Here is a 57,671-nt window from a genome sequence, read left to right on the forward strand (position 1 = left end):
TCGGGATGTCCGTGGCGAGGGAAAAAGAAGATCAAACTTGGGACAGATTTGCCGTATGGAAAAGAAGTCCTTGGAAGATAGCGTTTGTGAAGATGTTTCCATACTTTATTGTCAGTGTACTAAATGTCTTTGTAGTATTGTCCATCCTTACATCGGTGTTTAAGTTGTCATTCCATGGATCGGTATGGTCTATCCTGTTGGCGGGGGTCGTGTTCTCTTTCACGGTGAGTTCCATTGGTTATTTTCTCAGCCTGGTCGCTCCTAACAAAATTGTGGCCCTGCAGGTTTCGATGCTGGTCGCCCTCCCGTCGTTTTCTTTATCGGGTCATTCTTGGCCGTTGGAAGCCATGCCTAAATTCCTGGCATTCATAGCGCATGGATTGCCGTTAACATATTTTCTCGATTCATTGCGGACAGTTATGTTAAAGGGATTGCCAACCCATCACATTTTGAACAATTGTGTTGCCACTGCTGTAATCGGATTAATCACCTTGTTGACAGCACTGCTTTATTCCCGGTTTATCTCCTTTCGCAAACTGGATGAAGGGCAACAAACGGACATGGCTGACCATGCAGCTCCGCTTACTACACAGTCGTTCAGTGCTGCGCCATCCACAACTACTTCTGTTTAGATGATATGTTTAGGAATAGTCCGAATATAGTTGAGAGGAAGCATTCTAATGAAAAAAGGGATTCTTGTATTTGCAACTTTGCTGCTATTTCTCGGAAATGGTCCGGTTTCAGCAGATAATAATCCGTTAACCGATTTGAAAAAGGTAGACCGTTTGGATTTGGAGACCGCTATTAAAATGACGGTCGATAATTCTTATAATTTGTCTCTTTTGCAGTTGAAATTCAATGCCTTGGATAACAAGCAGGATGATTTGAAGGCTCAAATGAAAGATCTGCCTGAGCCTGGTTCTGTATCTTCCTACAGGCTGCCAACGAGCCCAGCCGATATCGTGAGCGATCCCAAATACGGCATTCCCAATACGGCTAATCCTGAGCAATTGCTTTGGCTAGGTCCCACGATTGAGGCGAATACGGTTATCAACAAAATGATGGACGGGATGGGGGATATCGTTGAAGGGATGAACAAGTTAATACGTTCTCAGCGAAATCAATTGGAAATTGCGATCGAGCAAATGGATACCAACAAAAAGACAACACTGGTGGAGACTGATAAAGCTAAAGAGGCTGCGAAATTACAAATGACTTCGGAGTATGTGACACTGTTGTCCAAAAAGGAACAGATCGAAACAACCAAAGAATATATCGAATTGCTTGAGAATGATGTAGTGAGGGCTCAAAGCCTCGAAAAGTCGGGGGGCGGATCTAAAGAAAACATAGTGAAGACGACCCGGGCTGTTCGCGAGCAAAAGGAGCAACTGGAAATTTTGGAAAAGGCCTATCAAGTCGATTTGGTGCAACTCAGTTTTGATTTGGGCATCGAATACAAGCCGGACTTGATTCTCGAAGAGGTCACCCTGACGGAACCCCAGCCTGTCGAGCGAAAAGAAAGGAACCAGATTCTGGCTAAATCTTACGATATAAAAATAAAATATAATGATATCGAGCAAGCGAGATGGGAAGAAATTCATACGAATACTTCAGGTGAGGACGGGAAGGATTACTTGGATATAAGTACCCGGATTAAGGAGATGCAAGGGGAACAACTGTTGGTAGAACAAGCCAAGAAAATCGATCAAGTCTATAACGAAGCGGAAACCGCGTATCTTCAGGTGTTGTCAGCGACTGAACAGAGCAAGGATGCTCTGGAGGATTACAACAACAATTATATCCGGTTTGAGAAAGGATTTATCTCCGCTTTTGATATGAATAAACTGAAGTTTACTCTTACGCAGGCTCAAACTAAAGAAAAGTTGGCTAAGTTGAAGTACTTTGCTCTGACCCAAAAGGTATCGTCCATGGAGAATGGTCTGATCATTTAGTATGAACCGGGGCCTTAAATGCTATTTTTTACATGAAGTACACATTCGTATCATATATATCTAGAAGTGATATGGTAGATTAAATATATGTAAATCTAGCAAATTCCGAAAGGGGATCGCCGTTTGATAGGCTGGATTATTTACAAGCATTTGCCCCAGGATGTAAAGCCGGAAATGTATGAGATTCGGCGCCTTGTCGAGGAGGCGGAGCGGCAGGGAATCGAAATCCGCGTGCTGGCTCCGGAGCAGTTTGAACTGATCGTGACGCGGGACGACCGCAAGAGCGTGATGGTGGACGGGGAAGTATTGCAACTGCCCGACTTTGTTTTACCTCGGATGGGAGCGGGAACGAACTATTTTGGGCTCGCCTTGATCCGGCATCTCGAGAGGCTCGGCGTGCGGACGTTCAATTCCTCGCAAAGCATCGATACGGTCAAGGATAAGTTGTTTACCCAGCAGATTTTGGCGGAGCATAACTTGCCGGTTCCTAAGACGATGCTGATCCGTTCCAAAGTGGACGTTAACTTGGTGGAGAAACACCTTGGGTTTCCGGTCGTGGTCAAAACGATTTCGGGGTCCCAGGGAAGCGGCGTATTTTTGGCCGAGACGAAATCCAAATTTATCGACCTGCTGGAGATGATCAACGCCTACAAGGAAAATGCGACGATGATTCTGCAGGAATTTGTCGAATCTAGTCGCGGCATGGATTTGCGGGTGCTGACCATCGGAGGGCGGGCCGTGGCTGCGATGAAGCGAAGCTCGGGGAACGACAGCTTTAAGGCGAATTATTCGCGGGGCGGGACTGTGGAGCCCTATGAGATCACGCCCGAAATGGAGTGGCTGGCGTTGGAAACGGCGCGGCTGCTGAATTTGGATATCGCGGGCATCGATCTGCTGTTTGACGGGGATCACTACAAAATCTGCGAAGCGAATTCCTCCCCGGGATTTGAAGGGATCGAATCCTGCTGCAGTGTGAATATCGCGGAGGAGATTTATAATTTTCTGCGCGTTCGCTTGAACCGTTTTGATGAATAACGCGGATGCTGCGATCCGAAGGTATGGATGAAAAAAAGCGGGCCGCCCGGGATAATATCCCGGGCGGCCCGCTTTTCGCGGCTTCTCGCTATGATTTGCGGATGTTTTTGTTACGGCAGCAGCAGGCTCACCAGTTTTGCGGCTTCTGCGCGTGTCGCCGGCATTCCGGGACGCAGGCTGCCATCGACGTATCCTTTTAAGAAGCCGAGCCGCTGTGCCTGGGCAAACGAATCCTTCGCCCAGGCCGGCACTTGATCCGCGTCGCTCGCGTTTAAAGCGGAGGCGGCGGGCAGCCCGTTTGAACGGCTGTTTGCGTAAGCCTGCATGAACAGCGTGAACATTTGAGCGCGGGTAATCGGCTGCGCGGCCGCGGCCGCGTTTGTGTCCCCGCCCTCTTCCGGAAGGCCTTGCGCGCGGGCCAGGGCCGAAACGAAATCGGCGCGCGTGATAGGCTCGGCAGGACTGAATTCGGTGTCCGAGCTCCCGGATAAAAGGCCGTAGGATATGGCTTTTTCGATTTCCGCCTTGGCCCAGTGATGATCCGGCACGTCGAGGAAACGGGTGACGGCCATTTGCGGTTGGCCGGCCGCGGATTGCTGCAAAAATCCGTAGATCGCCTTGGCGATCTCTTGGACCACCGGGTTGCCGATGGCTTGCGCCTCGTCGAAGTCTTCGGTCGTCGTCACCTCCGTCAGCACCGCCACCGCCATTTCGCGGCCCGGAACGAGAAAGTAGCCGGTATCGTGCGTGACATTGGCGTTTTCGCCGGTTTTATGGGCGATTTTCGCGCCTTGGAGGGCGGCCCCGAATTTCGTGTCGACTTCCTGGGCGAGCATCCAGCCGATGATCGTATCCTTTGATTTCTCCGTTAAAAAGCTATGCTTATAAATGCGATCCAGCAAGGTTATCAGATCGGCCGCGTTAATGAAGTTGTCCTGCTCCGGCGTGGGTGCGGCCGCGAACATTTTCCGGCCGAGATGCATGACCTCCAGGTTTAGTTGATCCATCAGTTCCTGTACCCGCTTGAGGCCGACGACGTCGATCAAGACGTTGGTCGCCGTATTGTCGGATTGGGTAATCATCAGGCGGGCCAGCCGTTCCAAGCTGACCTCCTGGGGGAATTTCTCCTTCTGAAGCGAGCCGGTGCCTCCGACCACATCATCGGGTTCGACGGTAACGGTATCTTCCAGTGTGAGGGCGCCCCGGTCCACTTGCTGCATCAAAGCGGCCACCAGTGCCAACTTGATGGTGCTTGCGGGCTTGTAGGCTTCCTTGGACCCGAGGAGCGTCTCCTCGTTCCCGAAATAGCCGCTCAAATCCTTTAACCCGACGGAAACCCGGATGCCTTTGGTCGCCGCTTCATCAATGAGAGCTTGAACCGACCTCTTCAAGTCACTTATGTCAGCTGCCGCGGAGGCGGCGGGAACCGCCCCCGGGGTGATGATCGTCAGCAGCATGGAGAGTGTGAGAGTTGCTGTAATCAGTAACTTTTTGCGCCTCTGTAACGTTTTGTTCATGTAGGCTTCCTCCCGGTAATTAGAATGGGTGTGCGGAGTGTCGAATTATTTAGCCGGGAGTTCGATCTGCCCGTAGCCGTAAGTATCGAACCAGTTTTGAAGGGTCGCGAAATCTTTCGTAAACGACAGACCGAGCAGCAGCATCATTCTGGCATGTTGGGCATTCAGGTTGTCGCCCGCGATGATGCCTTTGCCTTCGGAATAGTTGCTGCCCGAGCCCGTGCGTGTCGTCGTCACGAATACGACGCCTTGCTCGATCGCTTTGGCGCGCTCTTCGCTCATCGCTTTGGAGATGCCTCCGGCGCCCGTGCCGGCCGTGACGATCCCTTTGGCCCCGCCAGCAACAAAAGCGCTGATGGCGCCTGAACCGGCATCCTGATAGGAGTAGGCGATTTCCACTTTGGCCAAATCATTTTTGGTAATTTTGGTGAGGTCAAACGGCGTCGCCCAATCCTTTGCGGCTTTTAGGGCACGGAAGGGAGCACGGTAAACTCGGATGTTGTTTTCGTCGATATAACCTAAAGCGCCGATTTGGGGCGTGACGAAGGTATCGGTCCGGTAAGAATTCGTCTTGGTTACTTCGCGAGCGGCATGAAATTCATCATTCAGCATCAATACGGTGCCGAAATATCGGGTTTTTCCGCTGGCGGCCAATTTAATGGCGTTGTACAGGTTGGCCTGAGCGTCGGATCCGATTACCGTCCATGGACGCATGGACCCGGTTACCACGACCGGTTTCGGACTCCGGACCGTGAGGTCGAGGAAATAGGCGATCTCTTCCATCGTATCCGTTCCGCTGGTCACGACGACGCCGTCCTGGGTTTTTAGCGCTTCATCGACCTTGAGGGACAAGTCGTATAATTGCTGAATCGTATAGGCGCTGGATCCCGAATTTCCGAATTGATGCGTAGTGACTTCGGCGATCTTATCCTTGTTCGGCAGCGCCCGGACCATATCTTCGATCAGAAGGGTTCCCGCTTTGTAATTCGTAAAGCTCGTTTCGTCTACCGATTTCCCGGCCAGCGTACCGCCGGTGGCGATGACCTGAACCTTGGGCAGTGACTTGGCGGTTTGGGCGTTCGCCGCGGATGCGCCCGATTCGGCGGCGGAAGCGCGGGGCAGCGGAATGGCCGGGAGACCGGCGGCCGTGAAAGCGAGACCGGCGGCGAGTATCCATTTCAAGGTATGGGATTTCCAAGTGTTCATAAGATCAACCTCCATGATGTGATTTGTTAACCGTATGTAATATAAACTAACATTGAATTGGTTAACTGACTGGATTATAGAATGATGTGAGGTTTTTTAACAAGTGAGGAATATAGCGAAGTAAGCGTTGTAAACCTAGTTTTCCTGCAAATATCGTTTATATTCATGTAATCACGGCATAGTTTTACGGTTGTGCAGAACCAGGAAGTTCATGTTATATAAAATTACACTACTATCCTTGGGCTCTCAGCTAAGTTTTGCAAGTTAACGGTCAGGGTACTAACCAAATATAACTTATGCTAAAATCGAGAAGAACAAGTTGTGGAGGGATAATATTGTCTGAGGAACCGCCTTTTCACCAAGGCGGTTTTCTTATGGTCGAATATTAAAATTAGAATTTAACATTGCCTAAATAAAAAAAGAACCCGGGTGCAGGGGCAGGGGCGTTTATCATCGTCTATTGTTTTGGAGAGGAGGGGAGAGCTATTGGCGAGGAGTTAATCGAAAAGATGAAAAAGGGCGACCGGTCAGCTTTTCACGAATTTGTGAAGCTTTACGGACAGACGGTGTTCCGTATCGCCTACTCGGTCCTCCATGACGAGAAAGAGGCGGAGGATGCCGCCCAGGAAACTTTTCTTCAAGTCTATAAGTCTCTCTCCGCTTACCGTTCACAGGGAATCAAGTCTTGGTTATCCCGCATCACCGTTAACAAGGCGATTGATTTAAAAAGACGGCGGGACCGGCGGCGCGAGGATCATTGGGATCCCGCCGATGTGGCGGACAAGATTCCCGCCCAGGAAGATGAATTGCTGGAGGACATGCTAAGCCAGGAGCGCAGAAACGAGCTGCAATCCAAACTGTCGGAGCTCCCTCCGGGCCATCGGCAGGTGGTGACCGCTTTTTACTTCGAAGGGAAAAGCCATGAGCAGATCGCCTCGGAGCTTGCGTTGAGCGTCAAGACGATCGAGTCGAAGCTATATCGGGCCAGGGCCTGGATCCGTGAGCACTGGAAGGAGGAGGAATGGCAATGAACGAACCGGAATCGCAGCGGAGGCTGTGGCGGAAGTATATTCTCGGCGAACTCCCGAAAGAGGACGCCGACAAAATGGAAGCGCTGATGCGGGCCGACGATCGGCAGTTTGAACTCTATCTGGAAGTATTTATGTCGGTCGAGTCCGAATTGCCGGCGCTACCCGATGAGGAACGTTTCGCGAGCGACGTCATGGTCCGGCTTCCCGCCCAGCAGGCGAACGGAACTGCGAAAGGAAACAGGAAGAAATGGGGATGGGACCGCCCGGTATTGCATTATGTTATCGCCGCGTCCATCACCTTCCTCTTGCTGGGAGGCGGTGTGTTTGATCTGTTGGCGGCGGGAACCAGCGTGGCCGTAGAAAACCAGGGCAGCGGGTCTCCGTTGAGCGAGCGGCTTATGGAACGGGCCTCGTTGTGGATGGACCGGATCGGTACTCCGACCGGCGGCAACTAGGGAAGACGGGCAAATTCACCTGGAAAGGATGATGACATTGACTTACTATCGCAGCAGAATGCTGGCGTTTATATTGAATGTGATCCCCGGATTGGGGCACTTTTATTGGGGAAAGAAGGGAAGGGGCATCTTCTACCCGCTCTTCTTCTTCGGCGGAATTTTTGGCGGATTTCTGATCGCGATGGCCACGAATGAAGGCGAATTCTTTCTCGCCGTTCTGATCGCGGAGTTGATTCTATGGGCCGTCAGCATGCTGGATCTTCTTATCGTGATGCTGAGGGAGCCGGCGGCTCAGGAAAGGTCGACGCATGATTATATGGCTGCACCGCGCCGCGGGGAAGCCGAGACCGAACGTTTCTTTACCATTCTTCTCTCTTTCGTTCCGGGATTGGGGCATTTCCAAATGGGGTTAATGCAGCGGGGGCTGTCTTTTCTGATCCTGTTCTTCGGGCTGATCACGATGATGTTCTTTTTGACCGGCGTCACGCACGAAACGGTATTTCTGCTGTTTCTGGGTTTATTGCCGATCATCTGGCTTTACTGCATGTTCGACGCCGTCCAGCTTATTCACCGTAAGCAGGCCGGGGAGCCGCTGCAGGACCGGTCGCTCTTGGACGAATGGGAATCGGGCCGGATCGAGGGGCGCCGCAGCAAGGTACTGGCCACGCTCTTGTCCGCTTTTCCCGGTGCGGGTCAAATGTATCTTGGCTTGCAAAAACGCGGCCTGCAAATGATGGTCCTGTTTCTTGGGAGCTTTTATATTATCGATGTGCTTCGTTTGTCCGTATTTCTGTTCGTGGTCCCCGTGATCTGGTTTTACTGTTTTTTTGACGGACTTCAGCAGACGAGCCGGTACGGCATCCTGCCGATGGAGGATATTCCGTTGATCCGAAGCAGGGGGGGCAGCCAGCATTGGCTGGGAATCGCTCTTTTATTGATGGGAGTCTATTATGTGGGTGTGGAATTCATAGTTCCCGCGCTGGACCGTTGGTTCCCTTACCTGCAAATGCGCTATTTGATCGATGAATATTTGAGGCCGGTGCTGGTCGCGGCCATCCTCATCGGAGGGGGCCTCAAACTGCTTTCCGGACGCCGGAAGGAATCGGATTGGGGCGGAAAGGAACAACTATAAACGATCCCTCATTTGGATCGGGCGGAAAGAGGGCTGCAGGAGGTCTGCGGCTCTCTTTTTTTATTTCGGAATCTATTTTTGTTACAATGCAGACAGATGAATCGTTTGATAGAAGGAGAAGACCGGATGTTTAAAATATATGTCGTGGAAGATGATCGGCAGCTTGCCGGATTGCTGGAAAACTATTTGCAGAGGTTCGGCTACGCCACCTGTACGGCTGCGAATTTCGAACGGATCAAGGAGGAATTTGAACGTGAAGCGCCGCATCTGGTGCTGCTTGACGTGAATCTGCCGAAGTTTGACGGGTATTACTGGTGCAGGCAGATCCGCAATTTGTCCACCTGCCCGATTATTTTTATTTCCGCCAGGGAGGGGAAAATGGACCAGGTTATGGCGTTGGAAAACGGAGCGGATGATTACATTACGAAACCCTTCGACTATGATATCGTTTTGGCTAAAATCCGCAGCCAGCTGCGCAGAACTTATGGAGACTACGCCGCGGCCGGCGGGGATCGAGCGGTTCAACTGGAAGGTCTCAAGCTGGACAAAGACCGCTTGTACTTGAGTTTGGGGGACCGGAAGGTCGAACTCAGTCTTACCGAAGTCAAAATGCTGGAGGAACTGATGCGCAGGGGGGAAGAGGTGGTAAGCCGGGATCGCCTGTTGGAGAAAATTTGGGACGACCAGGTTTTTGTCGACGATAACACCTTGAACGTATATGTCACGCGGGTTCGGAAAAAGCTGGCCGCCCTGGGGATTGAGGAAGCCCTTCAAACCGTGCGCGGTCAGGGTTACAGGCTTGTGCCCCGCTGGGAGGAGGCGCGATGAAGCTTTTTCTGAAAGATCACCGGGCACTCGTCGCCGTGTACGCCCTGCAGTTGCTGGCCGTTTCCGGGGTGTACTGGCTGGACGGATATCGCGATGGCTATGTCGTACTGTACGCCGGGCTGCTGAGCGGCTGCTTGCTGGCGGGTTATTTGCTCGTCCGGTTTCTGACCCACCGTTCGTTCTATGCTTGCCTGGAACAGGACGGAGCGATGGACGCATTCAAAGAAGTAGAGCCGAGAACGCCCTTGTCCGAATCGCTCTACCGGCTGTTAAAAAAACAATACCGCGCTTACGTTACTGAAATCAACGCCCAACAATACAAAATTACCCGCCACCTTCAGTTTATCAGCCAGTGGGTGCATCAGATGAAAACCCCGGTTTCGGTTATACATCTTCTGGTGCAGGATAGCGACGACTCGCGTTTCGTCGCGGTGGGGGACGAGGTGGACCGGCTTCGCAAGGGGCTGGACCTCGTGCTGTATACGACGAGGCTGGACGGTTTCGCTCAGGATTTCATGGTTGAGAAACTGGAGTTGGAGGCGTTAGTCCGTTCCGTCGTTTCGGAACAGAAACGGCTATTTATCCGCAGCAAGGTGTTTCCCCGCATGCAGTTCCCTTCCGGCGAACGCCTGTTCATTGCCACCGACGAGAAGTGGCTTTCATTTGCGCTGACTCAAGTATTAACCAACGCGGTCCGGTACACGACCAAAGAAAATGCGAATTTGACGCTGAGAGCCTACCGGCGGGACGAAGAAACCGTCCTGGAGATTTCGGATGAGGGGGTGGGCATCCCGGCCAGCGACGTCCCGCGAGTCTTTGAGGCTTATTTTACGGGTGAGAACGGCAGGAACTTCAGGGAGTCCACGGGCATGGGGCTGTATCTCGTCAAGCAGATTTGCGATCAACTCGGCCATCGGGTCGAGATCGAGTCGGCCGTCATGGAAGGGACTACGATTCGGATTCGATTTGGGGGCCGGCGGACGGAAACCTTACAAGGAAGTAAGGAAGTGTAAGATTAAGCCATGGGATTCCGCGGTCGCTCCCAAGTATAATGAAGCTATCCGCGGAAGGAGGGGGAAGGATGCCGATTTTACAAGTGCGGGAAATATCGAAAATCTACGAGGGCAAAATTTCCACCAAGGCGCTTGACCATGTCAGCTTTCGGATGGAGGAAGGCGAATTCGTCGGGATTATGGGACCCTCCGGCAGCGGGAAAACCTCGCTGCTCAATGTCATCGCCACCATCGACGAACCTACTTCCGGAACCGTATGCATCGCCGGGCAAAATCCGCATGAATTGGATCAGGAGCGGATGGCTCTTTTTCGCCGAAGACGACTGGGCTTTATTTTTCAGCACTTTAACCTGCTCGATACGCTGACCGTCGAAGAAAATATCGTGCTCCCGCTTACGCTCGAAGGTACGCCGATGCAGGAAATGAAGCGGAATGCGGCGGATTTGGCGGAAAGGCTGGGGATCGCCGGCGTGCTGGACAAATTTCCGCATGAGATTTCCGGGGGACAAATGCAGCGAACCGCGATCGCGCGGGCGATGATCCACCATCCCTCGCTGCTTCTGGCCGACGAGCCCACCGGGAACCTGGATTCCAAGTCCTCCCGGGACGTCATGGAGGCGTTTGCGATGGTCAATGAGGCGAAGCGGGCAGCCATTCTGATGGTGACGCACGACGCTTTTGCCGCGAGCTTTTGCCATCGGGTGATCTTCATCAAGGACGGAAGCATGTACAACGAAATTTACCGGGGCGACAACCGCCAGGCGTTCTTCCAAAAAATCATCGACATGATGTCGCTGCTGGGAGGGGATACGGATCACCTTTCGTCAGCTCGCCTTTAATCATGTATTAAGAAAGAAACGCACTTATGCGGCCTATTTTTTGAGCAGTACGTTTTCCGTAATGGTCTTTTTCGTGTGCGCCGTATTCCTGTTCCATCCGGAGCTGCGGGACCGGGTAGCCTGGCAGTCGGCGCTGCTTGTGCTCGGTCAGGCGGAAGCCATCATGTTCGTCTTCTGCTTCTTGTTTGTCCTTTATTCCGTCGGCTCATTTCTTCGTTCCCGGAAGCGGGAATTCGGGGTGCTGCTGCTGCACGGAATGACCGTAAAACAGCTCCGCAAGATGGTGTTCACGGAGAATATGCTGGTGGGCCTCGGCGCGCTTGGCGCGGGGATTTTGGGAGGTTTGCTGACGGCCAAGCTCTTCCTGATGGCAGGCGCAAATCTGCTGGGGATCGAAGAGCTGTCCTTCCATATTTCGCCCTGGAGCGTGCTCTTGACTTTGGCGGCGTTCCTGCTGCTGTTTCTGTCGATTTCCTCCTTTACGACGATGCTGCTCGGCTCGACCCGGCTGATCGATTTGTTTCAATCCGGCGCAAAAAGGGAAGGCCAGCCTCGGTTCTCCAAAGGGCTGTCCCTGTTGGCGGCCACGCTGCTCATCGCAAGCTATACCTTGGCCGTGACGGCATCGGCGTCGACCGTCAAGCTTCGCGTGGTCCCGGTGACCCTGATGACGATGCTCGGCACCTATTTGTTTTTCTCGCAAGCCGGTCTGGCCGTCATTCACCTATTAAAAAGAAACCTGGCGAGGTACTGGCACAGGACGAATCTGATTCTGATTTCAAATTTATCGTACCGGCTGAAAGAGAACGCCTGGATGTTTTTTCTCGTCGCGATGATCTCGACGATCACGTTTTGCGCGGTCGGCGTATTCGCCTCCGTCAACCGGCTGTCCGCGGAGTTCGACCGGGACCACCCGGCCGAGATCGGCTATGTGGCCAAGCCGGGCAGCAACGTAAGCGCCGGGCATCTTCGTCAGATCCGGGAGGAGCTCGCGGCGCGAGGTCTCGCCTTTCACGAGGAGGAGACGGATTTGCTGCTTGCGGAGGTTGCCTCCACGACGCTGGCGGGGGCGCCGGATCAGTTGGCGCTGCTCTCTTTTTCCGATTATACCAAGCTGGTGGCCGCGGCGAGGATGACGACTCGGGAGGAGCCTCCGGACGCCGAGGGGGCTTTGGTGCTCATGAGCTCGCAGCGGGAAAAGCTGCTCTTGCAAGAACGGGAACCGGCAAGCTATACGCTCGGTGCGGGCGGAATACGGCTGGACGAAGAAGGGGTTACACAGCACGTGCCCATCTCCGATTATTTAACACCGGAGCTCGGGGATTTCCGGGGAGGGAATTTTTCCGGACTTGTCGTGAGCGATGCGACGTGGGAGAAGTTGGCCCCGAATTTCGGCCGGGCGGTTTACACGGCGTTTTATACGGACGCCGGTTTGGAGGCCACCGTCGATATCGCAAAGAATTTGACCGAAAACGGAAAGATGAAGTACGAAACCGGTCTGGATTACGCCATGGCGGTGAGCGGGACTTTGTTCGAGGTTCAACGAACCACCTATGGAGCGCTGTTGTTCTTTGCGCTGCTGGTCGGTACCGTGTTTTTTATGTCGGCGGGGAGCTTCCTGTACTTCCGGTTATACAGCGATCTGGACTACGACCGGCGTCAATATGCCGCGCTGACCAAGCTGGGCGTGACCCGCAGGGAAATGGAGCGGATCGTAACCGCTCAACTGGGGTTGATGTTCTTTTTGCCGGTGGGAGTGGCGCTCGTTCACAGTATCTTCGCGTTCATCGCGCTGCAAAGTTATCTGTTTATCCCGATCGCTTGGGAGGCTTGCTTGATCCTGTTCAGCTTTTGTTTTGTGCAGGGGATGTATTTTTATTTCATTCGCGCGCGATATTTGCGGAATTTGCAAAAAGGTTATCTATAATCGATATGGAGGTATCTCGTGGAAAATTGGATTACGAATATAATGGAGCAATTCGGCTATGCCGGCATCTTGCTGCTGATCGCGCTGGAAAATGTGTTTCCGCCGATTCCGTCGGAGGTGATTCTCACCTTCGGGGGCTTTATGACGACATACACCAGTCTGACGGTCGTGGGGGTCATTATCGCGGCTACGGTAGGCTCGGTGCTCGGCGCGGTCATTTTGTACGGGATCGGCTATTTGATCAATGTCGATAAACTGGAAGGCTGGGTGGACCGGTACGGGAAATTTTTGCGCCTGAAAAAAGAAGATATCCGTAGGGCAGACGCTTGGTTCGACAAATACGGCTATTGGACGGTGCTGTTTTGCCGGATGATTCCGTTGATCCGGAGTCTGATTTCCATTCCCGCGGGGATGTCCAAAATGAAGTTCGGTCTATTCCTCTTGTTTACGACGATCGGTACCTTGATCTGGAACGTCATTCTGGTCTCCGTAGGCGCCGCGGTGGGCGGGTCCTGGGAGAAAATCGTCGAGTTTATGGACGTTTACTCCAACATCGCTTACGCTTTGATCGCGGTTATTGGGATCGGCGGCGTATTTTGGTTTCTGCGGACAAGAAAAAAGGGCTGATCCGAAAAGGCGGCGTTTACTGCCGTACTCCACAATAGACAAAAAGCGGCGTTACGCTGATGAGAAGAGAGGTTTCGCATGGAATTTATCGATTTGATTAAAGCGGTAGTTCTCGGCTTGGTCGAGGGGTTGACGGAATTTGCCCCCGTTTCTTCGACGGGACATATGATCATCGTGGATGATATGTGGTTGAAGACTGAGCAGTTGCTGCATTCCAAATATGTGGCCAACACGTTTAAAGTCGTCGTCCAGTTAGGCTCCATTCTGGCGGTGCTTGTCGTCTTCCGGGAGCGGTTTATGGATCTGCTGGGCATTTCCCGAATGAAGCGGCGCGGGGAGGAAGGGGGCGGAGCTGCGGCTTCCCGTCATGGCGGGGAACCGCGGCTGAAGCTGGCCCAGGTACTGGTCGGCTTGGTCCCGGCGGGAATTCTCGGCGTTTTGCTGGAGGACTATGTCGATGAGTACTTGTTCTCCACCGCCACGGTATTGATCGGTCTGGTTATCGGAGCGCTGCTGATGATCGCGGCGGACCGCTTCGGACCGAAGCGGCCGGCCGTGGAGTCCGTCGACCAGATCACCTACAGGCAGGCGTTTACGATCGGCTTGTTTCAATGCCTTTCGATCTGGCCGGGATTCTCCCGGTCGGGCTCGACGATTTCCGGAGGGGTTCTGCTGGGACTGAGCCATCGGGCGGCGGCCGATTTTACGTTTATTATGGCCGTGCCGATCATGGCGGGGGCCAGCGGGCTGTCCCTGCTGAAAAATTGGGAGTATTTCACGATGGACGCACTCCCGTTCTTTATCGCCGGCTTTATAAGCGCTTTTGTGTTCGCGCTGTTGTCGATCCGCTTTTTCCTCAAGCTGATCAACCGAATCCGGCTTGTCCCGTTTGCGGTTTACCGTTTGGTATTGGCCGCGGTTATCGGGGCGCTGTATTTCTGGTAAGCATGCGAAAGAGCCGTCCGACGGGGTTCTGTCGGGCGGCAGCCCGCCGCTATGGCATCTTTGGGCCAGCGTTTCGCCGTGGGCGCCGCATCTTTCCGTGAAGTGTAATCCATGTCTAACCTCCTCAAAATATGCAAAATGAATGAATCACAATGCAAGTTGAAGAACCCCCGCCCGCCGCGGCTGTCCAGAAACCGGGTGGGTGGGGGCATAGTAGCAAATCACACTTAAGAGTGCGGGCGGGGAGGCAGAAGCAGGGAACGGTAAAGCACTTCGAAAATAAACTCGAAGGCCTCCAAATGGCGCTTGGCCTCAAAGGCGTTGGCTCCCCAGGCATAAATCCCGTGGTTGCGCAGCAGGATGCCGGGGATTTCCGGCTTGAGCGTACCGGGAATCAGCTTGGCGATCGAAGGAATATCCGCGTAATTCGGGAGAACAGGAATCCGGATGGCGGCATTTTCCTCCCAAATGCCGAGACCTTTAATCAGTTCGATGCCTTGAGCCGGTACATATCCTTCGTCACCGTAATACTCGCTGATCAGGTTGTTGTATACGGTATGCACGTGGAAAATGGCGCCGCATCCCGTCATCCGGTAAATTTTGGCGTGAATCAGCGTTTCGGCGCTCGGCTTAAGCGCAGTCGTTTCGCAGGCTTCTCCGTTGGCGTCCACAAAAAGGAAATCCTCCGGAGTATGAACCGATTTATCCTTCCCGCTCGAAGTGACCGCAAAATGAAACCGGTCCGGCGTGAAGGCGCCGACCCGAACGGACAGATTGCCGCTCGTTCCGGGGAACCAGCCCCGGGCGGCAAATTGCTCTTTGATGTTCCGGAGCTCGCCCAGCGCCTTCTGTTTTTCCTCCAGGGAGATGTCTGAAAATGTCATTTAATTCGCTCCTTCCCGCCTCATCAAGTCGGTCTTAATCTCCGTAAACGTTTCAAATGGGGTATGGGAAATACCCAGCTCGCGGCATTTCTCGGTCAGTTTGGACCGGGAGTATACCCGGTCCGCCAGCTTGGCGCCCTCGAAATCGGTCAAGCTGTCCCCGATCAGAATCCGCTCATACTGCTCCGGCGGATACCGGCGCATGACCGCGGCCTTGCACATGCCGCAATCGTTCGTGCAGTGCTCGTCGCAAGGGTGGGGCCATAAGATAGCGATATTCTCCCCGGTAAAGTCCGCGGAATTGCAAAAAATATGATCCTGCGGAATATCGAAGGGGGCGAGCAGCGGCTCAAGAAAAAAATCAATGCCCCCGCTCGTCACGTAAAAAGGAATCGACCGCTGCTTCAAGTAGGCGAGAAATTCCCGGAAGCCCTCGCGGATGCCGGCTTGTCCGACGACGAACGCGGTGATCTCCTCCCGCATCGAAGCCGGGAAGAGGGCGAACATCGCCCCGACGCCTTCCCGGATCGAAATTTCATGGGAGAGGATACGCTGCATAATCGGCTCGTATCCTTCCGGTTCGAAATGCCGCATGATCGCTACGATATTGTCGCTATTGGTAATCGTCCCGTCGAAATCGCAGAAGACGACGGGCTGTTTGCCGCGGTTCATCGCTGCCCTCCCCAAAGGTCAAGGGCAGCTTTCAATTCGGGCAGGCTCGCCGACGCCTGCTCCAGGGAGACGCCGTTCATCGCGGCGTCAATCGCCTGCAGGAAGGCGCGGCCGCCGGCGCTCGCGCCGCCCGGATGCCCGTGAATGCCGCCGCCGGCATTCACGACCACATCGGTGCCGAAGTCGTCCAGAATCCGGGGTACCAGCCCCGGATGGATGCCGGCCGACGGCACCGGGAAGCTGGCGCGCTGCGGCAGCCCCTCGGCGGTGAGCTCGCGGCGGATCGCCAGGTTCTCCTCCCTCGGCATAACGACCGAGCCGTAAGGCGAAGGGAACAGCACGAGGTCGGCCCCGGCGATCCGCATCAGCTTGCCGAGCAGCAGGGAAGCGGCGATGCCGTAATGCGGCGACGGATACAACGCTCCGGCGAGCGAAGGGTGGGCCGCAATCGGTACGGTGATGTCCGGGTCGGAGCTCAGCTCGTGCAGGACATCAAAGCCGTATGGCAGCACGCTGAACAAGAGGGCGGACGCCCCGGCATCGATGGCGCGCAGCGCTTGCTCTTTCAGTTTCGAAGTCGGCCCCGTGAGATTCGTCGCGTAGAGCAGCTTTTTGCCCGTCACGCGCTCGGCCTCTTCCGCGGCTTCGCGGCAAACGCGCACGCGCTGATCGATCGGTGTCAGCGGGTTCTCAAACAGGATCTCGTCATCCTTGATCAAGTCGACGCCGCCGAGCGCCTGGGCCAGAAATTGTTCCTTGAGGCCGTTCAGATCGTAACCGACGACCGATTTGAAGATGCTCATCAAGAGCGGACGACCCTTGACGCCCAGCAGATCCCTTACGCCGTCCAGACCGAATTTCGGGCCGGGAAAGGCGCTGAGAAACGAATCCGAAAATTCCAGGTCCAGCAGTTTGATTTTGCCGTCCATCGATATTTTGCCGAACACGGTGATCAGCAGAGCGGGTAGATCGCGGGTAAAATTGACGTCGGGATATGAAATCGACACGTCCGCGTAACGTTCGGTTTCGGACCCGGTTTCCGGCTCGTGGACCTGGATTCGTTCCACCCGGCCCAAGTGACGGCGCATTTCCTCCTGCTTGATTTGGGGCAGCTCGGTCCAGGTTCCGACCGTCATGCCGATGGCGATGGACTGGGCCTTGCGCTCGAAATCGGCTTTGGGATCATAAATCCGGTAAGTTGCAGTACAATAACTCACGATAATGCCTCCTTTACCGCCTCGCCCATTTCGCGAGAGCGTTCCGCACAGCGGTGAACGGCCGCTTTGACGGCCGCCTCAAAACCACGGTCGGCCAAAACCTCCAGTGCGGCCTGGGTCGATCCGTTGGGCGAAGTGATGTCTTTACGCAGTTTTTCCGGTGCTTCGCCGGTTTCCTTCATCATTACCGCCGCGCCCAGCACGGTTTGCACCGTCAGCTCGCGGGCCTGCTCGGGCGTGAGTCCGCCTTCGATGCCGGCGGCGATCATCGCTTCCATCATGTAGTAGAAATAAGCGGGGCCGCTGCCGGAAATTCCGGTCAAAATGTCCATTCTCTCCTCGGGGATCACCTGGACGGTACCGACCGCTTCAAACATCGAGAGCACCTGGCGACGCTGCTCTTCGGAGGTCTCGGCGGAGAAGGAGATGCCGGCGGCGCCTTGACCGATCGAGCTCGACGTATTCGGCATCGTTCTCGCCACCGGCGCGTTGACGCCCAGCAGCCCCTGAATCGTGGCGATGGACAGGCCGGCGATCACGGAGATGATGAGCTGGCCATCACGCCATTTCGGGCCCAGTGCTTTCAAGGCCTCGCCGGCATCCTTCGGCTTCATGGCCAGGACGATGACGGACGCTTCGTTCAAGTATTTCGCGGTTTTCTCTTCGCCGTTTCCGGTAACTACGCCGTACTGTTCCTCCAGGTATGCCAGCCGTTCGGCGCTGGTCCGGTTCAGCATGACGATCTGTTCCGGTGCGGCTACCTGTTTATGAATCAAGCCGCGGACGATCGCTTCGGCCATGGAACCGGCGCCGTAAAAACAGATAGCCGGTCTGCTAGCGTTGGATTCGTTTAGCATGGATTTTCGCCTCCTCTAGAGCTGCTTTTTACTTCCGGATTTGTCCGTTTCCGTGGATGATATATTTGCTGGAAGTCAGTGCGGGCAATCCCATCGGACCGCGGGCATGCAGTTTTTGCGTGCTGATTCCGATTTCCGCGCCGAACCCGAATTCAAATCCGTCCGTAAAGCGAGTCGATGCGTTATGATACACGGCCGCGGCATCGACTTCCTGCTGGAAGCGGGCGGCGTTCCCGCCGTTTTCCGTTACGATACACTCGGAATGCTTTGTGCCGAAGCGGGCGATATGGGCAAGAGCCTCGTCCAGATCGTCCACGATTTTCACATTCAAAATATAGTCATTGTACTCGGTCGCATAGTCTTCCTCGGTGGCCGGATTGGCCCAAGCGACGAGTTTGCGGGTAGTTTCGCAGCCACGCAGTTCCACGCCCGCCTCCCGGAATTTTTCCGCAAGATCGGCCAAATGGCGATTTGCGTAGGAGCGGTGGACCAGCAGCGTTTCCATCGAGTTGCAAACGGAGGGGCGCTGCACCTTGGCGTTTAAGGCGATCTCTTCCGCCATGGCCGGATCGGCCGTTTCATCCAGAAACGTGTGGCAGATCCCTGCGCCCGTTTCGATCACCGGCACGGTGGCATTTTGCACAACGGTTTGGATCAACGAGCTGCCCCCCCGGGGGATTACCACATCCAGCAACCCGTTTAATTTCAACATCTCGTCCACGGAGGAACGGTTCGGATCTTCGATCAACTGAACGGCGTCCTTCGGGACGGTCGTTTGCTCAAGCGTCCGGTGGATGATTTCGACGATTTTCCGGTTGGAGGAGAGGGCGGAGGAGCCTCCGCGCAGGACGACGGCATTGCCGGTTTTCAGGCAAAGGCCGACGGCATCCACCGTGACGTTGGGACGGGCTTCGTAAATGATGCCGATGACGCCGAGGGGAACACGCTGTTGAACGATATGCAACCCGTTCGGCCGATCGATCGTAGCGAGTACATCGCCAACGGGATCGGGGAGTTCCACGATTTGGCGCAGCCCTTCCGCGATGCCGGCGATCCGGCTTTCGTTCAGGGCGAGGCGGTCGAGCAGCGATTCGGACGTGCCGTTTTGCCGGCCGCGTTCCAAATCCTCGCGATTCGCGGCGATGATCTCCGCGGCTTGTTCCTCAAGGGCCTTGGCCGCGGCGAGCAGGGCCTCGTTTTTGGCCTCCGTTCCGAGCCCGCCCAGGATGGCTGCCGTTTTGCCGGCTAATACCGCTTTTTCTCTTACTTCACTCATGGTTTAACCTCCTTATGGATTCCAGTATATTTAAGATTTTAAGGAAATCCATTCGTCCCGATGAATGACCTCTAGACGGTGGACTTCGTTTAACCGTTTCATCACTTCCGTACTGGGCAAGCCCAGTACGTCCCGGAGCTGAGCGGCGTCATAGTTGACGATGCCTCTCCCGAGCACTTCCCCCTGGCCGTTCAGCACTTCAACCACATCTCCGGTTTGGAAGTGGCCTTCGGCCCCGCGGACGCCGACGGGGAGCAGGCTGCGCCCGCCGTGGATCAGCGCCTCTTCGGCCCCCGCGTCGACGATCAAAGCGCCGATCGGGGTGGACATAAATCCGAGCCATTGTTTTTTGCGCGGCAAGGCGGAACTGTGCGTTTCAAAATAGGTTCCCCGGCCGCGGTCTTCCAGCGTTTGGCGTAGGTCGCCGGGGCGGTCGGCCTTGCCGACGAAGACGGGGATACCGCCGCGCGAGGCGATTTTGGCCGCGTCGATTTTGGAGCGCATGCCGCCCGTCCCCACGCTGGAGCCCGCTCCGCCGGCGATGGCGTACAGATCCTTATTGATCTCCGCGACCCGTTCGATGCGGACGGCCGCGGGGTTGATCCGCGGGTCGGCGGTGTACAGGCCGTCCGTATCGGTGAGAATGATGAGCTGATCGGCTTTGATCAGATTGGCGACCAGCGCGGATAACGTGTCGTTATCCCCGAATTTCAATTCATCGACCGAGACGGTGTCGTTTTCATTAATGATCGGGAGGACGCCGCGGCTCAGCAGTTCTTCCAGCGCCATGCTGGCGTTGCCCATCCGGCTTCTGTTCTGGAAGTCGGAACGGGTGAGGAGGATTTGCGCCGCGGAAATGCCGTGTTCGGCCAGTTCCTCGCGGTAGGTTTGCATCAGCAGCGCCTGCCCGACGGCGGCGGAGGCTTGTTTTTCATGAAGCAGCTTCGGCCGTTCCGGGTATCCGATTTCCCGAAAACCCGCGGCGACGGCGCCGGAGGAGACGAGCAGGACCTGGGTGTCCGCCGAACGTAAAGCGGCGAGCTCGAAGGCAAAATATCGGATCGCTTCCCGGTTTAATCCGCCCTCGGGCGAGGTTAGTGAACTGCTTCCGATTTTAACGACAATGCGGCGTTGCATGGAGACCACTCCTTAAAAAATCATAGCGTAAATTTTTCGTAAAACAAAAAAACTCCCGCCTTTGCATGCAAAGGACGAAAGTTTCACTTCCGCGGTACCACCTTTATTGATGATTCATCATCCGACTTGGGTTGCCCGGTAACAGGGGCGCTGTCCGGTTTATGGCCGGCCGTTCGGGGATAGGGTTCAAAGCGGGCGGGCCGCAAATTCTCACAGCCGAAGGAATCTGCTCTCTGGGGGCCGCACCGGTCTTCTACTGGTCCCGTCATTACGTTTAATGATAGAAAGGTTGTTATGAATCGTATCAGATAACGAACTGTTTGTTTGAATTACTGATAGGATACCATGCGAATCCTGCCTTTGCAAAAGAAAATGACCTTACGGCCTCAAAAGAGGCCGAGCTTGCCGATCCGATGGACGGCTTCCGTAAGCCGGTCCTCGTCGGTGAGCAGTCCGAGCCGCACGTATCCTTCGCCATGCCGGCCAAAGCCGATACCGGGCGCAACCGCAACTTTGGCCCGCTCCAGCAGCAGTTGGGCGAAAGCGGAAGAGTCCGTACCCTTCGGCACCGGAAGCCAGGTAAAGAAGGAACCTGACGGTTTGCGGGCTTCCCAGCCGATTTCGCACAGAGCTTTAAACAAGGCGTTTCTTCTGGACTCATAGACGGACACCAAATCGGCCACACACTGCTGCGAATCGGATAAGGCAACCTTGGCCGCTTCCTGAACCGCGCCGAACAGGCTGACATAAATGTGGTCCTGGAGCAGGTTGATCAGGGAGATGATCTCCTTGTTGCCAAGGGCGAATCCGACCCGCCAGCCGGCCATATTATACGTTTTGGACATGGTGTAGTACTCGACGCCGACTTCTTTGGCGCCTTCCGCTTGCAGGAAGCTTACGGGGCGCCGCCCGTCAAAGCCGATCGCACCGTAGGCGAAATCGCTGGCGACGACGATGCCGTGGGTCGCTGCGAATTTCACCGTATCCTCATAAAAGGACAGCGGGGCCGTGGCTGCCGTCGGGTTGTTCGGATAGTTCAGGAACATCAGCTTGGCCCGCTCTTTATCGCGGTCGGAAATGGCGCCGTAGTCGGGCAGGAAATCATTTTCTTCCCGCAGGGGCATGAACGACATTTCCGCGCCGGCCAGCGCGGTCCCCGACCAGTAGTCCGGGTAACCCGGATCGGGTACCAGGCAGAGGTCGCCCGGGTTCAGCAAAATTTGGCTGATCTGAACAAGCCCGGTTTTGCCGCCGAACAGGATGGCCACCTCGGTTTCCGGGTCCAGGCTGACGCCGTAGTCCTCGCGGTATCGCTGGGCCGCGGCTTCTTTCAAGAAATGAAAGCCCCGAAACGGGGAGTATTTGTGATACTGGGGATTCGCCACGGCGGCCTGGGCGGCGCGCACAATATGCTCCGGCGTGGGACGGTCCGGGTTGCCCTGGCCGAGGTTGATGACGTCGTGCCCCGCGGCGATCTCCCGGTTTACGCTGGCGACCAGCGATGCGAAGAACTGCTTGGGCAGGTTATTCATACTATCGGCCGGGCGGATCGAAAAAGGAACCGTCCCCCGGTTAGGTTGATTTGATTTCATAGGTCGCACTCTCCGGTCCGTGAACGCCACTAAACGACGATATTCCTGCGCTGAGCGTCACTTCAAAAATAATATGTTTTAATTTAACACGATTTAACCTAGCTGCATAGATGGAATTTCACGGGGGAAGCCTTGCGCGTCTCTATCCGCCGGATTATGATGAGAGTCAAGTACAGTCGGCCGGCTGAAGGTTGCCGCCCGATCCGAAAGGAAGGATAAATGACCATGAGCGATAAAACAAAAGCTTGGAACGTGGCTTTGATTCAAAGCGATATCATCCTGGGGCAGCCGGCGCAAAACCGCGAAAGAATGGAAACGAAGATGGAGCAGGCGGTATCCGCTCCGGAGAAGCCCGATGTGATCGTCCTGTCGGAAATGTGGAACACCGGCTACGACTTGAACCAGATCGGAAGTTTGGCCGACCCCGACGGAAAAGAGTCCAGAGCCTGGCTCGCCTCCTTTGCCCGCACGCATGGCGTTCACATCGTCGCGGGATCGATCGCGGAGAAAAGAGGGGACAAGGTGTATAACACCATGCTTGTCTTCGATCGGACGGGACGGGAGGTCGCATCCTATTCCAAAATCCATCTGTTTCGGCTGATGGAGGAGGAGAAGCATCTTGCTCCGGGCGATCGGGCCGTTAAATTCGAGCTGGACGGTATCCCGTCCGGTGCGTCGATTTGCTACGATATCCGGTTTCCGGAGCTTGCGCGCACGCTGTCGTTGAACGGAACCGAAGTGCTGTTCGTTCCGGCGGAATGGCCGCATCCCCGCCTTCATCATTGGCGGACGCTGCTCATGGCCCGGGCGATCGAAAACCAAATGTACGTCATCGCCTGCAACCGGACGGGAACCGGCGGCCGCGACGTGTTCTTCGGCCATTCCCTCATCATCGACCCTTGGGGAGAAATCGTGGCCGAGGGCGGGGAAGAGGAGGAAATCGTCACCGGCCGCGTGGACCTGGGACTTGTCGCCGAGGTTCGCGGGCGGATTCCGGTCTTCAGCGATCGCCGTCCGTCCCTCTACGAACTTTAGCGCTCCGCCAGCGTCGCTTTGAAGGTGTCGATGAAGGCTTCGGCCGCCTTGGACAGGTATCTGCCTTTCCGGTAGGCGATAACGAGGGTACGGCTCGGTGAAGAGGCCAGCGGAACGTAAACCGGGATCAGCTCGCTCCGTTTGGCCCGGGCGATAAATCTGGGCACAAGGGTGATTCCCATACCGGCCGCCACCAAAGACTGCACGGTCTCGATATTGTTGCTTTCAAATACGACGTTCGGCTCGAACCCGGCGCTTTTGCACAAGTCGATGGTCAATTTGCGGAATCCCTGGCCTTTTTTGAGAACGATAAACGGCTCGTCTTTCAGTTCCTCGAGCGAAACGCCGCCCGGCTTGTCTTCAAGCGCGGCCAGCCGGTGATCGGGCGGAACGGCCAGGTCGATAATCTCTTCGCCGATCGGTTCATAGGTGAGCGTCGGTTCCTGCAGCGGAAGCGAAAGCAGGCTAAGATCGGTTCCGCCGCCGGCGGTCAGCTTTTCCAGATTCAGCGACGTATCCTCCAGAAGGGTGATCTGGATGTCGGGGTAGGCCGCCTTAAAGGCCGGCAGCACGTACGGGAGCAAATGCGAGCCGGTGATCGGCATGCTCCCGATCACGACGCGTCCCGCTCTAAGTTGGGAGATATCGTCCATCTCCTGGCGAAGCTGCTCCACCGCGTCCATGATTTTGCGGGCATGCTCGATAAAGCTCGCTCCCGCATGCGTCAACTCGACGCTGCTCGTGTTCCGTTGAAACAGTTTAACGCCCAGTTCTTGCTCCAGCTTGGACAACTGCTGGCTTAAGGAAGGCTGGGCGATATGAAGTTTGTCCGCCGCGCGGGAGAAATTCCGTTCCTCGGCAATTTGCAGCGTATATTGTAGTTGTCGAAGCTCCACAGGGATCACCTCTTCTGTTGTTTTCTTCTTATAAGCCAAACCTATTAATATTATATACTATAATAGGTTTGGCTTGATGCTGTTTTCAAGGTATAATAATAGAAAAAGTTGTTGTGGAGGTTTGAGTCTTGAAAAAGGTTTGGAAAGAGATTCAGGGATGGGGAATTTCGATCATCATCGGCTTCGTACTCAGTATGTTCATCGGCATATTCGTTATTCAACCATACAGAGTGGACGGTCATTCCATGGAACCGACGCTGAACGACAACCAGCGGATCTATGCGTGGAAGCTGGTTCATTCCTTCGACAAGCTGCCGAAGTACGGCGATATCGTCATTATCGACAGCCGGGTCGACCGGGAGAGATCGTTTATGGATGACGTTAAGGAACATCCGCTTATCCGGCTGCTTTCGGGCGCCGAAGAACAGGAGATTTTTTATGTGAAGCGGGTGATCGGCCTGCCGGGCGATACGATTGAAATCAAGGATGGGCAGGTGTACCGAAACGGGGAAGCGCTCCATGAACCTTACATCAAGGAAGCGATGAACGCGGGAATGAACCAGTCCTGGGAAATCCCCGCCGGCCATGTGTTTGTGATGGGCGACAATCGCAACAACAGTAATGACAGCAGAAATATCGGCCCCGTCCCCCAGGACCATGTGATGGGGATCGACTCTTTCTGATTGATTATCGCATCTGACTTAAGGAGAGAAGAGAATGACGGATGTCTGGGAACGCTGTCCCAAATGCAAATCCGACCAGGTCGTTACGCGGGGCAAGCTCTTTTATTTTCTAATCTGGTTTGCGGCGGGCGGTTGCCTGTTGTGGCTGGGATTATTGTTCTTCTGGCCCCTGCTGGTCGTGGGATTTATTCCGATCGTTGTTTCCCTGTTCAGTTTTATGAAGGCCAAGGTTAACCGATGCACGGCCTGCGGTCATAAATGGAAACCATAGCATAGTGTCAATGTTCGGACATCAGACAGATCAAGCGATTGATCTGTTTTTTTGTTAGTGGCTTTAGCCAGTTGGGCACGCCAAGCGTGCGAAACAACAAACCACCTGCTATGCGGGTGGTGTAGTGTTGCTTATAGCAAAAACACCTGAAGGGTTCGTTATCAAAGGAGTGTTCAAGCTACGATGTATAACGAAAGGAAAAGGTGGCTTTATGGCTAATCGAAGTGATATATCACATCCAAAGAGGCGCCTAGCGTGCTTCCAAGCTTCGAACTCCAAAAAGATGCAAATCTGCAGGCATTTAAGCCGATTCCCGAGGGAATGCGAAAAAAGATGCAAATCTGCAGGCATTTCCAGCGTTTTTAGAGAAACGAGCCGTTTCGTCGAAAATTCCTGCAGATTTGCAGGTATTTAGAAATTTTGAGTCCAAACAGGAAAAAAACATGCACATATGCAGGAATTTTATGTTAGCCGGTAATAAAGGCTTATAGCCTAAGAGCAAACCACCCGTTCACACGGGTGGTTTTGATGCGGGCGAGAATATACACGGATAAAAAACCGTTTTGCGGGTGAAATGTCATTTCTACGGATTTAAAATAATCGCTCAAAAAACTAACCAATAAATCTAGGTTATGGTCTATACCAACCCTTTATTTGCCCCATAAGATGAGGTGTAACAAAAAATAAGTCCTGGGAGGGAAAATAATGAGCGGTTACGACGGGAAAAACTTCATTTTTACATCTACGGCTACAATTTTGGTTCTCTACATTTTGCTTGTTATTGTACTGAGACCATTCTAAAGCGGAGCTAATCAGAAGCATGTCGGGTGTGTTCAAGTATACAACAGAGTAATGACGAGCAATTCGTAAAGAACCAGCGTCAGGATGAGTTCATCCGAGTTGTAGAAAGGGCTCCCAAAAAACGCCCGCGGCCCGCCATAGCTGGGCACGGCTAATTGCAGCAAACCATTGTTGCAGTTAACGATTCGGCCTACGAACGTCTGACCGTCCAAGGTTACAATACGTACGGTATGATTGGCGTAGTGTTTGCAAATGTAATGCAATTTGTGTCGGATGTTTTTTAAATTCTCCGCCCAATTTTGGTCCGCCTGATACAAGACGGTCTGCGACTGTTGACCTCCAAGCTGAAGACTCATGGAATGGATTCCTCCTTATTTGATATGTGTTTATCGTATGCGAGCCAGGAACTCCTTGTTCATCTTCAAACGACCTGGACAGTGACGCCGTTTCACTGTCCTTTTTTGTTTTATCTATAGGTAATTCCTATGACCATTATAGATATTATATCTTGGATCAATCAGAGGCAAAATGCTATATTGTATTCAACAGACGAGAAAGAGGGCTCGATCTTAGCCGCCTTTACGTCGCATGTTCGAACTTACGCTATGGGGTGAATTCAATGACCAGCAAAAAGACAATGTATGAGAAGATTTGGGATAATCACGTAATCTACCAAGAAGAAGGTAAACCAAGCATTCTGTATATCGACCTGCATCTCGTACACGAGGTGACTTCCCCGCAAGCCTTTGAGGGCTTGCGTCTCAGCGGACGCAAAGTTCGCCGTCCGGATTTGACCTTCGCCACGATGGACCATAACGTACCAACGAAGGATCGTTACAACATTTCGGATCCGATTTCCAAACAGCAAATCGATACGCTGTCCCAAAACTGCCGCGATTTCGGCGTGACCCTGTACGATCTGGATACGATCGACCAAGGCGTCGTTCACGTCATGGGACCGGAGCTTGGGCTCACGCATCCGGGCAAGACGATCGTGTGCGGCGACAGTCACACCTCCACCCACGGCGCGTTCGGCGCGCTCGCTTTCGGGATCGGAACGAGCGAAGTGGAGCATGTACTGGCTACCCAATGCTTGCAGCAGGCTAAAGCGAAGACGCTGGAAGTTCGTTTTGTCGGCAAAAGAAAACCGGGCGTTACCGCAAAGGACATGATTCTCGGCGTGATCGCCAAATACGGAACGGATTTTGCTACAGGCTACGTCATCGAGTATACGGGCGAGGCGATTCGGGAGCTCTCCATGGAAGAGCGGATGACCGTCTGCAACATGTCGATTGAAGCCGGAGCCAGAGCCGGGCTGATCGCCCCCGACGAGACGACGTTCAATTACCTGCGCGGCCGCGAGCACGTGCCTCAAGGCGCTGATTTTGACCGTGCCGTACAAGAATGGAAGCAGCTCACGACCGACGAAGGCGCAACTTTCGACCGCGTCGTCGAGTTCGACGTCGATTCCCTTATCCCTCAGGTAACCTGGGGAACGAGCCCGGGAATGGGCACCAGCATTACGGACCGCGTTCCGAATCCGGCGGATTTCGCCAGCGATAACGAGCGCAAAGCGGCGGAAAAAGCGTTGGAATACATGGGTCTTACGCCGGGAACTCCGATGACCGACATCGAAATCGATTATGTGTTCATCGGTTCCTGCACCAACGGACGGATTGAGGATTTGCGCGCGGCGGCGGAAATCGCCAAAGGCTATAAGGTTTCCGACAAAGTGACCGCGATCGTCGTTCCCGGATCGGGCCGCGTCAAGATCCAGGCCGAGAAGGAAGGGCTTGACAAAGTATTTATCGAAGCCGGGTTTGAATGGCGCGATGCCGGATGCAGTATGTGCCTGGCAATGAACCCGGACGTGCTGCAGCCGGGACAGCGCTGCGCATCCACGTCGAACCGGAACTTCGAAGGGCGTCAAGGCCGCGGCGGAAGAACCCACCTCGTATCGCCGGCCATGGCGGCAGCGGCTGCGATTAAAGGCCGTTTTGTCGACGTGCGCGAGTGGAACGTGAAGAGCGAAGAAGCTGTGGGCTAATCAAGCGGAAGAGAGGGGAAACAACCATGGAAGCTTTTAAAAAAATGACGGGTGTCGTCGGTCCGGTGGACCGGGTTAACGTCGATACCGATGCTATTATACCGAAACAATTTCTTAAGCGGATCGAGCGCACGGGATTTGGCCAGTTTCTGTTCTATGAGTGGCGTTTCGATACCGAAGGCAACGTAAACCCGGAATTTGAACTCAACAAGCCGCGTTACGAAGGGGCTTCGATCTTGATTTCGCGCGTCAACTTCGGCTGCGGTTCTTCCCGGGAGCATGCCCCGTGGGCGATATTGGACTATGGCTTCCGCTGCGTAATCGCGCCGTCGTTCGCCGATATTTTCTATAATAACTGCTTCAAAAACGGCATTCTCCCGATCAAACTTTCCGAGGAGCAGGTCGAGGAGTTGTTCCAGCGCACCGCCGCGCATGAAGGCTATCAACTGACGGTGGATCTGGAAGAGAAGAAGATTACCGATAGCTATGGCCTGGCCATCAACTTTGATCTTGACGAGCATCGCCGGCAATTCCTGCTGCAAGGGTTGGACGATATCGGTCTGACGCTGCAGCACGAGGATCTGATTGCGGCTTACGAGAAAAAGAAATTCGCTTAATAGGGCGCCGCAAAAGGGCCGCCGCAGGATTCGCTAGAATCCTCGGCGGTTTTTGTCTTTCTGTGAAAATATAAGTCTATTAGCGGGGCTGATTTTCTGGTATTATGGAAGCAATTAGAAAACCAGGGAAGGTGCCGGGATGCTGAAACGGATGTGAGCGATGTTTGCAGGATTTTTTCGAACTGTGACGACTTGCGAGCATCCGGCAAATAACGAGAATGGTAGGGATCTTACAATGAAAAAAATCGGGTTTCTCTTGGTCTTTGCGTTTTTCCTGCTGATGTTCCCCTCAATGAGCATGGCCGCTCAGGGCGGTACGCATATCTACCTGGACGGGGCCGAACTTGAGCAGCCTGCCGATGCCCAGGCCGGGAGCGTGAAGGGCAGCGTCATGGTTCCGCTCCGCGTCATCATTGAAAACCTCGGATACGAGGTGGATTGGGACAAAAAGAGCGGCCTTGTGACCATCCGGCAAGGGGAGCGGAACTTGCAGTTAACGGTCGGAAGCACCAAAGCCGTCGTGGACGGGAAGGCGATCGAATTATCCGCCGCTCCGGTGGTTCAGGGTAGTTCGACCATGGTCCCTCTTCGCTTTGTGGGCGAACAGACCGGACTGAAGGTCAGTTGGAACAACGATAGCAAGTCCGCCTATCTCTATAGTCCGGACGGGGGAGAATCCGTGGGGATCGTTCCCGGGCGCGCCAGTTCCTCTCCCGAAGAAGAAGCGGCCGGAGAGGGAACGTTGACCCCTGTAACCGGAGACGGCGAACAAACCGATGATTCGACATACATACCGGATTCCCCCCCAGCCGGGGAAGGGAAGACCGCTGAACTCAATGGCATCGGCTTCAGTGAGAATCGCCTGACGATCGAGGTCTCCGCCGCGGTGCAGCCCAAGGTGTTCACGATGAGCGGACCCGACAGGCTGGTCGTGGATATTCCCAACGTGACGTTCTCGGAAAGCTTCAAGCAGCAGCACTCTTTAAACGTATCGCTGCAGGGGGAAATGCCCGTAACGGACTATCCCGACGTGGCCAAAATCCGCTACTCCATGTTCGATAACGCCACCTCGACCATCCGAATCGTCGTCGATCTGAATAAAGAGGTTCATTATCAGGTTAATAATGAAGGAGACGGTTTGCTCGTCGTGGATTTGGCCGCCCCGTTCACCGTTCCCGTCGTCCCGCCGGTAACCAACGGGAAACCGCTCGTGGTTATTGATCCGGGACATGGAGGCAAGCAGCCGGGCGCGACCAGTATTACGAATAAGAACGAGAAGGACTTCACGCTTGCCTTGGCTTTAAAAGTGGAGGCTCTGCTGAAGCAGGAAACCGGGCTGAATGTCTTGATGACGCGGACGACCGATGTCACCTTGGGCCTGGAAGAACGGGCGAAGTTGGCGAACGACAACCAGGCGACGGTTTTCGTCTCCATCCATGGCAACAGCTTTGACGGCAAGACAAGTCCAACGGGAAGCGAGACCTATTATTCGCGGGACGAGAGCCTTCCGTTTGCCGAGGTGATGCATAAACATCTGGTAGAAGGAACGGGGCTGCCGGACCGTAACGTCCGCAAGAAGAGTTTGCATGTGACCCGGGAGACGAAAATGCCCGCGGTGCTGCTGGAAGTCGGTTATCTTAAGCATAAAACCGACGAGGCTCTGATGTATTCGGAGGATTTCCAGCAACGCGTGGCCGAGAGCATCGTAGCCGGGATCAAGGAGTATCTTGGACAGTAATGGTAAGATGGATATTGGTTTCAGTTATTGAATAGGGGGTCGTAACATGAAAAAAATAGGATGGTCAGCCATACTGCTGCTGGTGCTGGTTGTGTCGGCCTGCGGGCAAAAACCCGCGACCGCGCCGAAAACGGCGGAGCCGCCGCAAACGGGCGTCACCGCCCCGGAGACGGTAAATCCGGTAACGGGAGGCGGCGGTGCCCAGGAGGATCCGGGCGATCAGGGAACAGGCAAGCAGCAGGAGGAAACGCCTAAAGCGCAGACTCAGAAGATCAAGGTTTATTATACCGACGATGAGTTGATGGAACTAAAAACGGTCGAGAAAGAAATCGAGTATACGGAGGAGTCCCAAAAGTACAGCGAGGCGTTTAAAGCGCTGCAGACCCCGGATAGCGGGATGATTTCGCTCTGGGATAAAATCGCTTTAAACTCGGTCCGTGTTTCGAACGGCAAGATTACGCTGGATGTTACCATTCCGGACGAAGCACGCCTCGGAGCCGGCGGCGAATCGTTGGCGATCGACGCGTTAAAGCAAACTTTCTTCCAATTTGACGAGGTGAAGGAACTGGAATTAACCATCGACGGGGAACAGCAGGAATCCATGATGGGCCATGTTGAGCTGGAACATCCGTTTAAGAAATAAACGAAGAATCATAGACAAGTCGATGCCTCGGAGGTAAGCTCCGGGGCTCTTTTTATGGCAAGAAAAATAGCATAATTACGCAACTTTTGAGGATTATGGGCGTCTAATATGTCGTCTGGTGATACCGGGATTTCGTCTCTAAGCCCGGCGATCCGAGGCAAAATTTCAGGATGGTAGGGGTGACGGATGAAAAAAATTGGGTTTTCGGTGTTCGTGTTTCTGGCAATGATTTTATTTGTATTTCCGCAAGCGGGACAAGCCGCCGGAGGCGGAGCCAGCATTTACCTTGACGGTAAGGCGCTGGAGCTGACCAAAAACGGACAAGTCCAAAATGTGAATGGAAATGTGATGATACCCATTCGTGTCGTCGTGGAGGAGCTGGGTTTTGACGTCAACTGGGATAAAAAGACGCGCACGGTAACCATACAGCAATCCGGTACAGAGTTGAAATTGGTCGTGGATCAGAGCACGGCCACAGTGAACGGTACGAAAGTCAAATTGTCCGCGGCCCCTAAGGTGGTCAACGAGACAACCCTGGTCCCTTTGCGTTTCGTAGGGGAACAAATGGGAATCAACGTCAGTTGGGACAACACCAAGAAGGCGGTATATCTGATTACCCCCCAATCCGGGAGCGGTAACGGAGTCGGCTCGGGTGAAAATACGAACGGAAACGAAGGCGGCCAGACGGGGGATGTTCCCGCTCCGAATACCGACTTGGCGAATGTCGGCGGAATCAGCTTCAGCGACAACCGGCTGATGATTGCCGTGGACAAAAACGTGAAACCGACGGTTTTTAAGATGGCGAATCCGAATCGCATCGTGATCGATTTGCCGAATACCAAGTTTGCGGATTCGTTTTCGACGGGACAACTGCTGGATGCCACGCAAAACGGATATATCGACGTTACGGAGTATCCGGACGTTTCCAAGGTCAGATACGCGTTGTTCAACAACAATCCATCGACCGTTCGAGTTGTTTTGGACATGAACCTGGACAAGAATTACGAATTGATTAACGAGAACGATGGTTTGATCATCGTGAATTTGGATGCGGATTCTTCGACTGGAAATCCGCCCGGAAACAACGGAAAGACGCTGGTTGTGATCGATGCGGGGCATGGAGGCAAGGACCCGGGCGCGATCGGCGTGACCAAGAAGAAAGAGAAGGACTTCAACCTTGCCGTGGCATTGAAAGTCGAAGAACTGCTTAAACAGGAGACCGATCTTGACTTTGTTTTGACCCGCAGCAGCGATACGTATCCGACGCTTCAGGATCGCGTCAAGATCGCCAACGATCTCAATGCGGATCTGTTTATTTCAATTCACGCCAACTCGGGCAGCGCTGCGGCCAGCGGGGTGGAGACTTACTATACCCGCTCGGAAAGCAGGGCGCTGGCCGATGTCATGCATAAGTATTTGGTTCAGTCTTCCGAACTCAGCGACCGCGGTGTGCGCGCCAAGAGTCTGCATGTGACGCGCGAAACGAAGATGCCGGCGGTACTGCTGGAATGCGGATATCTCAGCAATAAGAATGATAATGCCGTCCTGTTTACGGAAGAATTCCAGGATCGGGTCGCTGCGGGGATCGTGGACGGCATCAAGGAATACGTCGGTTTGCGCTAATACGACCCGGTCATGAAGGAGGAAACGACAATGAACAGAAAACGATGGACATTAGGAATGATCGTTCTCCTGCTCGCATGGAGCACCGGGTGCGGTCAAAAGCCGCAAGCGGCATCTGACGTTAAACCGGGGACGGAGACCCGCCAACCCGTGACGGATACGGCTCCGCCGGTTGCCGCGGAGAGCCCGGAACAGCAGCCGGAGGAGCCCGCAAAGGAGCCCGCGAAGGTGAATGCTTCGGGACAACAGCAGGCCGAGCAGGTTGTGAAGCAGCAGATTGAAACCTACTATACCGACGATCAAATGCTCGAATTAAGAACGGCTACCGTTGAGATTACCTACGAAAAGGAAAAGGAACAGGATAAATACTTGGCCGCGCTTCAAACTTTGAAGTCCAGCGGCCAATCCGCTATGTTCGCCTTATGGGAGAAGGCGGAGTTCCGTTCGGCGAACTTGAAGGACGGGGTTCTTACGGTTGACATCCATTTGCCCGATGAAGCACGGCTCGGAGCCGGCGGCGAAGCGCTTGCGTTGGAGGCGCTGGAACGCACGGTGTTCCAGTTTAAGGAGATTCAGGCGGTCGACCTCCTCGTGGATGGCGATCCGGCGGAAACTTTAATGGGACACGAAGAATTGGAACATCCGATTCCAAGAAATTAGTCGCTTTTTAAAGGAACCCGGGGGTAGGCTGTCGAATTTGAATAAGTAGAACTTTTTTAAAGGGGAGAATGGAATGTCATCTTATAAACGTACTTTTAGACGCAGCACGAAGAAGGCCGTATCCGCTATGCTTGTAACAGCGATGTGCCTTGGCGGAGCGGGCGCGGTTTTTGCGGAGGAGACGCCGGCGGCAAATACTGCGCAGACGGCGGCCGCCTCTTTGCTTTTTAGCGATGTGAAAGATGGATTCTGGGCCGAGAAGCATATATACAAGCTTGCGGCGGAAGGGATTGTTCTTGGGGACGCGGGAAAATTCCGGCCGGGCGATAGCGTAACGCAGCAGGAAGCGATTACGATGGCCATCCGGTTTATGAATCTTGAATCCAAGCTTGGCGACGGGAGCGGAGCGCCGGCCGAGATGAAGGTCAGCAATTACTTTAAGCCTTATCTCCAACTGGCGGTTGAGCAGAAGCTGATTGACAAAGCGGAAGAAGTGAAAGCGACCGGTGCCAAAGAGTCCTGGGGCGAGAAAAAAGCATCGCGCGAATGGATCGCCAAGCTGCTCGTTCGCTCGCTGGGGCGTGACACCGAAGCCAAGTCGGCTACAGGAACATCTACCGGCTTTACGGATCAATCCAATATTTCCGCGGAGGCCCGGGGATATGTCAACGTCGCCGTCCAGCTCAATTTGACCAAAGGTGTGGCGGGCAACAAGTTCGACCCTAAAGGTAAGGTGACGCGGGCGGAATTGGCGACGTTCTTCAGCCGGGGCAGCGAATATGTGACGCCGGGTTATGCGAATGTTTACGAAGGGATCGTAACCGAACTGACGGACAACAAGCTGACCTTGTATGCGGACGGGAAGTTAAAGAGCTTTACGCTGGATAACCGTTCCGTCTACTTTACCAAAGACTCCGAAACCAAAGTGAGCAAGAAAGATCTTAAACCGTACACAAAAGTGCTGGCGGTGGACAAAGTGGGAGCTGCGGCTTACATAGAGGTGCGCGATCCGAAACAGCAGTTGGAGCAAACCGAAGGGACGTTGCTGCGGGTGTTGTCCGGGAACAAGCTGTTGATGCTGGTCAACAATGATTCCGTGACATTTACGTACGACAATACAACGAGCTTTTTGGATCAAAACGGCAATAAAATCAATCCGGAGAACCTGACCAACGACAGTACGGTCGTTGTCCAGCGCGAAACATTTACGGCCGAGAAAAAGCCGGTTATCGTCCAGGTGAAATCGGCCATCGTCAATAAATCCGGCAGCGGTACGATTGATTCGGTCAGCCTGAAGGATAAGACGATTCAGATTAAAGACACTTCCGGCAACGTGGAAACTTTTAAATACGACGACGGCTCCGTCATGCTCTATCAAAATCAGTTGTTGAACAATGCCGGCGAAATTCAAACCGGGGCTTCGGTCAAATACACGGTTGAGAACAGCGTGGTGACCCGTCTTGAAATTACGCAGGGGATGGAGCGGACAGTCAAAGGAACGCTGCTCAGCGTGGAAGGCACCAAACTCCTCAGCTACACCAATGCTTCCGGCATAGCGGAAATCAAGTCCCTTGCGGATAAGCCGGCGATCGTCATCAGCGGCATCGCCGAGCCGACGCTGAACGATTTGATTGCCGACGTAAACGGTGGAGATAAGGTTGAACTTACCATCAACGCCGATGATCAAATCACCAAAATCGTGGTCACCGGACGCCAATCGGAAATGCTCACGGGGGCTACCATTATCAACTACGATCCGAAGATCAAAGCGCTGACCGTCATGGATGCCGCCGAGAAGCCTTACGTGTTCGTGATAGATGCAAAAACCAAATACGATTACAACTCCAAAGAGCCGTCTTTGGCGGGATTGGAGTCCTTGCTGGAAAAAGGGCGGAAGATAAATATTAAGCATATTGGCTCCAGAGCGATTTCCGTTCAGGTTATGTATAAGTATGAGGGGACTTTTGTGACCGCAAATACGAACACCAAGAAAGTCACGATCCTTCAAGCGGACGGCAAGTCAATCGATATTCCTTATCAAGGAGTTGAGCCAACGATCGAACTGTACGGAAAAACAAAGCCGACGCTAGGGGACATCAAATCCGGAGAACCGGTGGCTGCCGTTCTATCTGGAAACCAGGACGCCCTGCAAACGTTGGCGGTTAAAAAATCAGTTCAGTTCGAAATCCAGTCGGTCAATACGTCCAACAGCCGAATCCGGGTGGTGGCTGACGGCATTTCCGACGATTTATATGTCGATCAAGCCAAACTTCTGGGTGAAAACGGTGCAGCGATTCGCGTAGCGGATCTTCAGCAGGGACAAACCGTCAACGTGGAATTTACGGGCCGAACCGTCACCTCCCTGCAGGTGATTAAGCTGACTCTCGGAAAGATTACCAACATTGACGGTTCGACATTGACGATCAAGTCGTTCACCGGAACTCAGGAATCGTACCCGTTGGCCGACGGAGTGAAGGTGATACGGGGAACTGCGGTAAGCAAGGGGGCTTCGGGCTTGGCAACCTCCGATCATGTCGAAGTCAGCAAAGACACCGACGGTTCGTTGATGGTCAAGGTTCTGACGTCGCTGGAGCGAAAAGTGTCGCGCTACGATGCGAACAGCAAGGAACTTATCGTGCTGAGAGCCGGGCTCACCGATAGTAATTACCGCTTCTTTGTGACACCGGAAACATATATTCACCAAGGTGACACGACAATATCCGTGCAATCCCTCAAGGAAAATGATAAAATTGTTCTGTATTTCAATGGCGACAAGCTGGTTGAAGTCGAAAAACAATAATCGTTTTCGTGAGAATAACCGTCTTGATGCGGGATCATTCCCGGTCAAGGCGGTTTTTAAACGTCTTAGGAGGATTTAATCCCTTGACTCACAGATTCAAAGACAAAAACGGACGTCGCTTTTACGCCGCTATTTTGTCGAAATCGTCCTTTCCGCGTGAAATAGAGGTCCTTTGGGGCCTTATTTTGAAGAAAAGCGGGCCGAAACCTGGTTTTGGGACGCGAACCGGAGCAATAAGGCCCTTTTTGGCCGCTATTATGGCGGGCGGTAAGAGAGATTGCGGACAGGCAGCACCATGTCAGGTTTAATGCAGCGCCAGTGATCGTCTAGACAGTTTAACGGAAATAATAGCCGCTATTTCCGACTTTGGGGCGGATTTCAAATTCTAACGGAAATAAAAGCTGCTATTTGGCTAAAAAACTGCTGCGTTAGCGGTTAGTGCTGGAAATAGGCGCTATCATTTCCGTTAGAAAACGCAAAAGGGCGTATTATCGCAAAATAGCCGCTATGGCGTCCGTTAGAAATGCTGAAGGTTGCGTGAAAGTAGGGACTGAGTAGCGGAGCGTAGGGGGAGCCTACGTGAGCAACGGAAGGCACGCTTGAATGCAAGATTCGAAGTCGAGTTGGCTGCAGAGATCGGCTACGCGATCAAAATTCAGATTTTTAGTTGACTGGTTAAATGAGAAGCTAAAAATCGGGATTTTCAGCACCGAGAAGGTTGCGTGAAAGTAGTGACTAAGTAGCGGAGCGTAGGAGGAGCCTACGTGAGCAACGGAAGGCACGCTTGAATGCAAGATTCGAAGTCGAGTTGGCTGCAGAGATCGGCTACGCGATCAAAATTCAGATTTTTAGTTACCTTAAAGGGGGTGGGGAAATGAATGCTGCTGGGGTGCGCCATATCCTGGACACCATCGCCGCAATGTTCCCGGATGCGCATTGCGAGCTTAACCACAGCAATGCTTTTGAACTGACCATCGCCGTGCTGTTGTCGGCGCAGTGCACGGATGCTACGGTCAACAAAGTGACGGTCGACTTGTTCGAAAAATACAAGACGCCCGAAGATTACCTTGCCGTCCCGTTGGAAGAATTGGAGCAGGATATTCGCCGCATCGGGCTGTTCCGCAGCAAGGCCAAGCATATTCAGAATCTATGCCGTATTTTGGTTGACCAATATAACGGTGAGGTTCCCAGCGAGCACGACAAGCTTGTGACCCTGCCGGGCGTCGGCAGAAAGACGGCGAATGTGGTCGTTTCAAATGCTTTCGGGGTTCCGGCCATCGCGGTGGATACCCATGTGGAGCGGGTAAGCAAGAGGCTGGGGCTGGCCAACTGGAACGACTCCGTACTGGAGGTCGAAAAGAAGCTGATGAAAAAGGTCCCCCGAGAAGAGTGGACCCTCACGCATCATCGGCTGATATTTTTCGGGCGTTATCATTGCAAAGCCCAGAATCCCAATTGTCCGGCCTGCCCGCTGCTGGATGTCTGCCGGGAAGGCAAAAAACGTATGAAAAAGTCACAACCCAGAAATAATAGAGAAGTGTGACAAAACAAGATTACGATAGTAGAGGATGAGATTCCATGAAGTGTATTTCCGTTTATACCGACAATTTTGAATTATTTTCCGATGTTTTTGAAAAAGTGATCGCGATCGATTTGCAGGAAAACGACGAGCGTGAGCTGGAAGGCGTCACCGTCAGCGATTCGGGGGAAGTTCCGAAGCATTACTTGGAACGCATGTCCGTTAAACCTGAAGTGGTGGTTATGCGTGACCGCGATAAGGGCATTACGATTTTGCAGCATGGCAAAGTGTTCGAAATCCTGATTCCTTCGGAAGCGGATGAAATGGAAAGCGAAGCTTCCGTATAAGTGGAAAACAAAAAAACGATGGATGGGGACTTTTTCCCCGCCATCGTTTTTTGTTTTTCTTCCGTCCTCCCTATCGAATAGATCAAATTTAAAGAAATGGCGTGAGAGGCTTCCATGTCTTTTTCAGGTAGGGTAAAATGAATGTATTTCAAAAGCAGAACCAGATCCCTACAGAAGGGAAGGACTTCCCGGCTCGTCCCAAGGCGGGGCAGGGGAAGAAGGAGTGAAGAATAGTGGAAACGATTACAGACAGGCATAGAGGAATCCTGATGAACCGTTTAGCCGGATTGGAGACCTGGTTTGCGGAACAGGGAGACCGAATTGCCAGAAACGAACTTTTTGACTTGAAGGAAAAACTTGCTTCAGGCCGGTTGACGATCGCTTTCTGCGGTCATTTTTCCGCGGGCAAATCCAGCCTGATCAACACGTTATGCGGGAAAACCGTGCTTCCGGCCGGGCCTCTTCCGACGACCGCCAATGTGGCGTCCTTACAAAACGGGGCTCCCAAAGCGCTGCTGATTCCGTCTCCAAACAGCGGCAGCCATCCGGTGGAGATTCCGCTGGACCAGCTGGCTCCTTATTGCCGGGACGGCACCGCGTATGAACGGGTGTCCCTTTGGGACGATATCCCGCTGCTTGGGGAGCACGGGGTGCTGCTGGATACCCCTGGCGTCGATTCGGGCGAAGAATCGCATGCCGCCGCGACGAATTCGGCGCTTCATTTGGCGGATGTCGTATTCTATGTCATGGATTACAATCATGTGCTGTCGGAAAGCAATTTGGGATTTGCCCGGCGTTTGGCCGATTGGGGAAAACCGCTATACCTGGTCGTAAACCAGATCGACAAGCACCGCGAGCAGGAATTGAGTTTTGCGACATACCGAAAATCGGTGGAACAGGCCTTTGAGCTGTGGGGGATCCCCCCGGCCGGAGTCTTTTATATTTCGCTTAAAGATGCGGGCCACCCGGAAAATATGCTGCCGGGACTGAAGCTGACGATCCGCCGTCTGCTGGAAAAACCGGAGCCACTGTTGGAGTACAGCGTCGCGGGCTCGCTGAACCATAGCGCCGAGCAATTTTTAAAGCGCCGCGAGACGGCCGAGGAAGAGGAGCTGGACCGCTGGATCCGGGAAGCCGGAGGTCCGGAGGCGGTGGAAGCCATCCAAGAGCAGATGGCTTTGCTGGAGCGGGAACAGGAAACGCTGGAGAACCGTGCCGACTCGCTGCGAAGCGAGTGGACGAAGGAACTGGAGGACTTGCTGGGCAGCGCCTATTTGATGACCCCCGCTCTCCGGGAGGCGGCCGGGCTTTACCTGGAAAGCTTGCAGCCGGGATTTAAGACCGGTTTATTGTTTCATCAAGGCAAAACGAAGCGGGAGCAGCAACGTAGGTCCAGCGACTTTCTTGAGAAGCTGAAGGAACAAACCGACGTCCAGGTTGACTGGCATGTCCGCGATCTGCTGCGGAAATGGGGCCGGGGGTTGGATTTATGGGATCCGGCGTGGGAAAGCCGGATGGAAGAGGCGCTTCCGAAAGCGGAGGAAGCGTGGATCCGCGGGCCGGCCCGGGAGGGCGCTGTCCTGTCCGGCGAGTATACGCTCCGCTATACCGCCGACGTCGCGGCCGGCATAACGGGCCGGTACCGCAGGGCAGCCCTGTCCGTAGCGGAAGGGCTGCTCGATGCCCACGCGCCGCGGCTGGAAGCGGCGCGGGCGGATTTGGCCGCGCGGCGCGAGGCCCTGCTCGCGCGTTCGGCCGCCGCGGCGCGCGTCACCGCGCTGCGCGCCGCCGCGGCGCGCGTCACCGCGCTGCGCGCCGCCGCGGCGCGCGTCACCGCGCTGCGCGCCGCCGCCCGCGAGCGCGCGGCCGAGCTGCGCGCGCTGCTGGGCGCCCTGCCGTCCCTCCCTCCCGGCCTCCTGCCGGAGGTGAGGGACGTGCGGGCCCAGGCGCTGCCGCCGGCGGAGCCGCGGCAGCCGGAAGCCCCGGCGCCGGAGCCAGCCGCCGCGCCGGAGCCCGTCGCCGCGCCCGGCACCGCGACCGGCGCGGCAGCGGCGCCGCCGGCCGCGGCCGCAGGCCGGCGGCGGCTCACGGCAGCCGCCGCTGCGCTGGAAGCCGCGGCGGAGGCGCTGGCCCCGTACCCGGCCTTCGGGTCCGGGACCTCGGAGCTGCGCGCGCGTGCGGCCCACTTGCGCGGCGGCCGCTTTACCGTGGCGCTGTTCGGGGCCTTCAGCGCCGGTAAATCGTCCTTCGCCAACGCGCTGCTCGGGGCGAAGGTGCTGCCGGTCTCGCCGCATCCGACAACGGCGGCGATCAACCGGATATTGGCTCCGGCGGACGGAATCGAGCACGGCCATGCGGCGATTACCTTCAAAAGCACGGATGCCATGAAGTCCGATCTCGCCTACTCCTTTGAGGCGCTGCAGCTCGGTCCCTGGAAAGAACGGACGTGGAGAAACGACGTGAAGAAACTCCGCGCGGTGGACGTTCCGCCATCCGGCCGGGCGCACTACAGTTTTTTGAAGGCGGCCGAAGAAGGCTGGGACGATTACGCCGAACGATTGGGGACGCGTGAGATCGCGGGGATGGCGGATTTCGCCTCGTTCGTGGCGGAAGAGAGCAAGGCCTGCTTTGTGGACGGAATGGACCTGTACTATTCCTGCCCGTTGACCGAACAGGGGATTGTTATCGTGGATACGCCGGGGGCGGATTCGATTCATGCCCGCCACACCGGAGTCACCTTTCAGTATATGAAGAACTGCGATGCCTTGATCTATGTGACCTACTATAACCATGCGTTCTCCAGGGCAGACCGCCAGTTTCTGGCCCACCTGGGCAGAGTGAAAGGAAGCTTTGCGCTCGACAAGATGTTCTTTATCGTCAATGCCGCCGATTTGGCCGCTTCGCCGGAAGAACTGGACGCGGTCGTGGGGCATGTTTCGGAAGGTCTAAGAACAGCCGGGATCGAGCAGCCGCAGATTTTCGCGGTCTCGAGTATATCGGCGCTGACGGCCAAAGAGAACGGTAATGCCGGGCTGCTGCAAACCAGCGGGTTTTTCGGGTTTGAGTCCAGGTTTTTCGATTTTCTGGGCAACGAGCTGGCAAGCCTGGCGGTCTTATCCGCCAAGCGGGAGTTTGAGGCTTTGGGTGAGCGGGCCCGGGAATGGAGCCGCTCGCTGATGCAGAGCCGGGAAGAGCGAAGGAAGCGGCTCGCTGAAATCCGCGCGGACCGCGGTTCCTTCGAGGAGAGGCTGCGGCAGTTGGCGGCCATCGATAAGAGCCCGATGATTTTGCAGGAGGCGGACGAACTGCTCTTCCACGTTCGCCAGCGGCTCCGGCTGCTGGCGGGCGATTTGTTCCAAGAATTTTTTCACCCTGCCCTGCTGCAGGAGGAGGGCGGGGACTTACGGCGTAAATTTACCGCCTCGTTCCGAGGCTGGATGGCGCAATTGTCCATGGAGCTGGAGCGCGAGCTTCAAGCCACTTCGTTAAGGCTCGAACGGAAATGCGAAAGCTTCTTGGCGCTGGGTGCCGCAGAGTGGCGGACCGGAACGGAAAACGCCTTAAGGCATGTGCCGGCCTTGTCGGATCCGGAACAAGGGTCCTGGGGAACTCCGGAAATCGAGGAAGGTGTGATGGAGCATCGATTGAAAGCCGATGCCTACGCCTCATACTTTAAAAATCCGAAGTCTTTTTTTGAAGGCGGAGGAAAGCAGAAGCTGCGCGAAGCATTGGAGCAACCGTTGGAAGCCGTGCTCAAGGAAGCGGTGGAAGCCGCCGGAAAAGAGTTGGGGAATTTTTACCGCGCGGAGACGGCCCGGCGCTTTGCCCGGCTTGCGGAGCGTTACGACAAAGAATGGACGGACTGGGAGTCCGGCTTGGCGGATTTGGCGGAGGCGGAAAGCCTGGAGCAGGATTGGCACGACGTCATGCTTCGTCTCGACCAACTGCTGGAGTCCTTCAATTAGGCGGCTGAACAAGTTTAAAGGCCCGCTTGGGCCAAGTAATAACGGATAAATACGGCCTTGGCTTTCGCTAGAGTACTTGAAGGCTAGTCTGCGCATCGTACGGGAGCCTGGGGAGACCTGGGAGGGAAAGAGATGGAGGTACTGAAGCAGCTTAGCGGCTTCTACAGGGCGAGGCTGAATTACTTGATTTTATCGATCGTGTGCCTGGCTGCGGCGACCGGACTTGGGCTGGTTTACCCGATGTTGCTGAGGAAGCTGATCGATGAGGTGATTGTACCGCGGAACTATGATGAAGTGCTTGGAGTCGCCTTGGCGGCTGTGGCGGTGGTTGCGGTGAAAGCCGGACTTCAGTTTTTACACGGTTTTTTTGGAGGCAGGCTGGGCAATTACCTGGCTTATCGGTTAAGAAACGCTTGTTATGAGAAATTGCAGTTTCTTTCGTTTCGCTATTACGACACCGCCAAGACCGGAGATTTAATGTCCCGGCTTACCGGGGATCTGGAGGCGATCCGCAACTTTGTCGGCTTCGGCTTTGCCCAATTGCTGAACCTGGTTTTAATGGTCACGTTCGGAGCGGCCGTCATGATGTCGATTCATTGGCAGCTTACCTTGGTTACGATGGTGACGATTCCTTTTCTCGCGGCGGTCGCTTTGAAATTCGAAACTAAAATTCATCCGGCTTTCCAGGAAATGCGTCAGGCTTTAAGCTCCCTTACGACGGCGGTGCAGGAAAATATCACCGGGGTGCGCACCGTCAAGTCATTTGCCCGCGAGCCCTATGAGGTTGATAAGTTTTCCCGCCGAAACGAACGGTACAAGGAGAACCAGATTTTTACTTCGCAGCTGTGGAGCAAATTCTTCCCGGTGATGGAACTGCTGGCTTCGATCAGTGTGGCCGTGCTCCTCGCCGTCGGAGGAACGCTGGTGATTCGGGGCTCCATGTCCCTAGGCGACCTGGTCGCTTTTTTCAGCCTGATCTGGTTTATCATCGGCCCGATGTGGGGGCTTGGCTTTCATATCAACAACTATACGCAGTCGAAGGCTTCCGGGGAGCGGGTTCTGGAAATTTTGAACCAGCCCATCGACGTCAAAGACAAAGCGGAGGCCATCGCTCTCGATCCCGCGAAATTCAAAGGCGAGGTGGAGTTCGATCGGGTGACCTTTGCTTACGGGAATAAAATGCCGGCGGTTTCGGATATCCGCTTTAAGGCACCCCCGGGTTCGGTGATCGGCTTTCTGGGGGGAACGGGTTCGGGAAAATCGACCATCATTCAGCTTCTGATGCGGGCTTATGATGTGAATCGGGGATGCATCACCCTGGACGGGATGGATATCCGGGAGATCGGCGTGCAAAGCTTGCGACGGCAAATCGCTACGGTATTTCAGGAAACCTTTTTGTTCTCCTCCAGCATCCGCAACAATATCGCTTACGGGATGACGGAAGTTTCCATGGAGGAGATCGTCCGCGCAGCCCGGCTGGCCCAGGCCCATGATTTCATTATGGAACTGCCGGACGGGTACGACACGGTTGTGGGCGAGCGGGGGATGGGACTATCCGGCGGGCAGAAACAACGGATCGCCATCGCCCGGGCCTTGCTGAAAGATCCGAAAATTTTGATATTGGACGATGCCACCAGCGCGGTCGATATGGAAACGGAGTAAGAAATTCAGGCCGGATTTCAGGAGGTGATGCGCGGTCGCACTACTTTTATTATCGCTCATCGGATATCCTCGTTGCGCCATGCGGATGAAATTCTTGTACTGGACGAGGGACGCGTCGTACAGCGGGGAAGCCACCGCGACCTGATTGAGATGCCGGGGCCCTATCGGGACGTCTACCGCATTCAATATGCCGACCATTTAGCCAAATCATCCCGTGGTGAAGGGGGGACGCCAAGCCTATGAGTACGGAAACGTCAATTGCCGGAAAGAAGCCGGGTCCGGCGGGAAGCCGCAAAACGAGCATTCAGGACCGCTTTGTTTACAAGGATGACGAACTTATCGACAAAGCGTTCGACTGGAAGCAGTTCCGCCGTCTTTTTGCCTATATGAAACCGTACGCCAAACAGATGCTGCCTCTCGTCGGGCTGATGACGATCTTGGGAACGGTGACGAAGCTGACCGTGCCGTATTTGACCAGTCTCGCCATCGACAAGGCGATCGCGCCCGAAAACGGCCAAACCAGTTTAACGCTGCTGTACACTTTAACCTGCGCCGTGCTGGTGCTCTACGTGATTCAATGGGCCGCGGGGGTCTTCCGAATCCGCTTCACCAATATCATCGGGCAGAAAGTGATCTATGATTTGCGCTCCGACTTGTTCCGGCATATCCAGAAGCTGTCGTTCAACTTTTTTGACAAGCGGCCGGCGGGTTCGGTTCTGGTCCGGGTGACCAACGATGTCAACTCCCTGCAGGATCTCTTCACCAACGGGGTCGTCAACCTGATGATCGATTGCGTTCAGCTGTTTGGCATCGTCATTATTTTGCTTCTGATCAATTGGAAGCTCGGTCTTGCGGTGATGATTACGGTCCCCGTCATGTTTCTGATCTCCACCAAGCTGAGGCAGAAGATTCGCCTCGCCTGGCAGGAGGTCCGGATGAAGAACTCGCGGATCAACTCCCACCTGAACGAATCGATTCAGGGGATTCGGGTTACCCAGGCTTATACCCAGGAACGGGAAAACATCGAGTACTTCGACATCATGAACCTGGACAGCAAAAAATCATGGGACCGGGCTTCCGCGATGAACCAAGGCTTCGGTCCTTTGATCGAGGTGACCGGCGGGATCGGGACGTTCATTCTCTTTATGCTCGGGGGTTATTTAATTCAATCCGGCGAGCTGACGATCGGTCTTTTGGTCGCTTTCAGCAACTATGTCGGCAATTTCTGGGACCCCATAAACAGGCTGGGCCAGATGTACAATCAATTGCTGGTCGCCATGGCTTCCTCGGAACGCATCTTCGAGTTTATGGACGAAGAACCCAATATCTCCGACAAACCGGATGCGGTGGTACTTCCGCCGATCCGGGGGGATATCGCTTTCCGGCGGGTGGTCTTCGAATACGAACCCGGTCGTCCCGCCCTGCGCGGCATCGATTTGACGGTTCGGCCGGGGCAATCCGTCGCGCTGGTAGGTCATACCGGCTCGGGTAAAAGTACGATCATCAATTTGCTCAGCCGGTTTTACGATCCGACGGGCGGAACCATTCTGATCGACGGATATGATATCCGGGATGTCACCGTGCATAGCCTGCGGAGCCAGATAGGCATCGTGCTGCAGGATACGTTTATTTTCTCGGGCAGCATCCGGGATAATATCCGGTTCGGCCGATTGGACGCTACGGATGAAGAAGTGGAGGCCGCCGCCAAAGCCGTTGATGCCCATGATTTTATCATGAAGCTACCGGACGGCTATAACACGGAGGTCGAGGAGCGCGGCAGCGCTTTGTCCATGGGCCAGCGTCAGCTGCTTTCATTCGCCCGGGCGCTGCTGGCCAATCCCCGAATCCTGATTCTGGATGAGGCGACGGCCAGCATCGATACTGAAACCGAGTTGAAAATTCAGGAAGCGCTTAAAGTCTTATTGAAAGGCCGAACCTCGTTTATCGTTGCCCACCGGCTTTCAACCATTCGCAGCGCCGATCATATCGTCGTTCTGGACCACGGACAAATTAAAGAGTCCGGTACGCATGAGGAACTGATGAAATCCGGCGGGATTTACAATGGATTGGTAGAAGCTCAATTCCGATTTTTGTAACTTTTTGTCGAATTTCGCGATCAGTTTTCAACACCCTATTGCAATATTGGTCGTAAAATATCAAAATAGAAATAGATTCAAGTCTATTCAAGGGGGATATAGGAACGCATGTGGGGGGCTCCTCGATCAGAACGCGCCAAAAGCATCATGCTGCTTGGCGGCGGTGAATTAGGCAAGGAGGTTGTCATTGAGGCACAGCGTCTCGGCCTGAAGACAATCGTGGTTGACCGGTATGAGCATGCGCCGGCGATGGGAGTAGCCCATGAGTCTTACTGTATCGATATGCTGGACGAGGAAGCGTTGAAATCGCTGATCGTCCGCGTCGCTCCGGATTTAATCGTTCCCGAAATTGAGGCGATTGCGACACGTGCGCTCGTCGAGCTGGAGCAAGATGGATTTCGCGTCATCCCGACGGCTCGCGCGGCTCGGTTGACGATGGACCGGGAAGGCATCCGGCGGCTTGCCGCCGAGGAGTTGGGACTGCCGACCGCGGCGTACCGGTTTGCCGACAGCTTGGAGGAACTCGAATCCGCGGTGGCTGAAATCGGCCTGCCGTGCGTCATCAAACCGCTGATGAGTTCCTCCGGGAAAGGGCAGAGCGTATGCCGCAGGCCGGAGGAGGTAGCCAGTTGCTGGAACGCGGCGCTGGAAGGCGCAAGGGCGAAGCAGATGCGCGTCATCGTGGAAGCCTTCGTCCCGTTCACAAGCGAAATCACCTTGTTGACGGTACGTTCTTCCACGGGAACGCTGTTCTGTCCGCCCATCGGCCATATCCAACGGGATGGGGATTATGTGGAGTCCTGGCAGCCGCATTTCATGACGGAAGCGCAGTTGGAGGAGGCTCAATCCATCGCTGCCACGATCACGGATGCGCTCGGAGGATACGGCTTGTTCGGTGTGGAGCTGTTTATTACACCGGATCGGATCGTATTCAGCGAGGTTTCGCCAAGGCCGCATGACACGGGGATGGTCACCATGGTGACGCAGGATTTGTCGGAATTCGCGCTGCATGCCCGCGCGATTCTCGGTCTGCCGATTCCTTCGGTGGAGCTTTTGACGCCCGGAGCTTCGGCTACTTTGAAATCCGACCGGGAAGGGAGAGATTTCCGGATCGGCGGTATCGGGGAGGCGTTAAGCCTGCCGCGTACGCAAGTTCGTATATTCGGCAAGCCGGATTCCAAGCCCGGCAGACGGATGGCCGTCGCGCTCAGCGCGGCCGAAGATGTTGAAACAGCCCGCAGCCGCGCGAAGCAAGCGGCAAGCTTATTAAAGGTGGTTTGGTCCAATTGAGTATTGAGGTTTGTGCTCCGACTTTGGTAATCCGTAAATGTTGCGGTGAAGATGCCCATCATATGCTTCCTTTGATGCGGCAGCTGCGCTATCCGACTACGCCGAGCGTGCTGAAGGAGCGCCTTTGCATGCTGGAGGAACATGAACAGCTCGTAAGTCTTGTCGCCGAGCTGGACGGTGTCGTGGTGGGCACCGTCTTTCTGAGACAGCACCAGACACACGATATGCCAAGACCCGTCACCCGCATTACCGCCCTGGTGGTTGACGAGAAGCACCGGGGGACCGGGATCGGCAAACGTCTGTTGCGGGAAGCCGAAAATTGGGGAAGAGAGCGGGGAAGTTCGCAGCTGCTCGTCTCCGTTGCCGGAGAGAACAATATGTCCTCGAAATCGTTCTACGAATATTCGGGCTTTTCCTGTATGGGCTACCGCCTGAGCAAGGAATTGAAATAGTCATGGAACGTCAAACGGAAGCGGCCGGGGGGATGCCCCCGAGCCGCTTCCGTTTTTGCTTCGCCAAGACTTGCCCTGGCTTTAGATCCCTGTTTTTTTTCGCACCGGGATCCAGATTTCGCTGCGATAATCGGGGGCCGTGGTGTCGGGATGCTCGTTCCAAAGGATCTCCGGTCCTTCAACGGCTTCGAAATCCGTGGAGGGGAACCATTCGGAATAGATGCGGCCCCAAACGTTTTGCAGGGTATCCGGAAAGGTGCCGACCGCTTCAAAGACGGCCCAGGTCAGGGAAGGCACCTCCAAGGCAGCGAGGTGGTTCGGCCCCTCCTGCGTTGTCGCGACCCCGATATAGTGGTCAAGCTGCCCCTGCTCGTTCAACCGGCCTTCCGAAAAATTCGCGGAAGCGCTGATGATTCCACGGGGGTCCGTATTGGACAGCCCCTTGAGCCGATCGATCGTTTCCGGATCCAAACTTTTCGCCATTTCGGCAATTTCCGGATTCACACCATGGAAGACGAGGTTCACTCTCTTTTTTAAGCCGACAATCCGAAAAGCTTCTTTCTCCACCAATCTGTAATTCATTTCGCTTCCTCCTTGAACGGTAAGTTGGAAGGTCATCCGCGGATAGGCTTTGAGCAAAGATCCTCGGGACTTGGCTTCCGAAGGGAGGATGCCGTGCATCGATTGAAAGGCTCTGGCAAACGAATCCGGGGAAGCGTAGCCGTACTTCATGGCGATGTCGATAATCCTCGCCTGGGAACTGCCAAGCTCCAATCCGGCGAGCGTCAGTCTTCTCCTGCGGATGTATTCCGATAGCGGGATTCCCGCCAGAAAGGAGAACATTCGCTTGAAGTGGTATTCCGAGCACAAGGCCAGCCGGGCCGCTTCCTGGTAATCGATTTCGCCGGTGAGCCGGTCCTCGATGTACCGCATCGCTTTGTTCATAGATTGAATTGTATCCATCAGGTCGACCTCCTTGGTTTTAGAATAACGGAAAAAACCTTGCCGCACCCGACGATCGGTGCACGGTTTTGCAGGATATGAAAAAAACCGTTAAGCCTCCATGCGGACGGTTAACGGTTATGTTCACGTTTAGTTGGCGATGTAGTAAGGATGCTGCTCCAGTGTGGTCGAGGCTCCCTGACGAATACAATAGTTACGCCGGTAGGTCTCCATCTCACCGCGAAAAACAAGTTTCAAAGAAGAACAGGTGTTTAAATCGTCGGGCGTCGTCAACCCCGCGGACTTATTGAGCAGCTTGACCCCGGCTTTCTGGAAAACGCTGCATACGAATTGGGAACAAAAGTAGGCGTTCTCTCCGCCCAGTTCCATATTCAACACAATGCCCAAAATGCCGAGAAAATTATATTTGTACATATCGCCGTTTTCTTCAAACTGCCGGACGTAGGCTCTCATTTTATTGTAGGTTTCCAGATCGACGGTGTAGCTGTATACCGCGCAGGTCGCCCGCTCGAAAACCCGGGAGCGGACATTCTCTTTCACGAAGCCGCCGAACATCGGGAGCAAGGGGTGCTTGCGGCCGAAGCTGTACATTTCCCGCAGCCCCGGATCGAACGCGATGGACGCGTGATTATACGGGGCTTTAGTATAAAAGCCGATCATTTTCGCAACAACAGTATTAGGATTGCTTAACAGAATATAAATCTGTTTCTCATTTTTCATATTAGGTTTCAACCGCCATTTAATTATTGGTTATGTAAAAAACAAGCAACGGGTTTTCCATTTGATATTAACATGGTACTGCCTTCGGGGGAATAGCAAAACCGACCGGAGACGGAAATTATACTGGACCAAGGTCGTGGACCCGTCCGCCATCCCTTGCGGGGACCGCATTTACAAATAACGGACGATGCGATAAAATCGGGGGGAAATTAGGGGGTACGCCTAAAGTGATAAAAGAGTAGAGGATGGTCTTCGATGTACAAAATGATTTTGGCGGATGACGAAGAGGACGTTAGGGAAGGCCTGCTGCAGTTGATAGATTGGGAAAGTCTCGGATTTCAGGTGATGGATACCGCCGAGAACGGCAAGGAAGCTGTAGAGTTGGTGGAGAAGCATTTGCCCGACATCGTGGTGACGGATATTCAGATGCCGTTTATGAACGGTCTCGAGCTTTCCGAATGGATCCGGGAGACCTATCCGGCCATGAAGATCATTATTCTTACCGGCTTTGAGGAATTCGAGTATGCGCAAAAGGCCATTCGTCTCGGCATCGACGAGTATGTGCTGAAGCCGTTTTCTTCCGCGGAACTCGCCGCGGTCCTCGGAAAGGTCAAGGCGCAGATCGATGAGGAGCGGGCGGAAAAGGAGAATGTGCAGCTGCTGACCGAGCATTATCGCAAAAATTTGCCGATACTGCAAAGCTTGTTTCTATCCAGCCTGGTCTCCCGGCGTCTGCCTAAGGCGGAGATTCGGGAAAAAAGCAAGTCATACGGCCTGAACCTGGACGGGCAAGGCTACCTGATTGCCGCGCTGCGGATCGATTCCGTTCAACTGCCGGAAGAAGCGGTTCGAGAACCGGGGACCTCGCTGTCGCTCCGCGAAACCCAGGATACGCAGCTGCAGTTGTTTGCCGTACTGAATATCGCTTCGGAACTCGTCGGCAGAGATCATCCGGGGAATCAAGTGTTTATTCATCATGACGAAATCGTGCTGCTTCGTGTTTTTGACAGCGCTATCAGTCCGGACGACGAGGGGATCGCCGCGCGAACGCTGCAGCTGTTGGAAGAAATCCGCTTTAGTGTGGAACGTTTTTTGAAGCTTACGGTTACCATAGGCGTCGGCTCGATCAGAACCGATATCGGCGAAGTGTTTGCGTCATACCAGGAAGCGCAGCGGGCGCTGGATTACCGGTTGGTCTTGGGGAGCGGGAAGGTGATATGGATTCAAGATGTGGAGGCGAGGCAGCTCGTCCCTTTTACGTTCGATGAGGTGAAGGAAAAGGAGCTGATCCGCGTCCTTAAAGTCGGCAGCGACGAAGAATTGGAGGAGTTGCTGGAGAAGCTGTTCAGCGGCCTGCTGGACAGCCGTATCTCATACCAGGATTATCAGGTGTATCTCCTGATGATGTTCACGGCGATCGTGAAGGCGTCGCAGGAGGTGCACGCGGATATGGACAAGCTGTTCGGGGAGAGCTCGTTGTTTCTGGGACAGATGTCCAAGCTCAAGCACGCGGCCGAGGCGAAGGATTGGTTCACGAAAATATGCCTCACCTTAAAGCACTCGATTGCCAGCGAGCGGCAAACCAGCTACAACCGGCTGGTTGAGGAAGCCAAAGCTTACATTCAAGCCCACTACGGTGAGAGCGACATTTCCATCGCCAAAGTATGCAAGCAGCTTCATATCAGTACGGGCTATTTCAGCGGTATTTTCAAAAAAGAGACGAAGACGACCTTCGTCAATTACTTGATGGGAGTCCGTATGGAGGCGGCCCGGCATCTGCTGCGAACGACCGATCTCAAATCGTTTGAAATCGCGGAACGGGTCGGCTTTGCCGATCCGAACTATTTCAGCTTCTGCTTCCGGAAGAAATTCGGGATCTCTCCGAAAGAGTACCGGAATGGAGCCGGCGGGCTATGAAGTGGACGCGGGCGATCGCCCGATTGCTCAAGGGCTTCCATTTTAGAAAGATCCAGGTGTTGATCTCGTTCTCATCGATTACGATAACGATTCTAGCCGTCGTTCTGGTCAGTTTTCTGCTGTTCAACCGATTTACCAAGGTGGCGGAAGAGAACGCCTATCTTAACCTCGGTCAAATCATCGAACAGGTCAACGCAAACCTGGAAATGTACGTGAGCGGGATGCAGGATATTTTTCAAGTCGCACAGGACAAAATGAGCGAAGCTTCCGACATCACGGATGAGCCGAAGCTGAAGGAGCAGCTCGAAACGCTGTTGGGAACGAGGCAGGACCTGGTGTCCATCGCGCTCTTTACGACAGAGGGCGAGCTCGTGCGGGGCGTGCCGGCATACCCGATGCGGCGGAATACCCGGCTGACCGAACAATCCTGGTTCGAATCCGCACTCCGCAATCCGGAAGAACTGCAGTTTTCGCCGCCGCATATTCAGAACCTGTTTAAGTCCGAATATCGCTGGGTGGTGTCCATGAGCCGGCTGATCACTTACCGGGACAACTCCCGGGATCAAGAAGGCGTGCTTGTAATGGACATCAACTTTCGAACGATCGATGAACTGAGCCAGCGGGTCAGCCTGGGTAAAAAAGGATATGTTTATATCATCGACAGCGTCGGCAACATCGTCTATCACCCGCAGCAGCAGCTCATTTACGCCGGGTTGAAATATGAGAATATCGAGCCGGTGCTGAACTACGCCTATGGAAGCTATGTGGATGAAACGGAGGGCGAACAGCGGCTGATCACGATTCAAACGGTAAAACCGGCCGGCTGGAAAATCGTCGGCGTCGCCTATGCCGAAGAATTTCTCACGACGCGAAAAGAGCTGGGCGGCTTTTTGTACGGCTTTCTTTTGGCGGCCATCGCGGTTATTCTGGTTATCAACCTGTACGTTTCCGCACGGATTTCGCAGCCGATTCGGCGGCTGGAGCGCTCCGTCAAAATGGTGGAAAAAGGGGATTTCGGCACCAGCGTGCATGTCGGCGGGGCGTACGAGGTGGAGCAGCTTTCCAAGCGGTTCAATCTTATGCTGCGCCGGATCCGGGAGCTGATGGACCAGATTATCCGCGAACAGGAAGCAAAAAGGAAGAGCGAGCTGGATGTGCTGCAGTCCCAGATCAATCCCCACTTCCTCTACAACACGCTGAATTCGGTAACCCGAATGGCGGAGCTCGGGCGGACGGAAGAAGTGGTGACGACGATCACATCGCTGTCCCGGTTTTTCCGCATCAGCCTGAGCAAGGGGGATCACATCATCACCGTTAGGGACGAACTGGAGCATATCCGGCACTACCTCATTATCCAGACGATCCGGTTCAAGAACAAATTCACCTATGAAATTCACGCTGAGGAGGGGACGCTGGATTGCCTCACCCTGAAGCTGATTTTGCAGCCGCTGGTGGAGAACGCGATTCATCACGGGATCGAAAAATCGGCCGAAGCCGGGTTTATCGGAGTATATGCCCGGTTTGCCGAGGATCATCTCGAGCTGATCGTCAAGGACAACGGGATCGGGATGACGGAGGAAACCCTGGGCAAACTCCTGTCCGGCGGCATCCGGAGCGAGAAAGGTTCCGGCGTCGGCGTGACCAACGTCCAGGAGCGCGTCAGCCTCTATTATGGCAAACCGTACGGCCTGTATTTCGAGAGCGAGCCGGAAGAGGGGACAAGCGTTACAATCAAGCTGCCGATCGTGAGGGCCGAAAATCCGGAAAATACGGATAAGCCGGGAAAAGGAGGGGAGAACGGATGAAGCTTGGCTTGAATACGGCAAAGGGCGTATTGCTCGGTTTGCTGCTGCTGCCGTTGTCGGCTTCCTGCGCTCCCGACGGTAACGGCCCGATGGACGAGCGGCCGATGAGGGTCGATATGATCGTGAAAATGGACCGAGGCGACTACTGGAACACGATCCGCATGGGCGCGGAGGTGGCGGCCAAAGAATTCAATGTCAAGCTGAACTTTATCGCCCCGGATAACGAGAACGACTATAAAGAGCAGATCCGGTTGATGGAGGAATCGATCAAGCGCAAGCCGGATGCGATCGTGCTGGCGGCAAGCGATTACGAGGCGTTGGGGCAGGTTACCGACAGGACCTCTTACGCCGATATTCCGGTGGTTTCGATGGATTCCGAGGTGGCTTCCACCAAGGTGAAAACCTATGTCGGCACCAACAATTACGAAGCCGGACAGAAGGCGGCCCAGCGTTTGGTCGAACTGACCGGAAAAGAAAGCGAAATCGCCATCGTTAACTTTGTGAAAGGCGCCCGGAATGCGGATCAGCGGGAGGAAGGTTTTTTGGATTACGTAGCCCGGTTTCCCGGGATCTCGGTCGTGGACATCCAATATTGCGGCTCGGACGAGGAGCTGGCCTATCGGCTGACCCGGCGGATTCTCGAGAAGCATCCGGGGCTGGACGGACTGGTTTCATTGAGCGCGGAATCCTCCATCGGCGCGGGTCGCGCGGTGGTCGAACTCGGCTTAGGCGGAACATTAAAGCTGATCGCGTTTGACAATCCGCCGGAGATGCTGGAATTGCTTCAGGAGGAGACCGTTCACGCGATGGTGGTGCAAAACCCGTTCAACAACGGCTATATGGCGGTCAGCGCCGCGGTAAAGGCGGCCCGGGGCGAACGGCTGGAGGACCGCATTCCGACCGACACCAAGCTGATCGACCTCGACAATATGCTGTGGCCGGAAAATCAGAAGCTGCTGTTCCCCTTCGTGAAATAAGCATTCGTGAAATAAAGCATTAGAAGAAATTTGGCGGATAACGCCTTTTTTCGGTGTCCTGTTGATCGAAGCGACTCCCCGTAACCGGGGAGTATTTTTTTTGCGCCGGGGTAAATTACAGGAGAACCTATTTTTTATATCCATAGAAAGGGAGGGAGACGGATGAGTGAAAAAGATATGCTGCATACCGGTACGATGGACACGACCCGGGTATTGGAAGATTTGTGGTGCGTCCGAACGCTGATGGTCAATGTCGGCTTCGCGGGCCGTCCGGATCGCGGGGACTGGATTATGATCGACACGGGGCTTGGCCCTTTCCGAAACGCCCTGATCGGGGAGGCGGATCGGTTGTTCGGCCGGCCGCCGCAGGCGATCGTGCTGACGCACGGACACTTCGATCATGTCGGCAATGTCAAGGAGCTGGCCGATTTGTGGGGGATTCCGGTTTATGCTCACGTGCTGGAGTTCCCCTATCTTACCGGTTTGGAAGACTATCCGGAAGGGGATCCCACGGTGGGAGGCGGTCTGATGGCGGGCGTCGCGCCGGCGTATCCCAACCGGGCGATCGATCTCAAGGACCGGCTGCTGCCATTGCCGGAGGACGGCCGGGTTCCGGGCGCTCCCGAATGGCGCTGGATTCCGACGCCGGGACACAGCCCGGGGCATGTATCCTTGTTCCGGGAACGGGATAAGGCGATGCTTGCCGGCGATGCGTTCATCACCGTCAAGCAGGAATCCGCCTTGGCCGTCATGAAACAGGAGCGGGAGCTGCACGGGCCGCCGATGTACTTCACGCCGGATTGGGAACATGCGAAGGAATCGGTGCGGAAGCTTGCGGCTCTATTCCCGGAAGTAGCCTTGACGGGACATGGCCAGCCGATGAGCGGGCGGGATTTGCAGTTCGGGTTGAATCGGCTCGCCGAGCATTTCGATGAGCTGGCGGTGCCCGAACAGGGAAGATATGTGAACGATAACGAGAAGGCCTAGGGAAATCCCGGCCTTCTTTTTTTAGGATTTAATCTCATGAGAATTTTAATAGAACATCTGAGGATTTTAGATTCGCAAGCGCGGGGAAACCAGGCATAATGAAAACGTATCCAAAAGGATAAATAAAGATAACTCAAATCAGTTCAGGAGGTCATTTATATGAAAAAAATCGGATCTGCACTATTGGCTGCGGCACTCCTCGGAGGAGTACTTGCCGGTTGCTCCGCCGGTGGCGGAGGCAAAGAAAGCGGCGGTAACGGAGCCGCGGAACCGAAAGTCGGCGTAGCGATCTATAAATTTGACGACACCTTTATGACCGGCGTGCGCAACTCGATCGAGAAGAACGCAAGCGGCATCGCCAAGGTGGATATCGTCGACAGCCAAAACTCCCAGCCTACCCAGAACGATAAAATCGACTTGTTCCTGACGAAGAAGACGAATGCCCTGATCGTTAACCCGGTGGACAGAACGGCCGCAGGCGTCATTATCGATAAAGCGAAAGCCAAGGAAACCCCGGTGGTTTTCCTCAACCGCGAACCGCTGCCGGAAGATATGAAGAAGTGGGATAAAGTCTACTACGTCGGTGCGAAAGCCGAAGAATCCGGCACGCTTTCCGGCCAAATCGTCGTCGATTACTGGAAAGCCAATCCGAAGGCGGATAAGAACGGCGACGGCGTTCTCCAATACGTCATGCTGAAAGGCGAGCCTGGGCACCAAGACGCCGAGCTGCGGACCCAGTATTCGATTCAGGCGGTGGAAGACGCCGGGATCAAGGTCGAGAAAGTGGCCGAAGACACGGCGATGTGGGACCGCGTCAAAGGCCAAGAGAAAATGGCCGCTTTCCTGGCCGCGAACGGCGACAAAATCGAAGCCGTCTTTGCCAACAACGACGATATGGCTCTCGGCGCGATCGAAGCTCTGAAAGCCGCGGGTTATTTCACAGGCGACAAGTATATGCCGGTTGTGGGCGTTGATGCCACCGCTCCGGCGCTGCAAGCTCTCGAGCAAGGCACGATGCTCGGCACCGTTCTCAACGACGCCGAAAACCAAGGCAAAGCTGCGGTCACCCTGGCTTCCCTGCTGGCCAAAGGCGGCGAAGTGAACAAGGACAGCGTAGGTTTCGAGATTACCGACAATCAATACGTGTGGATTCCGTACCAAAAAGTAACGAAAGAAAACGCAGCGCAATTTAAGTAAACCGCTGCGGCTGCAGCAGGACTTCTCATCATTATTGGAAATGGGAGGTTCGGGCCTGACGGTGCGAGCCTCCTTTTTTTGAGATCGGCGAATGTAAGGATAGCGGTTATGGAGGAAACGCTTGCTGTGCCTCTGCAGGTATAGAAAAGAATAGGGGGCGTTGAGAATGACAGCTTCGAAATATGCATTGGAAATGAAGGAGATCTCCAAGGAATTCCCCGGCGTCAAGGCGCTGGATGGAGTGACGCTGCAAGTACGGCCCGGAACGGTCCATGCCCTGATGGGCGAGAACGGGGCGGGTAAATCGACATTGATGAAATGCCTGTTCGGGATTTATGAACCCGACGGGGGCGAAATTTATTTGGACGGGCAAAAAGCCGATATCAACAACTCCAGCGATGCGCTTCGTCTCGGAGTCTCCATGATTCACCAGGAATTGCACCCGGTGCCGTTCCGCAATGTGATGGAAAATATATGGCTCGGCCGGTTCCCGATGAAAGGCGCGGGTCCCTTCAAAATTGTGGACCATAAGAAAATGTACCGGGACACGGAAGAGCTGTTTAAACAATTAGATTTGGATTTAGACCCGGATACGCTGGTCGGACAATTGTCGGTTTCCAAGATCCAGTCGATCGAAATCGCGAAAGCGGTTTCCTTTCATTCGCGGGTCATCGTAATGGATGAACCGACGTCCTCCTTGACGAGTGTGGAAGTGGAGCATCTGTTCCGGATTATTAACGATCTGAAAAGACGCGGCGTCGCCATTATTTATATCTCCCACAAGATGGAGGAAATATTGCGGATATCCGATGATGTCACCATCATGCGCGACGGGAAGAAGATCGGGACCTGGCCGGCTATGGAAATGACCACGGATCTGATCATCTCGAAAATGGTGGGGCGGGACCTGACCCAGCGTTTCCCGGATCGTCACAATACGCCGAACGGCGTCATTCTGAAGGTCGAAGGTTTGACCTCCCCCGATCCGAAGTCGTTTAAAAATGTGTCCTTCGAGCTCCGTAAAGGCGAGATTCTCGGGGTGGGCGGACTGGTCGGCGCACAGCGGACCGAGCTGATCGAGGCGCTGTTCGGCCTCCGTGAAATCAAAAGCGGGACGATTTCGATCAACGGCAAAGAAGTGAAGATCCGCAGCGCCGGAGACGCCAAACGTCACGGGCTTGCCCTGCTGACGGAGGAACGGCGAACGACGGGGATTTTCCCGGTATTGTCCGTTCACGAAAATGCGGCGATCGCCAATATGAGCCGCTACGTCAAACCGTACGGGTTGCTGGATGAACGGCGCAAAAAAGAAGAGGTCGACAAGATGGTCGCCAAGCTGCGGACCAAAACACCCACCACGAAAACGTTGATTATGAATTTGTCGGGAGGGAATCAGCAGAAAGTGCTGCTCGCACGCTGGCTGTTGACCGAACCGGAGATCCTCCTGCTGGACGAACCGACGCGGGGGATCGACGTAGGCGCCAAGTATGAGATATATTCCATCATTGCGGATTTGGCGCAGCAGGGCAAAAGCATCATTATGATTTCCTCCGAAATGCCGGAACTGTTAGGTATGTCGGACCGGGTGATGGTCATGTCCGAAGGCCGCTTGACGGGAATATTGGAAGGCAGCAAAGCGTCGGAAGAAGAAATCATGCGTTTGGCGGCCCAGCACTAAGGCCATTCAAGGAGGAGAAACTCATGCAAACGAAAAAAATACAGCATTTTGTAACCCAAAACGCCATCTATATTGTATTAGCCGTGTTGGTGATCGGCATCGCCGTCTACGATCCCAGCTTTATCGGCGTCAATACGCTG

The 57,671-nt window shown here is 54.5% G+C and carries 48 protein-coding genes and 1 pseudogene (2 of these 49 only partly in view); 36 read left to right on the top strand and 13 right to left on the bottom strand.

Annotated elements, in window-relative coordinates; all coding sequences use genetic code 11:
- The 3 genes from FRY98_RS11885 to FRY98_RS11895 form a co-directional block, all read left to right on the top strand.
- A protein-coding gene (locus FRY98_RS11885) for an ABC transporter permease (RefSeq protein WP_148451952.1) crosses the window boundary here: on the top strand, window positions 1-632 show its 3' portion. The gene continues 616 nt to the left of window position 1, outside the view; the window shows 632 of its 1,248 coding nt (coding positions 617-1,248); its start codon lies beyond the left edge, outside the window; it ends in the stop codon at window positions 630-632.
- Between the two features lie 48 nt (window positions 633-680).
- Window positions 681-1,952, top strand: a complete 1,272-nt coding sequence (locus tag FRY98_RS11890; RefSeq protein ID WP_148451953.1) for a TolC family protein — start codon at window positions 681-683, stop codon at window positions 1,950-1,952.
- 123 nt (window positions 1,953-2,075) lie between these two features.
- Entirely contained in the window at window positions 2,076-2,987 is a 912-nt protein-coding gene (locus tag FRY98_RS11895; RefSeq protein ID WP_148451954.1) for an ATP-grasp domain-containing protein, read from the top strand.
- A gap of 110 nt (window positions 2,988-3,097) precedes the next feature.
- On the opposite strand, the gene FRY98_RS11900 is transcribed toward FRY98_RS11895, so the two are convergent.
- Together FRY98_RS11900 and FRY98_RS11905 are read right to left on the bottom strand one after the other, a co-directional pair.
- Complete coding sequence (locus FRY98_RS11900; RefSeq protein ID WP_148451955.1) at window positions 3,098-4,504, bottom strand: serine hydrolase; 1,407 nt, start codon at window positions 4,502-4,504, stop codon at window positions 3,098-3,100.
- 45 nt (window positions 4,505-4,549) lie between these two features.
- Window positions 4,550-5,710, bottom strand: a complete 1,161-nt coding sequence (locus FRY98_RS11905; protein WP_148451956.1) for an asparaginase — start codon at window positions 5,708-5,710, stop codon at window positions 4,550-4,552.
- Window positions 5,711-6,219: 509 nt separating this feature from the next.
- Here FRY98_RS11905 and FRY98_RS11910 point away from each other — a divergent pair.
- The 9 genes from FRY98_RS11910 to FRY98_RS11950 all read left to right on the top strand — a co-directional run bounded on the left by FRY98_RS11910 (window position 6,220) and on the right by FRY98_RS11950 (window position 14,507).
- Complete coding sequence (locus FRY98_RS11910) at window positions 6,220-6,741, top strand: RNA polymerase sigma factor (RefSeq protein WP_148451958.1); 522 nt, start codon at window positions 6,220-6,222, stop codon at window positions 6,739-6,741.
- Window positions 6,738-7,196, top strand: a complete 459-nt coding sequence (locus FRY98_RS11915) for a hypothetical protein (RefSeq protein WP_148451960.1) — start codon at window positions 6,738-6,740, stop codon at window positions 7,194-7,196. The genes FRY98_RS11910 and FRY98_RS11915 overlap by 4 nt, the downstream gene beginning before the upstream one ends.
- Window positions 7,197-7,227: 31 nt before the next feature.
- A complete protein-coding gene (locus FRY98_RS11920; protein WP_420819701.1) occupies window positions 7,228-8,328 on the top strand; it encodes a hypothetical protein in 1,101 nt (366 codons plus the stop codon).
- Window positions 8,329-8,454: 126 nt separating this feature from the next.
- On the top strand, window positions 8,455-9,156 hold the full coding sequence (locus FRY98_RS11925) for a response regulator transcription factor (RefSeq protein WP_148451964.1): 702 nt from the start codon (window positions 8,455-8,457) through the stop codon (window positions 9,154-9,156).
- On the top strand, window positions 9,153-10,169 hold the full coding sequence (locus FRY98_RS11930; RefSeq protein ID WP_148451966.1) for a HAMP domain-containing histidine kinase: 1,017 nt from the start codon (window positions 9,153-9,155) through the stop codon (window positions 10,167-10,169). Before FRY98_RS11925 ends, FRY98_RS11930 begins: the two co-directional genes overlap by 4 nt.
- 68 nt (window positions 10,170-10,237) lie before the next feature.
- On the top strand, window positions 10,238-11,008 hold the full coding sequence (locus tag FRY98_RS11935) for an ABC transporter ATP-binding protein (RefSeq protein ID WP_148451968.1): 771 nt from the start codon (window positions 10,238-10,240) through the stop codon (window positions 11,006-11,008).
- A gap of 40 nt (window positions 11,009-11,048) precedes the next feature.
- Window positions 11,049-12,935, top strand: coding sequence for an ABC transporter permease (locus tag FRY98_RS11940; RefSeq protein WP_249043385.1), 1,887 nt, complete (start codon window positions 11,049-11,051; stop codon window positions 12,933-12,935).
- 18 nt (window positions 12,936-12,953) lie between these two features.
- Window positions 12,954-13,562, top strand: a complete 609-nt coding sequence (locus FRY98_RS11945; protein WP_148451972.1) for a DedA family protein — start codon at window positions 12,954-12,956, stop codon at window positions 13,560-13,562.
- A gap of 78 nt (window positions 13,563-13,640) precedes the next feature.
- Entirely contained in the window at window positions 13,641-14,507 is an 867-nt protein-coding gene (locus tag FRY98_RS11950; RefSeq protein WP_148451975.1) for an undecaprenyl-diphosphate phosphatase, read from the top strand.
- 227 nt (window positions 14,508-14,734) lie between these two features.
- Here the strand turns inward: FRY98_RS11950 and mtnB are convergent, their stop codons facing one another.
- From mtnB to FRY98_RS11990, 7 genes are all read right to left on the bottom strand, one after another.
- Window positions 14,735-15,391: a methylthioribulose 1-phosphate dehydratase gene (mtnB, locus tag FRY98_RS11960; RefSeq protein ID WP_148451979.1), complete on the bottom strand. Its 657-nt coding sequence runs from the start codon at window positions 15,389-15,391 to the stop codon at window positions 14,735-14,737.
- The gene (locus FRY98_RS11965; protein ID WP_148451981.1) at window positions 15,392-16,063 is read right to left on the bottom strand and encodes a 2-hydroxy-3-keto-5-methylthiopentenyl-1-phosphate phosphatase; all 672 of its coding nucleotides are present in this window, start codon (window positions 16,061-16,063) and stop codon (window positions 15,392-15,394) included. It abuts the gene before it with no gap.
- Window positions 16,060-17,280: a 2,3-diketo-5-methylthiopentyl-1-phosphate enolase gene (locus FRY98_RS11970; protein ID WP_148451983.1), complete on the bottom strand. Its 1,221-nt coding sequence runs from the start codon at window positions 17,278-17,280 to the stop codon at window positions 16,060-16,062. The genes FRY98_RS11965 and FRY98_RS11970 overlap by 4 nt, the downstream gene beginning before the upstream one ends.
- Entirely contained in the window at window positions 17,277-18,137 is an 861-nt protein-coding gene (gene proC / locus FRY98_RS11975; protein WP_148451985.1) for a pyrroline-5-carboxylate reductase, read from the bottom strand. Before proC ends, FRY98_RS11970 begins: the two co-directional genes overlap by 4 nt.
- A gap of 28 nt (window positions 18,138-18,165) precedes the next feature.
- Window positions 18,166-19,413 (bottom strand): glutamate-5-semialdehyde dehydrogenase, encoded by a 1,248-nt coding sequence (locus tag FRY98_RS11980; RefSeq protein WP_148451987.1) that lies wholly within the window; start codon window positions 19,411-19,413, stop codon window positions 18,166-18,168.
- Between the two features lie 30 nt (window positions 19,414-19,443).
- A complete protein-coding gene (gene proB, locus FRY98_RS11985; RefSeq protein ID WP_148451989.1) occupies window positions 19,444-20,550 on the bottom strand; it encodes a glutamate 5-kinase in 1,107 nt (368 codons plus the stop codon).
- A gap of 386 nt (window positions 20,551-20,936) precedes the next feature.
- On the bottom strand, window positions 20,937-22,142 hold the full coding sequence (locus FRY98_RS11990) for a pyridoxal phosphate-dependent aminotransferase (RefSeq protein WP_148451991.1): 1,206 nt from the start codon (window positions 22,140-22,142) through the stop codon (window positions 20,937-20,939).
- A 225-nt stretch (window positions 22,143-22,367) separates the two neighbouring features.
- Between FRY98_RS11990 and FRY98_RS11995 the strand changes: the two genes are divergently transcribed.
- The gene (locus tag FRY98_RS11995) at window positions 22,368-23,177 is read left to right on the top strand and encodes a carbon-nitrogen family hydrolase (RefSeq protein WP_420819698.1); all 810 of its coding nucleotides are present in this window, start codon (window positions 22,368-22,370) and stop codon (window positions 23,175-23,177) included.
- Here FRY98_RS11995 and FRY98_RS12000 read toward each other — a convergent pair.
- The gene (locus FRY98_RS12000) at window positions 23,174-24,073 is read right to left on the bottom strand and encodes a LysR family transcriptional regulator (protein WP_148451995.1); all 900 of its coding nucleotides are present in this window, start codon (window positions 24,071-24,073) and stop codon (window positions 23,174-23,176) included. The two genes, FRY98_RS11995 and FRY98_RS12000, sit on opposite strands and share 4 nt — an antisense overlap.
- Window positions 24,074-24,201: 128 nt before the next feature.
- On the opposite strand from FRY98_RS12000, the gene lepB reads away from it, so the two are divergent.
- Entirely contained in the window at window positions 24,202-24,756 is a 555-nt protein-coding gene (gene lepB / locus FRY98_RS12005) for a signal peptidase I (protein WP_148451997.1), read from the top strand.
- A 34-nt stretch (window positions 24,757-24,790) separates the two neighbouring features.
- Entirely contained in the window at window positions 24,791-25,027 is a 237-nt protein-coding gene (locus FRY98_RS12010) for a hypothetical protein (protein WP_148451999.1), read from the top strand.
- 833 nt (window positions 25,028-25,860) lie between these two features.
- Here FRY98_RS12010 and FRY98_RS12015 read toward each other — a convergent pair.
- A complete protein-coding gene (locus FRY98_RS12015; protein ID WP_148452001.1) occupies window positions 25,861-26,184 on the bottom strand; it encodes a hypothetical protein in 324 nt (107 codons plus the stop codon).
- A 263-nt stretch (window positions 26,185-26,447) separates the two neighbouring features.
- Here FRY98_RS12015 and leuC point away from each other — a divergent pair, with 263 nt between their 5' ends.
- The 14 genes and pseudogenes from leuC to FRY98_RS12085 all read left to right on the top strand — a co-directional run bounded on the left by leuC (window position 26,448) and on the right by FRY98_RS12085 (window position 47,287).
- Window positions 26,448-27,875: a 3-isopropylmalate dehydratase large subunit gene (leuC, locus tag FRY98_RS12020; protein ID WP_148452003.1), complete on the top strand. Its 1,428-nt coding sequence runs from the start codon at window positions 26,448-26,450 to the stop codon at window positions 27,873-27,875.
- A 26-nt stretch (window positions 27,876-27,901) separates the two neighbouring features.
- Window positions 27,902-28,492: a 3-isopropylmalate dehydratase small subunit gene (gene leuD, locus FRY98_RS12025; protein ID WP_148452005.1), complete on the top strand. Its 591-nt coding sequence runs from the start codon at window positions 27,902-27,904 to the stop codon at window positions 28,490-28,492.
- Between the two features lie 235 nt (window positions 28,493-28,727).
- A complete protein-coding gene (locus FRY98_RS12030) occupies window positions 28,728-30,230 on the top strand; it encodes an N-acetylmuramoyl-L-alanine amidase family protein (protein WP_148452007.1) in 1,503 nt (500 codons plus the stop codon).
- A 46-nt stretch (window positions 30,231-30,276) separates the two neighbouring features.
- Window positions 30,277-30,873 (top strand): GerMN domain-containing protein, encoded by a 597-nt coding sequence (locus tag FRY98_RS12035; protein WP_148452009.1) that lies wholly within the window; start codon window positions 30,277-30,279, stop codon window positions 30,871-30,873.
- A 186-nt stretch (window positions 30,874-31,059) separates the two neighbouring features.
- Window positions 31,060-32,496, top strand: a complete 1,437-nt coding sequence (locus FRY98_RS12040; protein ID WP_148452011.1) for an N-acetylmuramoyl-L-alanine amidase family protein — start codon at window positions 31,060-31,062, stop codon at window positions 32,494-32,496.
- Window positions 32,497-32,526: 30 nt separating this feature from the next.
- Complete coding sequence (locus FRY98_RS12045) at window positions 32,527-33,156, top strand: GerMN domain-containing protein (RefSeq protein WP_148452013.1); 630 nt, start codon at window positions 32,527-32,529, stop codon at window positions 33,154-33,156.
- A gap of 73 nt (window positions 33,157-33,229) precedes the next feature.
- Window positions 33,230-35,956, top strand: a complete 2,727-nt coding sequence (locus tag FRY98_RS12050; RefSeq protein WP_148452015.1) for an S-layer homology domain-containing protein — start codon at window positions 33,230-33,232, stop codon at window positions 35,954-35,956.
- A gap of 874 nt (window positions 35,957-36,830) precedes the next feature.
- The gene (gene nth, locus FRY98_RS12055) at window positions 36,831-37,499 is read left to right on the top strand and encodes an endonuclease III (protein ID WP_148452017.1); all 669 of its coding nucleotides are present in this window, start codon (window positions 36,831-36,833) and stop codon (window positions 37,497-37,499) included.
- A gap of 35 nt (window positions 37,500-37,534) precedes the next feature.
- A complete protein-coding gene (locus FRY98_RS12060; RefSeq protein WP_148452019.1) occupies window positions 37,535-37,822 on the top strand; it encodes an NAD/NADP transhydrogenase alpha subunit in 288 nt (95 codons plus the stop codon).
- A gap of 233 nt (window positions 37,823-38,055) precedes the next feature.
- Entirely contained in the window at window positions 38,056-41,787 is a 3,732-nt protein-coding gene (locus FRY98_RS12065; RefSeq protein ID WP_148452021.1) for a dynamin family protein, read from the top strand.
- 132 nt (window positions 41,788-41,919) lie between these two features.
- Window positions 41,920-43,692, top strand: a pseudogene (locus FRY98_RS12070) (ABC transporter ATP-binding protein).
- Window positions 43,689-45,545 carry an ABC transporter ATP-binding protein gene (locus FRY98_RS12075; protein ID WP_148452023.1) on the top strand — a complete coding sequence of 619 codons (1,857 nt, stop codon included), beginning with the start codon at window positions 43,689-43,691 and terminating at the stop codon, window positions 45,543-45,545. The pseudogene FRY98_RS12070 and the gene FRY98_RS12075 overlap by 4 nt, the downstream one beginning before the upstream one ends.
- 108 nt (window positions 45,546-45,653) lie before the next feature.
- Window positions 45,654-46,835 carry a formate-dependent phosphoribosylglycinamide formyltransferase gene (gene purT, locus FRY98_RS12080; RefSeq protein ID WP_148452025.1) on the top strand — a complete coding sequence of 394 codons (1,182 nt, stop codon included), beginning with the start codon at window positions 45,654-45,656 and terminating at the stop codon, window positions 46,833-46,835.
- A gap of 62 nt (window positions 46,836-46,897) precedes the next feature.
- Window positions 46,898-47,287: a GNAT family N-acetyltransferase gene (locus FRY98_RS12085; RefSeq protein ID WP_148452027.1), complete on the top strand. Its 390-nt coding sequence runs from the start codon at window positions 46,898-46,900 to the stop codon at window positions 47,285-47,287.
- An 81-nt stretch (window positions 47,288-47,368) separates the two neighbouring features.
- On the opposite strand, the gene FRY98_RS12090 is transcribed toward FRY98_RS12085, so the two are convergent.
- Window positions 47,369-48,250 (bottom strand): AraC family transcriptional regulator, encoded by an 882-nt coding sequence (locus tag FRY98_RS12090; protein ID WP_148452029.1) that lies wholly within the window; start codon window positions 48,248-48,250, stop codon window positions 47,369-47,371.
- A gap of 129 nt (window positions 48,251-48,379) precedes the next feature.
- Window positions 48,380-48,970, bottom strand: a complete 591-nt coding sequence (locus tag FRY98_RS12095; RefSeq protein WP_148452031.1) for a C40 family peptidase — start codon at window positions 48,968-48,970, stop codon at window positions 48,380-48,382.
- 255 nt (window positions 48,971-49,225) lie between these two features.
- Here FRY98_RS12095 and FRY98_RS12100 point away from each other — a divergent pair, with 255 nt between their 5' ends.
- The 7 genes from FRY98_RS12100 to mglC form a co-directional block, all read left to right on the top strand.
- A complete protein-coding gene (locus tag FRY98_RS12100; RefSeq protein ID WP_148452033.1) occupies window positions 49,226-50,887 on the top strand; it encodes a response regulator in 1,662 nt (553 codons plus the stop codon).
- Window positions 50,884-52,692 carry a cache domain-containing sensor histidine kinase gene (locus FRY98_RS12105; protein WP_148452035.1) on the top strand — a complete coding sequence of 603 codons (1,809 nt, stop codon included), beginning with the start codon at window positions 50,884-50,886 and terminating at the stop codon, window positions 52,690-52,692. The genes FRY98_RS12100 and FRY98_RS12105 overlap by 4 nt, the downstream gene beginning before the upstream one ends.
- Entirely contained in the window at window positions 52,689-53,669 is a 981-nt protein-coding gene (locus FRY98_RS12110) for a substrate-binding domain-containing protein (protein WP_249043386.1), read from the top strand. The genes FRY98_RS12105 and FRY98_RS12110 overlap by 4 nt, the downstream gene beginning before the upstream one ends.
- Window positions 53,670-53,831: 162 nt before the next feature.
- Complete coding sequence (locus FRY98_RS12115; RefSeq protein WP_148452037.1) at window positions 53,832-54,656, top strand: MBL fold metallo-hydrolase; 825 nt, start codon at window positions 53,832-53,834, stop codon at window positions 54,654-54,656.
- 159 nt (window positions 54,657-54,815) lie between these two features.
- Window positions 54,816-55,853, top strand: coding sequence for a galactose ABC transporter substrate-binding protein (locus FRY98_RS12120; protein WP_148452039.1), 1,038 nt, complete (start codon window positions 54,816-54,818; stop codon window positions 55,851-55,853).
- 166 nt (window positions 55,854-56,019) lie between these two features.
- A complete protein-coding gene (locus tag FRY98_RS12125; RefSeq protein ID WP_148452041.1) occupies window positions 56,020-57,531 on the top strand; it encodes a sugar ABC transporter ATP-binding protein in 1,512 nt (503 codons plus the stop codon).
- Window positions 57,532-57,554: 23 nt separating this feature from the next.
- On the top strand, window positions 57,555-57,671 hold the 5' end (the start) of the coding sequence (gene mglC, locus FRY98_RS12130; protein WP_148452043.1) for a galactose/methyl galactoside ABC transporter permease MglC. It continues 891 nt past the right edge of the window; the window shows 117 of its 1,008 coding nt (coding positions 1-117); the start codon lies at window positions 57,555-57,557; the stop codon falls past the right edge of the window.

This window comes from Paenibacillus faecis (assembly GCF_008084145.1).
GTDB lineage: Bacteria > Bacillota > Bacilli > Paenibacillales > Paenibacillaceae > Fontibacillus > Fontibacillus faecis.

Coding starts and splice junctions, on each gene's coding strand:
- FRY98_RS11890 (WP_148451953.1), top strand. CDS start 681: ATGAAAAAAGGGATTCTTGTATTTGCAACTTTGCTGCTATTTCTCGGA.
- FRY98_RS11900 (WP_148451955.1), bottom strand. CDS start 4,504: ATGAACAAAACGTTACAGAGGCGCAAAAAGTTACTGATTACAGCAACT.
- FRY98_RS11905 (WP_148451956.1), bottom strand. CDS start 5,710: ATGAACACTTGGAAATCCCATACCTTGAAATGGATACTCGCCGCCGGT.
- FRY98_RS11910 (WP_148451958.1), top strand. CDS start 6,220: ATGAAAAAGGGCGACCGGTCAGCTTTTCACGAATTTGTGAAGCTTTAC.
- FRY98_RS11915 (WP_148451960.1), top strand. CDS start 6,738: ATGAACGAACCGGAATCGCAGCGGAGGCTGTGGCGGAAGTATATTCTC.
- FRY98_RS11920 (WP_420819701.1), top strand. CDS start 7,228: ATGACATTGACTTACTATCGCAGCAGAATGCTGGCGTTTATATTGAAT.
- FRY98_RS11925 (WP_148451964.1), top strand. CDS start 8,455: ATGTTTAAAATATATGTCGTGGAAGATGATCGGCAGCTTGCCGGATTG.
- FRY98_RS11930 (WP_148451966.1), top strand. CDS start 9,153: ATGAAGCTTTTTCTGAAAGATCACCGGGCACTCGTCGCCGTGTACGCC.
- FRY98_RS11935 (WP_148451968.1), top strand. CDS start 10,238: ATGCCGATTTTACAAGTGCGGGAAATATCGAAAATCTACGAGGGCAAA.
- FRY98_RS11950 (WP_148451975.1), top strand. CDS start 13,641: ATGGAATTTATCGATTTGATTAAAGCGGTAGTTCTCGGCTTGGTCGAG.
- mtnB (WP_148451979.1), bottom strand. CDS start 15,391: ATGACATTTTCAGACATCTCCCTGGAGGAAAAACAGAAGGCGCTGGGC.
- FRY98_RS11965 (WP_148451981.1), bottom strand. CDS start 16,063: ATGAACCGCGGCAAACAGCCCGTCGTCTTCTGCGATTTCGACGGGACG.
- proC (WP_148451985.1), bottom strand. CDS start 18,137: ATGCTAAACGAATCCAACGCTAGCAGACCGGCTATCTGTTTTTACGGC.
- FRY98_RS11980 (WP_148451987.1), bottom strand. CDS start 19,413: ATGAGTGAAGTAAGAGAAAAAGCGGTATTAGCCGGCAAAACGGCAGCC.
- proB (WP_148451989.1), bottom strand. CDS start 20,550: ATGCAACGCCGCATTGTCGTTAAAATCGGAAGCAGTTCACTAACCTCG.
- FRY98_RS11990 (WP_148451991.1), bottom strand. CDS start 22,142: ATGAAATCAAATCAACCTAACCGGGGGACGGTTCCTTTTTCGATCCGC.
- FRY98_RS11995 (WP_420819698.1), top strand. CDS start 22,368: ATGAGCGATAAAACAAAAGCTTGGAACGTGGCTTTGATTCAAAGCGAT.
- FRY98_RS12010 (WP_148451999.1), top strand. CDS start 24,791: ATGACGGATGTCTGGGAACGCTGTCCCAAATGCAAATCCGACCAGGTC.
- FRY98_RS12015 (WP_148452001.1), bottom strand. CDS start 26,184: ATGAGTCTTCAGCTTGGAGGTCAACAGTCGCAGACCGTCTTGTATCAG.
- leuC (WP_148452003.1), top strand. CDS start 26,448: ATGACCAGCAAAAAGACAATGTATGAGAAGATTTGGGATAATCACGTA.
- leuD (WP_148452005.1), top strand. CDS start 27,902: ATGGAAGCTTTTAAAAAAATGACGGGTGTCGTCGGTCCGGTGGACCGG.
- FRY98_RS12030 (WP_148452007.1), top strand. CDS start 28,728: ATGAAAAAAATCGGGTTTCTCTTGGTCTTTGCGTTTTTCCTGCTGATG.
- FRY98_RS12035 (WP_148452009.1), top strand. CDS start 30,277: ATGAAAAAAATAGGATGGTCAGCCATACTGCTGCTGGTGCTGGTTGTG.
- FRY98_RS12040 (WP_148452011.1), top strand. CDS start 31,060: ATGAAAAAAATTGGGTTTTCGGTGTTCGTGTTTCTGGCAATGATTTTA.
- FRY98_RS12045 (WP_148452013.1), top strand. CDS start 32,527: ATGAACAGAAAACGATGGACATTAGGAATGATCGTTCTCCTGCTCGCA.
- FRY98_RS12050 (WP_148452015.1), top strand. CDS start 33,230: ATGTCATCTTATAAACGTACTTTTAGACGCAGCACGAAGAAGGCCGTA.
- nth (WP_148452017.1), top strand. CDS start 36,831: ATGAATGCTGCTGGGGTGCGCCATATCCTGGACACCATCGCCGCAATG.
- FRY98_RS12060 (WP_148452019.1), top strand. CDS start 37,535: ATGAAGTGTATTTCCGTTTATACCGACAATTTTGAATTATTTTCCGAT.
- FRY98_RS12075 (WP_148452023.1), top strand. CDS start 43,689: ATGAGTACGGAAACGTCAATTGCCGGAAAGAAGCCGGGTCCGGCGGGA.
- purT (WP_148452025.1), top strand. CDS start 45,654: ATGTGGGGGGCTCCTCGATCAGAACGCGCCAAAAGCATCATGCTGCTT.
- FRY98_RS12085 (WP_148452027.1), top strand. CDS start 46,898: ATGCTTCCTTTGATGCGGCAGCTGCGCTATCCGACTACGCCGAGCGTG.
- FRY98_RS12090 (WP_148452029.1), bottom strand. CDS start 48,250: ATGGATACAATTCAATCTATGAACAAAGCGATGCGGTACATCGAGGAC.
- FRY98_RS12095 (WP_148452031.1), bottom strand. CDS start 48,970: ATGAAAAATGAGAAACAGATTTATATTCTGTTAAGCAATCCTAATACT.
- FRY98_RS12100 (WP_148452033.1), top strand. CDS start 49,226: ATGTACAAAATGATTTTGGCGGATGACGAAGAGGACGTTAGGGAAGGC.
- FRY98_RS12105 (WP_148452035.1), top strand. CDS start 50,884: ATGAAGTGGACGCGGGCGATCGCCCGATTGCTCAAGGGCTTCCATTTT.
- FRY98_RS12110 (WP_249043386.1), top strand. CDS start 52,689: ATGAAGCTTGGCTTGAATACGGCAAAGGGCGTATTGCTCGGTTTGCTG.
- FRY98_RS12115 (WP_148452037.1), top strand. CDS start 53,832: ATGAGTGAAAAAGATATGCTGCATACCGGTACGATGGACACGACCCGG.
- FRY98_RS12120 (WP_148452039.1), top strand. CDS start 54,816: ATGAAAAAAATCGGATCTGCACTATTGGCTGCGGCACTCCTCGGAGGA.
- FRY98_RS12125 (WP_148452041.1), top strand. CDS start 56,020: ATGACAGCTTCGAAATATGCATTGGAAATGAAGGAGATCTCCAAGGAA.